General features: G+C 56.6%; 52 protein-coding genes, 2 tRNA genes and 1 pseudogene (2 of these 55 running past the window's edge). 37 read left to right on the forward strand and 18 right to left on the reverse strand.

From position 1 onward, the window contains the following. The 5 genes from ACR0NZ_RS07905 to ACR0NZ_RS07925 form a co-directional block, all read left to right on the forward strand. Positions 1-185, forward strand: the final stretch of a protein-coding gene (locus tag ACR0NZ_RS07905; protein ID WP_480518063.1) for a hypothetical protein. 520 nt of this gene lie to the left of the window's left edge; 185 of the gene's 705 nt are visible here — the last part of the coding sequence; the start codon falls outside the window, past its left edge; the stop codon is at positions 183-185. 57 nt (positions 186-242) lie between these two features. Beyond that, positions 243-416: a helix-turn-helix transcriptional regulator gene (locus ACR0NZ_RS07910; RefSeq protein WP_480518065.1), complete on the forward strand. Its 174-nt coding sequence runs from the start codon at positions 243-245 to the stop codon at positions 414-416. Between the two features lie 104 nt (positions 417-520). Further along, complete coding sequence (locus ACR0NZ_RS07915) at positions 521-892, forward strand: hypothetical protein (RefSeq protein ID WP_480518067.1); 372 nt, start codon at positions 521-523, stop codon at positions 890-892. Between the two features lie 327 nt (positions 893-1,219). After that, positions 1,220-1,747: a GntR family transcriptional regulator gene (locus tag ACR0NZ_RS07920; RefSeq protein WP_480518069.1), complete on the forward strand. Its 528-nt coding sequence runs from the start codon at positions 1,220-1,222 to the stop codon at positions 1,745-1,747. Between the two features lie 145 nt (positions 1,748-1,892). After that, positions 1,893-2,564 carry a hypothetical protein gene (locus tag ACR0NZ_RS07925; RefSeq protein WP_480518071.1) on the forward strand — a complete coding sequence of 224 codons (672 nt, stop codon included), beginning with the start codon at positions 1,893-1,895 and terminating at the stop codon, positions 2,562-2,564. Positions 2,565-3,052: 488 nt separating this feature from the next. Here the strand turns inward: ACR0NZ_RS07925 and ACR0NZ_RS07930 are convergent. From ACR0NZ_RS07930 to ACR0NZ_RS07945, 4 genes and pseudogenes are all read right to left on the reverse strand, one after another. Then, positions 3,053-3,139 (reverse strand): annotated as a pseudogene (locus ACR0NZ_RS07930) (IS5/IS1182 family transposase); the annotation flags it as partial. Between the two features lie 651 nt (positions 3,140-3,790). Continuing rightward, positions 3,791-5,278: an aldehyde dehydrogenase family protein gene (locus ACR0NZ_RS07935; RefSeq protein WP_480508150.1), complete on the reverse strand. Its 1,488-nt coding sequence runs from the start codon at positions 5,276-5,278 to the stop codon at positions 3,791-3,793. After that, positions 5,275-6,447, reverse strand: coding sequence for a mandelate racemase/muconate lactonizing enzyme family protein (locus ACR0NZ_RS07940; RefSeq protein ID WP_480518073.1), 1,173 nt, complete (start codon positions 6,445-6,447; stop codon positions 5,275-5,277). Before ACR0NZ_RS07940 ends, ACR0NZ_RS07935 begins: the two co-directional genes overlap by 4 nt. After that, entirely contained in the window at positions 6,444-8,054 is a 1,611-nt protein-coding gene (locus ACR0NZ_RS07945; RefSeq protein WP_480518075.1) for a GMC family oxidoreductase, read from the reverse strand. Before ACR0NZ_RS07945 ends, ACR0NZ_RS07940 begins: the two co-directional genes overlap by 4 nt. A 108-nt stretch (positions 8,055-8,162) precedes the next feature. Here ACR0NZ_RS07945 and ACR0NZ_RS07950 point away from each other — a divergent pair, with 108 nt between their 5' ends. The 3 genes from ACR0NZ_RS07950 to ACR0NZ_RS07960 all read left to right on the forward strand — a co-directional run bounded on the left by ACR0NZ_RS07950 (position 8,163) and on the right by ACR0NZ_RS07960 (position 11,465). Beyond that, entirely contained in the window at positions 8,163-9,047 is an 885-nt protein-coding gene (locus ACR0NZ_RS07950) for a LysR substrate-binding domain-containing protein (RefSeq protein ID WP_480508144.1), read from the forward strand. A 397-nt stretch (positions 9,048-9,444) separates the two neighbouring features. Then, a protein-coding gene (locus ACR0NZ_RS07955; RefSeq protein WP_480518077.1) for an IS5 family transposase occupies positions 9,445-10,202 on the forward strand; the annotation gives its coding sequence in 2 pieces (ribosomal slippage) (positions 9,445-9,781 and positions 9,781-10,202; 759 coding nt in all). A 588-nt stretch (positions 10,203-10,790) separates the two neighbouring features. After that, positions 10,791-11,465: an SOS response-associated peptidase gene (locus tag ACR0NZ_RS07960; protein WP_480518079.1), complete on the forward strand. Its 675-nt coding sequence runs from the start codon at positions 10,791-10,793 to the stop codon at positions 11,463-11,465. Between the two features lie 118 nt (positions 11,466-11,583). Here the strand turns inward: ACR0NZ_RS07960 and ACR0NZ_RS07965 are convergent, their stop codons facing one another. The 3 genes from ACR0NZ_RS07965 to ACR0NZ_RS07975 all read right to left on the reverse strand — a co-directional run bounded on the left by ACR0NZ_RS07965 (position 11,584) and on the right by ACR0NZ_RS07975 (position 13,239). Continuing rightward, a complete protein-coding gene (locus tag ACR0NZ_RS07965) occupies positions 11,584-12,042 on the reverse strand; it encodes a hypothetical protein (protein WP_480518081.1) in 459 nt (152 codons plus the stop codon). Between the two features lie 20 nt (positions 12,043-12,062). Continuing rightward, positions 12,063-12,614 (reverse strand): hypothetical protein, encoded by a 552-nt coding sequence (locus ACR0NZ_RS07970; RefSeq protein WP_480518083.1) that lies wholly within the window; start codon positions 12,612-12,614, stop codon positions 12,063-12,065. Positions 12,615-12,792: 178 nt separating this feature from the next. Further along, positions 12,793-13,239, reverse strand: coding sequence for a thermonuclease family protein (locus ACR0NZ_RS07975; protein ID WP_480518085.1), 447 nt, complete (start codon positions 13,237-13,239; stop codon positions 12,793-12,795). Positions 13,240-13,409: 170 nt separating this feature from the next. Here ACR0NZ_RS07975 and ACR0NZ_RS07980 point away from each other — a divergent pair, with 170 nt between their 5' ends. The 6 genes from ACR0NZ_RS07980 (at position 13,410) to ACR0NZ_RS08005 (ending at position 21,197) form a co-directional block, all read left to right on the forward strand. Continuing rightward, entirely contained in the window at positions 13,410-13,652 is a 243-nt protein-coding gene (locus tag ACR0NZ_RS07980) for a hypothetical protein (protein WP_480518087.1), read from the forward strand. 96 nt (positions 13,653-13,748) lie between these two features. Continuing rightward, positions 13,749-14,039, forward strand: coding sequence for a hypothetical protein (locus ACR0NZ_RS07985; protein ID WP_480518089.1), 291 nt, complete (start codon positions 13,749-13,751; stop codon positions 14,037-14,039). 763 nt (positions 14,040-14,802) lie between these two features. After that, positions 14,803-15,444 carry a hypothetical protein gene (locus ACR0NZ_RS07990; RefSeq protein WP_480518091.1) on the forward strand — a complete coding sequence of 214 codons (642 nt, stop codon included), beginning with the start codon at positions 14,803-14,805 and terminating at the stop codon, positions 15,442-15,444. A gap of 460 nt (positions 15,445-15,904) precedes the next feature. Further along, positions 15,905-19,297 carry an AAA domain-containing protein gene (locus ACR0NZ_RS07995; protein WP_480518093.1) on the forward strand — a complete coding sequence of 1,131 codons (3,393 nt, stop codon included), beginning with the start codon at positions 15,905-15,907 and terminating at the stop codon, positions 19,295-19,297. A gap of 139 nt (positions 19,298-19,436) precedes the next feature. Next, complete coding sequence (locus ACR0NZ_RS08000) at positions 19,437-20,099, forward strand: HNH endonuclease signature motif containing protein (protein WP_480518095.1); 663 nt, start codon at positions 19,437-19,439, stop codon at positions 20,097-20,099. Between the two features lie 621 nt (positions 20,100-20,720). Further along, positions 20,721-21,197: a helix-turn-helix domain-containing protein gene (locus ACR0NZ_RS08005; protein WP_480518097.1), complete on the forward strand. Its 477-nt coding sequence runs from the start codon at positions 20,721-20,723 to the stop codon at positions 21,195-21,197. A gap of 197 nt (positions 21,198-21,394) precedes the next feature. Here the strand turns inward: ACR0NZ_RS08005 and ACR0NZ_RS08010 are convergent, their stop codons facing one another. After that, a complete protein-coding gene (locus ACR0NZ_RS08010) occupies positions 21,395-22,036 on the reverse strand; it encodes an alpha/beta family hydrolase (protein WP_480518099.1) in 642 nt (213 codons plus the stop codon). A 19-nt stretch (positions 22,037-22,055) separates the two neighbouring features. Beyond that, entirely contained in the window at positions 22,056-23,123 is a 1,068-nt protein-coding gene (locus ACR0NZ_RS08015) for an HNH endonuclease (protein WP_480518101.1), read from the reverse strand. 612 nt (positions 23,124-23,735) lie between these two features. On the opposite strand from ACR0NZ_RS08015, the gene ACR0NZ_RS08020 reads away from it, so the two are divergent. Continuing rightward, complete coding sequence (locus ACR0NZ_RS08020; protein ID WP_480518103.1) at positions 23,736-24,086, forward strand: hypothetical protein; 351 nt, start codon at positions 23,736-23,738, stop codon at positions 24,084-24,086. A 97-nt stretch (positions 24,087-24,183) separates the two neighbouring features. On the opposite strand, the gene ACR0NZ_RS08025 is transcribed toward ACR0NZ_RS08020, so the two are convergent. Further along, positions 24,184-25,098: a DUF5655 domain-containing protein gene (locus ACR0NZ_RS08025; RefSeq protein WP_093032292.1), complete on the reverse strand. Its 915-nt coding sequence runs from the start codon at positions 25,096-25,098 to the stop codon at positions 24,184-24,186. Between the two features lie 392 nt (positions 25,099-25,490). Between ACR0NZ_RS08025 and ACR0NZ_RS08030 the strand changes: the two genes are divergently transcribed. From ACR0NZ_RS08030 to ACR0NZ_RS08045, 4 genes are all read left to right on the forward strand, one after another. Beyond that, positions 25,491-26,681 carry a tyrosine-type recombinase/integrase gene (locus ACR0NZ_RS08030; protein WP_480518106.1) on the forward strand — a complete coding sequence of 397 codons (1,191 nt, stop codon included), beginning with the start codon at positions 25,491-25,493 and terminating at the stop codon, positions 26,679-26,681. 304 nt (positions 26,682-26,985) lie between these two features. Next, a complete protein-coding gene (locus tag ACR0NZ_RS08035) occupies positions 26,986-27,204 on the forward strand; it encodes a helix-turn-helix transcriptional regulator (RefSeq protein ID WP_480518108.1) in 219 nt (72 codons plus the stop codon). Continuing rightward, positions 27,197-27,460 carry a hypothetical protein gene (locus ACR0NZ_RS08040; RefSeq protein ID WP_480518110.1) on the forward strand — a complete coding sequence of 88 codons (264 nt, stop codon included), beginning with the start codon at positions 27,197-27,199 and terminating at the stop codon, positions 27,458-27,460. Before ACR0NZ_RS08035 ends, ACR0NZ_RS08040 begins: the two co-directional genes overlap by 8 nt. Further along, the gene (locus ACR0NZ_RS08045; protein ID WP_480518112.1) at positions 27,453-29,864 is read left to right on the forward strand and encodes a bifunctional DNA primase/polymerase; all 2,412 of its coding nucleotides are present in this window, start codon (positions 27,453-27,455) and stop codon (positions 29,862-29,864) included. Before ACR0NZ_RS08040 ends, ACR0NZ_RS08045 begins: the two co-directional genes overlap by 8 nt. Positions 29,865-30,015: 151 nt before the next feature. On the opposite strand, the gene ACR0NZ_RS08050 is transcribed toward ACR0NZ_RS08045, so the two are convergent. Beyond that, positions 30,016-30,138, reverse strand: coding sequence for a hypothetical protein (locus ACR0NZ_RS08050; RefSeq protein ID WP_480518114.1), 123 nt, complete (start codon positions 30,136-30,138; stop codon positions 30,016-30,018). 439 nt (positions 30,139-30,577) lie between these two features. Between ACR0NZ_RS08050 and ACR0NZ_RS08055 the strand changes: the two genes are divergently transcribed. Genes ACR0NZ_RS08055 through ACR0NZ_RS08080 form a run of 6 tightly spaced genes read left to right on the forward strand, consistent with a single transcriptional unit; the run spans position 30,578 to position 38,929 of the window. Then, positions 30,578-30,781: a type II toxin-antitoxin system prevent-host-death family antitoxin gene (locus tag ACR0NZ_RS08055; protein WP_480518116.1), complete on the forward strand. Its 204-nt coding sequence runs from the start codon at positions 30,578-30,580 to the stop codon at positions 30,779-30,781. 46 nt (positions 30,782-30,827) lie between these two features. Continuing rightward, complete coding sequence (locus ACR0NZ_RS08060) at positions 30,828-32,831, forward strand: type I restriction-modification system subunit M (protein WP_480518118.1); 2,004 nt, start codon at positions 30,828-30,830, stop codon at positions 32,829-32,831. Then, positions 32,828-34,030, forward strand: coding sequence for a restriction endonuclease subunit S (locus tag ACR0NZ_RS08065; RefSeq protein WP_480518120.1), 1,203 nt, complete (start codon positions 32,828-32,830; stop codon positions 34,028-34,030). The genes ACR0NZ_RS08060 and ACR0NZ_RS08065 overlap by 4 nt, the downstream gene beginning before the upstream one ends. Beyond that, the gene (locus ACR0NZ_RS08070; protein ID WP_480518122.1) at positions 34,027-35,277 is read left to right on the forward strand and encodes an AAA family ATPase; all 1,251 of its coding nucleotides are present in this window, start codon (positions 34,027-34,029) and stop codon (positions 35,275-35,277) included. The genes ACR0NZ_RS08065 and ACR0NZ_RS08070 overlap by 4 nt, the downstream gene beginning before the upstream one ends. After that, positions 35,274-35,906, forward strand: coding sequence for a retron system putative HNH endonuclease (locus tag ACR0NZ_RS08075; protein WP_480518124.1), 633 nt, complete (start codon positions 35,274-35,276; stop codon positions 35,904-35,906). Before ACR0NZ_RS08070 ends, ACR0NZ_RS08075 begins: the two co-directional genes overlap by 4 nt. Continuing rightward, positions 35,903-38,929 carry a type I restriction endonuclease subunit R gene (locus ACR0NZ_RS08080; RefSeq protein ID WP_480518126.1) on the forward strand — a complete coding sequence of 1,009 codons (3,027 nt, stop codon included), beginning with the start codon at positions 35,903-35,905 and terminating at the stop codon, positions 38,927-38,929. Before ACR0NZ_RS08075 ends, ACR0NZ_RS08080 begins: the two co-directional genes overlap by 4 nt. A 101-nt stretch (positions 38,930-39,030) precedes the next feature. On the opposite strand, the gene ACR0NZ_RS08085 is transcribed toward ACR0NZ_RS08080, so the two are convergent. Continuing rightward, positions 39,031-39,106, reverse strand: a tRNA-Thr gene (locus ACR0NZ_RS08085). Positions 39,107-39,344: 238 nt separating this feature from the next. Here ACR0NZ_RS08085 and ACR0NZ_RS08090 point away from each other — a divergent pair. The 3 genes from ACR0NZ_RS08090 to arsJ are packed head-to-tail and all read left to right on the forward strand — an operon-like array spanning position 39,345 to position 42,435. Further along, positions 39,345-40,178 (forward strand): arsenate reductase/protein-tyrosine-phosphatase family protein, encoded by an 834-nt coding sequence (locus tag ACR0NZ_RS08090; protein WP_480518128.1) that lies wholly within the window; start codon positions 39,345-39,347, stop codon positions 40,176-40,178. Further along, the gene (locus ACR0NZ_RS08095; RefSeq protein WP_480518130.1) at positions 40,175-41,173 is read left to right on the forward strand and encodes an ArsJ-associated glyceraldehyde-3-phosphate dehydrogenase; all 999 of its coding nucleotides are present in this window, start codon (positions 40,175-40,177) and stop codon (positions 41,171-41,173) included. The genes ACR0NZ_RS08090 and ACR0NZ_RS08095 overlap by 4 nt, the downstream gene beginning before the upstream one ends. Further along, a complete protein-coding gene (arsJ, locus tag ACR0NZ_RS08100; protein ID WP_480518132.1) occupies positions 41,170-42,435 on the forward strand; it encodes an organoarsenical effux MFS transporter ArsJ in 1,266 nt (421 codons plus the stop codon). The genes ACR0NZ_RS08095 and arsJ overlap by 4 nt, the downstream gene beginning before the upstream one ends. Positions 42,436-42,636: 201 nt before the next feature. Here the strand turns inward: arsJ and ACR0NZ_RS08105 are convergent. Next, positions 42,637-42,713: transfer RNA gene (locus ACR0NZ_RS08105), tRNA-Arg, on the reverse strand. A 115-nt stretch (positions 42,714-42,828) separates the two neighbouring features. Here ACR0NZ_RS08105 and ACR0NZ_RS08110 point away from each other — a divergent pair. Both ACR0NZ_RS08110 and ACR0NZ_RS08115 read left to right on the forward strand, forming a co-directional pair. Beyond that, positions 42,829-43,854 (forward strand): LacI family DNA-binding transcriptional regulator, encoded by a 1,026-nt coding sequence (locus tag ACR0NZ_RS08110; RefSeq protein WP_267366879.1) that lies wholly within the window; start codon positions 42,829-42,831, stop codon positions 43,852-43,854. Continuing rightward, positions 43,851-45,062: a winged helix-turn-helix domain-containing protein gene (locus ACR0NZ_RS08115; protein ID WP_480518134.1), complete on the forward strand. Its 1,212-nt coding sequence runs from the start codon at positions 43,851-43,853 to the stop codon at positions 45,060-45,062. The genes ACR0NZ_RS08110 and ACR0NZ_RS08115 overlap by 4 nt, the downstream gene beginning before the upstream one ends. Before the next feature lie 3 nt (positions 45,063-45,065). Here ACR0NZ_RS08115 and ACR0NZ_RS08120 read toward each other — a convergent pair whose 3' ends face one another. After that, positions 45,066-45,764: a fumarylacetoacetate hydrolase family protein gene (locus tag ACR0NZ_RS08120; protein ID WP_480518136.1), complete on the reverse strand. Its 699-nt coding sequence runs from the start codon at positions 45,762-45,764 to the stop codon at positions 45,066-45,068. Positions 45,765-46,366: 602 nt separating this feature from the next. Beyond that, positions 46,367-46,801, reverse strand: coding sequence for a homoprotocatechuate degradation operon regulator HpaR (hpaR, locus tag ACR0NZ_RS08125; protein ID WP_480494048.1), 435 nt, complete (start codon positions 46,799-46,801; stop codon positions 46,367-46,369). Positions 46,802-46,990: 189 nt separating this feature from the next. Here hpaR and ACR0NZ_RS08130 point away from each other — a divergent pair, with 189 nt between their 5' ends. Further along, positions 46,991-47,761 (forward strand): HpcH/HpaI aldolase family protein, encoded by a 771-nt coding sequence (locus ACR0NZ_RS08130; RefSeq protein WP_480518138.1) that lies wholly within the window; start codon positions 46,991-46,993, stop codon positions 47,759-47,761. 4 nt (positions 47,762-47,765) lie between these two features. On the opposite strand, the gene ACR0NZ_RS08135 is transcribed toward ACR0NZ_RS08130, so the two are convergent. Beyond that, positions 47,766-48,908 carry a DUF3095 domain-containing protein gene (locus tag ACR0NZ_RS08135; RefSeq protein WP_480518140.1) on the reverse strand — a complete coding sequence of 381 codons (1,143 nt, stop codon included), beginning with the start codon at positions 48,906-48,908 and terminating at the stop codon, positions 47,766-47,768. Between the two features lie 140 nt (positions 48,909-49,048). On the opposite strand from ACR0NZ_RS08135, the gene ACR0NZ_RS08140 reads away from it, so the two are divergent. The 6 genes from ACR0NZ_RS08140 (at position 49,049) to ACR0NZ_RS08165 (ending at position 55,290) form a co-directional block, all read left to right on the forward strand. Further along, positions 49,049-50,221 carry an MFS transporter gene (locus ACR0NZ_RS08140; protein WP_480474323.1) on the forward strand — a complete coding sequence of 391 codons (1,173 nt, stop codon included), beginning with the start codon at positions 49,049-49,051 and terminating at the stop codon, positions 50,219-50,221. A 21-nt stretch (positions 50,222-50,242) separates the two neighbouring features. After that, positions 50,243-51,274, forward strand: coding sequence for a glycosyltransferase family 4 protein (locus tag ACR0NZ_RS08145; protein ID WP_480518142.1), 1,032 nt, complete (start codon positions 50,243-50,245; stop codon positions 51,272-51,274). 103 nt (positions 51,275-51,377) lie between these two features. Then, complete coding sequence (locus ACR0NZ_RS08150; RefSeq protein WP_480474325.1) at positions 51,378-52,400, forward strand: aspartate-semialdehyde dehydrogenase; 1,023 nt, start codon at positions 51,378-51,380, stop codon at positions 52,398-52,400. A 123-nt stretch (positions 52,401-52,523) separates the two neighbouring features. Next, positions 52,524-53,072, forward strand: a complete 549-nt coding sequence (locus tag ACR0NZ_RS08155) for a DUF4140 domain-containing protein (protein WP_480518144.1) — start codon at positions 52,524-52,526, stop codon at positions 53,070-53,072. Positions 53,073-53,093: 21 nt separating this feature from the next. After that, complete coding sequence (locus ACR0NZ_RS08160) at positions 53,094-54,155, forward strand: DUF4139 domain-containing protein (protein WP_480518146.1); 1,062 nt, start codon at positions 53,094-53,096, stop codon at positions 54,153-54,155. A gap of 217 nt (positions 54,156-54,372) precedes the next feature. Next, complete coding sequence (locus ACR0NZ_RS08165; protein WP_480518148.1) at positions 54,373-55,290, forward strand: endonuclease/exonuclease/phosphatase family protein; 918 nt, start codon at positions 54,373-54,375, stop codon at positions 55,288-55,290. 63 nt (positions 55,291-55,353) lie between these two features. On the opposite strand, the gene ACR0NZ_RS08170 is transcribed toward ACR0NZ_RS08165, so the two are convergent. Both ACR0NZ_RS08170 and ACR0NZ_RS08175 read right to left on the reverse strand, forming a co-directional pair. Continuing rightward, positions 55,354-55,890, reverse strand: coding sequence for an SRPBCC family protein (locus ACR0NZ_RS08170; protein ID WP_480518150.1), 537 nt, complete (start codon positions 55,888-55,890; stop codon positions 55,354-55,356). Positions 55,891-55,987: 97 nt separating this feature from the next. Further along, positions 55,988-56,215 carry the final stretch of a carbonic anhydrase gene (locus ACR0NZ_RS08175; RefSeq protein ID WP_480474329.1) on the reverse strand. 423 nt of this gene lie beyond the right edge of the window, so only the last 228 of its 651 coding nucleotides appear in the window; its start codon lies off the right edge, out of view; the stop codon is at positions 55,988-55,990.

Below are 56,215 nucleotides of genomic sequence, written 5' to 3' on the forward strand. Positions count from 1 at the left end.
ACCGAAGCTATCGTTCAATAAAAGAGCTTTGTGTTGGAACCGGGCAGGAAAACAAAGAGCTACGTCAAGAGTTTATTGCTTGGGCCGAAGCCATGAAAGTTGCTATCGAGCGTGATCCTATCGCTGCAGACCTATTCCCGCGAACATGGCTTGGTGTCGGAGTTAGAAAAATACCTCCGTCATGAAAAGCTTTGTTGGAAAAGGCAGAGTTTGTGCACCATGCAACAACACGGTGCACAATTATGAAACTGCTTTCCTTCCAGGACCTGCAAGCCAAGTTGGGCGGTCGCAGCCGATCCAGCGTTTACAGGGATGTGGAACTGGGTCGCCTACCTGAGCCTATCAAATTCGGCTCTCGCCTCTATTGGAATGAGGCCGATATCGACGCTGCAATCGAGAAACAGGTTGCTGCCTAAAAGAAACCCCCACCCGAGGCACGGGCGGAGGCAAATTCTTTTGGTTAGCAGCACGAGAATAGCCCGAAACCCGATGCCTTTCAACAATAGAAAGGTAATACAGGATGATTTTCGAGCAAACCCGAACAATTGAAAGCGAACTTCCACCACCCAACGCGCTGCGCGTGTATCGCTGGGCAGACCTTCCGAACCTAACGGCTCCGGCACTCTACCGGGTCACAGATCCGGGTCAGGAGCCGCGTGAAATCTATGCCTCCAAGCACAAGCGCCAAGTCCTTGAGGGTCTGATGCGGTCGCCACTCTATGCGGCCAGCTACTGCCGCCTGTCGGACCAGGTACTGCCCCTGCGCCGCGACGACGGCGTGAACATCGAATGCAAGATGTATCGGGGCGATGCCGACACCGGACGCCAGAAGTTCGGTATTTGCTTTCTCGTCAGCAAAGTCACCCGCATTGGCGGTCAAGAGGTGCGCTAATGAAAACGCGCAAGCTCCAAGCCCGCACCCTGCGCCGCAAACACGGCCTTTCCGAAACCGCTGCACGTCTGATTGCCAGCCTTCATTATCGGGAGGCTCGGTCATGATGGTTGTTATTAAATGCAATGAGCGGGAGGAAATCCGCATCTCCCGCGAGCCTGTGGACGCAAAACCCCATCCGGGGTGCGACGTTGTAGAATTCCGCATCTGGTCAAAAACTAAGACTGGGTTACGCCGCACCAATAGAGGCGTTTTGTTTGAAGGGTCCCTACTGCCTGAAGTTTTGAGGGCTCTGTTGAACGTCGCCAACAGGGAACAGGTGGGGTAATGGGGCGCGATAAGAAAAACGAGCAACGCGTCGAGCATTGGACAAAGCTCGTGCGAAACATGATGGAGGAGCCCGCTTGGCGGGCCCTCTCCCCTGTAGCACAGGCGTTGTACCCTTGGCTCAAGCTTGAATGGCGAGGCCCGCAGGCCAACAACAACGGAAAGATCCAATTCAGCGTCAGGCAGGCCGCAGAAGCGCTTGGTGTGGCTCTGAACACTGCTGCTCGTGCATTCCACGACTTGCAGGCCAAAGGCTTTTTGGTTGTCACAAAGCCAGCCCAGCTTGGCCTTGGCGGCGAAGCTCGCTCAGCCCTCTACGAGCTTACAGAAATAGAGATGCCACACAGCAGTCGTAGGGGCGGACGGATGCTGTACCGGCAGTGGGCTCCAGGCATTGAATTTCGCGTCCACAAAGCCGCAGCACATAACCCTTCTGGAAAAAGCTCAAAAATAAAACCCTGTCGCAAATTTGAAGACGTGACCGTCTTAAATTTTGAGACGTGTAAGGAAAGGACGTCGCAAAAATGAAGACGTGCCGTCGCAAAAATGAAGACGTAAACGGCCTTTTTCAGCGCTCTCACGTCGCAATTTTTGAGACATCCTTAATCTACCAGGGGGTCTGGGGGAAACGAACACCTTCTGAACCAACAATCCAACAAGCGAGGCATGAGCAATGACGGATGAAAAAGACAACGTGAAGCAGAGTAACGAAATTGCAAAATCGAACGACGTCGACCAAGCACTAAAGGCGTTTGAGGAGGACATCACCGATGCCGAAAAGGCAGCAATTCAGGAGATGGCAGAAAAAAGCTGCGCTAAGGTCAGACCGCCAAACTTGAAGCTGACATTTGATGAGCGCACCCAACGCTTAATAGTTGGATATAAGGGAAAAGACCCTTTGATGGCTGAGGCCATGACAATGCTCGAACTCGGCACGTCGGATCCAAGGTTCTATCGTGGCATCATTGGGCAGGTAGCGACGCTTGGCGAGCATGATACCCGCATCTCCGAAACTGCCTCCGATTTCATTTTGTCGGTCGTTGGTGGCATTGAGCCGCAAGACCATGTTGAAACGATGCTAGCAGTCCAGATGGGTGCAATCCATCAGGCGACGATGATGCTGGCGCGAAGACTGAATCACGTTCAGACCATCGAGCAGCAGGACGCAGCCGAACGCGCTCTCAACAAACTGGCCCGCACTTTCACAAGCCAGGTCGAGACGCTGAAACGGTATCGCGCGAAGGCAGACCAAACGGTTCGGGTCGAGCGCGTTGAGGTGAAAGACGGCGGTCAGGCCATTGTTGGCGACGTACACCATGGGGGGCGGGTAAATGGAGAAAAGTGACTCCAACCCCATGCAAAGGGCACACACAGCCCCTCGATGCACGGCAACATCAAAGCGCAGCAGTCTTCCCTGTAAAAACCCGGCGGTCAAAGGCTGGACTGTTTGCCGGATGCACGGCGCTAGAGGGGGTCATGGTCCTGGTAAAGCTAATCCAGCATACAAGCATGGTATGCGTAGCCGTGCGGAGCAAGAAATGAGGAAGGCTATCAACGAACACGTACGATTGGCTCGCGAATTGGAGCGGTCGATTGAATGAACCATCGACTTACGGGCTCAGCCGTCAACGAAACGAAAATGCATCGCAGTTCTACACCGCCCTTGGTGACGCTGCTATCCTGTCGAAGGATGACACTAACTTGTCGTTGATAGATGCTTTGCGTTCGCTCCTTCCACCCGATGCACGATCCGTAGTTAGTAGCTCAGCGCCCGCTGAGGATGTCATTGCCATCGCTTCGAAGATTCTAAAGTCAAATTCTTAGGGTCAGGGTTCACAACCAGTATTTGGTGGTTGCTGCGAGGGTGATGACCGAAAGGAATACCTTGGGACAGCGGTCATTACGGGTTGCGACGCGCCGAACTCGTACCCCCTCATTGAAATCGTAAATCCCCATCTAGGCGCGCCGCACCACACTGCTACCTGTGCGACTTGTTCAAATTGCGTCCATGAGATGAAAGGTGCGGTTGCGTTCGAACATTCAAAAAACGCAATCTAAATTCCAACGGATTAATGGTGAACTCGTGGGGCGGCGCGCCGAACTCAACAACCCCCTCAAATCCAGATGGAAAAACTGGAACGCTCTAGGCTCTGGACCTATAAACGGGTAGCAATTTCAACGGCAGCTTCCATCAGCACCGGACGTTCGTCGAAATCGCCGCTATGACCGAGTTGCGGGACAAAGCCGTCGCTCCCATCGCCCAGTACAATGACGGCAGGCAGCCCAAAGCGGTCTTTGGAACCGACTGCAGTTCCAGAGAGGCTGTAGGAGCAAGACTGACTGTTCGCTCCGTCAACAGCGGACTTCCATCTTGGCAATTTTGTAGGCATCAATGCTTCGGGCTGCTTCGAAGACCTCCAGGCACAGAAACAAATCTTTGAAAAGTATGCGCAGTTTCTCGAAAGCACGCACCGGTTCGAGTGGCATCGCCGAACCAAATCCCGAACTCCGTTATTGAGCGGTATGCAGCTCTATGTCCCTCGTCTTTGAGTTCTCGAGTCTTGCAATGCTTCACACTGCAAGCGTGATAGATTTTGAACGGGTATAGGCGTCGAGGCCTTCCAACCCTTTTTCGCGACCGAAACCGGACTTCCGGTTGCCGCCAAAGGGCAGTTCGATTCCGCCGGCCCAATAATCGTTGACGGTGACCTGCCCCGCATCCACCCGCTGCGCCATGCGCAAGGCAATAGACATGTCGCGGGTGTAGATCCCGGCCGCCAGAGCAAAATCGGTACCATTGGCAAGCGCCAGTGCTTCTTCTTCACTTTCGAAGGTTTGTACGGCAAGAACAGGACCAAAGATTTCCTGGGTCACCGCATCGTCGCTAGCGCAAAGATTGTCGAGGATGGTCGGTTCAAAGAACCAGCCCTTGCCGGTTTCCGGATCAGTTGCGATGTTGCCACCGGTGGCGATTTCCACCCCGCGCGCGCGGGCACGCTCCACGTGGCCCGCAATCTGCGCCAAATGCCGTTCTGAGTTCACCGCACCCATATCAGGATTGCGCAGCCCGTGACCGAAGCGCAGGCCTTGTGCTTTTCTGACCAGCCGCTCCAGCACCTCGGCGTGCAGATCGCGATGGATCACGAGTCGGGAACCAGCCGAGCAAATCTGCCCGGAGTTGGAAAAAATGGCCCACAGCGCGCCCTCCGCCACCGCCTCAGCATCAGCGTCGGCAAAGGCGATCAGCGGCGACTTGCCGCCCAGTTCCAGGGTAAGACCGGTCACATTGGGTGCCACATTCTGCATTACCCCGACACCGGTTGCCACCGAGCCGGTGAAGGTCACATGCCGCACACGGGGATCGGTAACCAGCGGTGCGCCGGCCTCGGTGCCGGTGCCGGTGACCACATTGACCGCGCCCGCAGGCACGCCTGCACGCACCAGAAGCTCAGCGATCATCAGCGCGGTAAAGGGCGTGGTCTCCGCCGGTTTCACAACTGCCGAACATCCCGCCGCCAGAGCCGGCGCAATACCGCGCACAAAGGTCGATGTTGGGTAGTTCCATGGCACGATATGGGCGGTCAGGCCCACCGGCTCGCGCAGGGTGAAGGCGGCGTTGCCGTTGCCGAGGTTGACGCTGCGCCCGTCCAGCTTGTCAGCGGCACCTGCGTAGTATTCGAACAGGCGCGCCGAACCCGCGACATCGCCCTTCGCCTCAGCCAGAGTCTTGCCGCTGTCGAGACTTTCGACCACTGCCAGCCTGTCCGCTTCGGCGCGCATCAGACGCGCCGCCTCGTTCAGAATGGCGCAGCGGCGGGCGGGCGGTGTGTTGCGCCAGACCTCGAAACCCTTGGCGGCGCTGGTCACGGCACGGTCCACATCGGCCGCGGTGCCAGCGGCGAAATCGGAAAAGGCCTCGCCGGTGCCGGCATCAAAGCTTTCCATGCGGTTGCCGCTGTCGGCGGCAACGAACGCGCCATCAATGAAGTGATCGCACGGCAGATCCGGCAGCGTGCCGGTTTCGAAATAGGTGGAAATCATCTGGTCGGAGGTCATCATGCATGCTCGCTGCATTTGTAGGTGGATTTGGCCAGCCACTCGGGGTTGATCTCAACGCCCCAGCCCGGGGCATCGGTCACGACCGCCTGGCCGTCCGTGATTGTGAAAGGATCATCCAGGAACAAGTCACGCTGCCACGGATAGTAGTCGTCGCCCTCGATCGAGAATTCCAGGTAGCGGCCCGGATTGGGCACCGCCCGCAACAGATGCATGGCGAACAGCGTCACCAGCGACAGGTTGGCCGCATGCGGGGTGCAGGGCAGCCCGGCGGCATGGCCCATGCGGGCCACCTCCATGCTGCGCACCATGCCGCCCAGATACAGAATATCGGGCTGGATGATATCCACCGCGCGCATCGCGACGATCCGCTTCCACTGTTGCAGATCCCAGTCCTGCTCGCCGCCGGCCACGTCGATGGACAGCTTGCCGGTGACCTCGGCGGTCTGTTCTAGCTCCCAATAGGGACAGGGCTCCTCGAAGTGCTCGTAGCCGTTGGCCTCCAGCATCCGCCCGACCTCGATCGCGCGGGCGGGACCAAAGCCCGAGTTGCCATCCACCAGCAGCGCCGCATCCGGCCCCATGGCTTTGCGGATGGCGGGGATGATTGCCTCGGTGCGGCCGTCCCATTCGTCCTGGTCTTGGCCGCATTCGGCACCGACACGCACCTTGAAGGCGTCAAAGCCGTAGTCATCGCGCAGGCATTGCATGCGCGCCGCCTCGTCCCCGGGCGTGATGTCACGCCGCATGGAGGAGGCATAGGCCCGCAGCGGCCCTGCCGAGCCGCCCAGAAGCTCGGCCACGGGCTTTTTCGCAGCCTTACCGCGCCAGTCCCAGACCGCAGTATCCAGACCTGCCATGGCCCGGCGCAGATAGGTGCCGGGGAACTTGTGCTCGCGCAGTGGGATCTCAGCGATCACATCCTCCAGCGCGCTCATGCCGCGCCCCAGTGCCCAGGGCGCCACCTGGCGGTGCAGGATCTCGCAGGTCAGGTCGCTGCTGTAGGTGGACACCTGCCCCCAGCCCGTGCTGCCGTCCTCTGCGGTGACCCGCACGAAGCCGACCAGCGGCGTGCAGAAGGTCTCGATCCGGCGGATCCGCGGCCCGGTGTCGTCCCTGCCGCGGGCGTTAGCAACCGGCACCGCGCCGGACATGGAATAAGGCGTGCTCATGCGTCCTCCAGAATGAGATCAGCGGCGCGGTGCGCCAGCATCATGGTCGGGGCATTGGTGTTGCCCGAGGTCAGGTTGGGGAAAACCGAGGCATCGACGACGCGCAGCCCTTGCACACCATGCACCTTCAGCCTCGGACTGACCACCGAGTCCTGCGTGCCCCGCCCCATGCGGCAGGTGCCGACCGGGTGAAAGACGGTGCCGCAGCGTTCGCGGAAATCGGCCAGGATCCGGTCGTCGTCCATGCGACGCAGATCCGGATCCATCGCCGAGTCCACAAGCCCGTCCAGTGCCGCAGTATTGATCAGCCGCTGGCACAGGCGGCCGCCCGCCACGACCTGTGCGCGATCCTCTTCGGTAGCCAGCGAATTGGGGCGGATCCGGGGCGGAGCCGCTGGGTCGGCAGCGCTAATGTCGATACGGCCGCAGCTGGTGGGGCGGGCCGGCTGAAAGCCGATGATGAAGCCTGGAAACGGGTCGGGTTGCACCACCGTGCGCGTGCCGTTCGGCGTGGTGGTATATGTGACCGGGTTGAAATACAGCTGCTGGTCAGGGTGGACCTGATCCGGGCCGGAGCGGAAATAGCCGCCGCACTGGTTCACTGACAGGGCCAGCGGCCCGCGCCAGGTCAGCGCATATTGCAGCGCCGCGCGCACTTTCCCGGCAAACGGGCGCAGCACGTTGTTCAGCGTTGGCTCAGTGGCGCGGAAGTAATAGTTGATGCCCAGATGATCCTGCAGGTTGCCGCCCACATGCGCCGCATCCAGCAGCGGCGTGATGCCGTGGGATTTTAACAGCTCCGCCGGACCGATACCCGATAGCTGCAGAAGCCGCGGCGAAGTCACGGCACCGGCCGACAGGATGATTTCGCGGCCGGCTCGCAGGGTTTGCCTCCTGCCCTCACGCACCACCTGCAGGGCAGCGGCCCGCGTGCCCTCAAAGATGATCCGCTCGGCCTGCACCCTGGTCATCAGGGTGACGTTGGCCCGCTTCAGCGCGGGCTTCAAAAACGCCCGCGCTGAATGCATCCGGCGGCCGCCGCTGGTGTTGATCCGGTAGGCCGCCGCGCCCTCGCAGGCGTGGCCGTTGATATCCTCGGTGCGCGGCAGCCCCAGTTCCTCGGCCGCGGCAAAAAAGTGCCGGTTCACCGGGTGGATCTGATCCGAGACATCCTGCACATGCAGCGGCCCGGCACCATCGCACCCGCCATCGGTGCCAATGCGGCTCTCCATTGCCTCATAGGTCTGCCGCACAGTCTCCCAGTTCCATCCGTCCGCTCCGGAGGACGCCCAGTCGTCGAAGTCGCGTGGTAGCCCGCGCGCATAGACCAGAGCGTTTATCGCGGCCGACCCGCCCACCACCTTGCCGCGCGGCCAGTAGCCCGAGCGTCCCGCCAGGGCTTCTTCAGGCTCGGTCTGGTATTTCCAGTTTACCTTCGGGTCGAAGAAGGTCTTGCCGTAGCCAAGCGGCAGCGCAATCCAGGGCGACCAGCCTCGCCCGCCGGCCTCCAGCACCAGCACCTTGTGTCGCCCGGAAGCGCTCAGCCGCTCTGCAAGAACGCAGCCCGCAGAACCCGCCCCCACTATGATGTAGTCGAAGTTTTCCATGCCGCCCTCTGCAGTCTGTCGGAGTGTTTTGGCATGAGGCGCTGGCATTCTATAAACAAATAATTATTTGTTATAGATGTGGAAAAGTTTGCAATGTAGACGCTGCTCATGAACGACATGCCTCCCTTGCCCTGGTTGCGCGCTTTTGAGGCTGCCTCGCGAAACGGTAATTTCTCCAGCGCCGGTGAGGAACTCGGGCTTACGCCGGCTGCTGTCAGCCATCAGGTGCGGTCGCTCGAAGAGCATTTGGGCTATCAGTTGTTTTCCCGCAAAAAACGGCCCATGGAGCTGACCACAATGGGGGAGCTTTATCTGCCCTGGGTCATCAAAGCTTTCGAAACTCTTCGGCTGGGTACGCGGGATGTTTTCGGCACTAGGCACATGCGCCCGTTGAGGATCCGTTGCCTGCCGACCTTCGCGCAGCTCTGGCTTTTAAAGCAGTTGCCTGATTTCCGGGTGCGATATCCGGAGGTCAATATGCAATTGCATATGGGTACTTGGGCTAGCGCGATCCAATCAAGCCAACTTGATATCGAAATTCGATTCGGGAACGGGGATTGGCCAGGGCAGCGCGCAACGCTGCTAGGTCGTCCGCCCGTAGTTCCAGTCTGCCACCCAAGCCTGCAGCCAAGTAGCGAAACGCTTGAGGCGTTGCGAGACTCTCCTTTGATCGAGATCATCGGTGTGGCCGACAATTGGCACCAATTTTTCCGTCAGGAGAACCTAGCGCCCCCCGGACATATCCCGGCGCTCAATGTGGATCAGAGCATTGCAGCCCTGGAACTTGCCGCAAATGGGATGGGACATGCGCTGGTGTCAGAGCTTTTCGCAATTCCCTATCTGCAAGACGGGCGTCTGGTGCGCTCTTTGCCCCTCGAAAAACACACAGACCAGGCGATCTATGTCACCTGCCCGGAGGGTCCCGTCAGCTACGGGTGTCAAATGTTTCTGGATTGGATTGTCGAGCAGTCTTCTCCGATGCGCCAAGTGTGACTAAATTCAAAGTGCTTTGCTGCGCAGGACGCAATCGTTTGCCATTTCACGTCTGATTGCACGCATCCAAAGTGCCGAATTGAAAACGGCGACTGCTCACTACGCCCGGTCCCTGGGCATACGATACAAAGTTCATGCTGCTCCCACTACTAACGGCAGCTGTTCATCGCAGCGGCGCTGCCAAAGTCAAAGCTGGATCTGACGAAGGGGTGGGTTTCAAATGACGCTTTATGCTCTACTCTGCCGCTCGTGCCTGGCGCAACATTCGAAACTTGGGCTCAGTGCCGTCATCCGAGTGTTTTTGTCGGATGACCGCAATGCCGCGCGGAGCCGCCTTTGCGATGGTCGATTCCATTCCCTGAGGCATCGTGATTCAAGGTCGACAGGAGGATTGTCCATGTCGCATCTGTTCTGGCTCGACCAAGAGCGTCTCAACCGCATCAAGCATATGTTCCCAAAGCCACGCGGTGTTGCGCGTGTCGATGATCGCCGCGTTCTCAGCGGCATCATCCATGTCATTCGCAATGGATTGCGCTGGCGAGACGCTCCGTCCGATTATGGGCCACACAAGACACTTTACAACCGATGGGCTCGATGGTCCCACATGGGCGTCTTTGCACGTATCCTGACCGAATTAGCCGCTCAAGGCGATGAAACAGGCACGCTAATGATTGATGCGACGCATCTGAAGACCCATAGAACAGCGTCCAGCATGGGGCTCAAAAAAGGGGGCGCGGCCGCCTGATTGGCCGCACCAAGGGTGGGCTGAACTCAAAACTCCATGCCGTAACCGATGCGGTGGGTCGTCCAATTCGGCTATTCATGACGGCGGGAAACGTCAGCGACTACATCGGAGCACGGGCACTTTTACCCTCACTACCTGCTGCGGAATGGATGTTGGCGGATCGCGGATATGACGCCGACTGGTTCCGCGAAAGCTTGAAAGAAAGAAGCATCAAACCCTGCATACCATCGCGCCGGAACCGCAAGGACATCATCCCACATGACACAAAGATTTATCGAATCCGCCACAAGATTGAGAACATGTTTGGGCGGCTTAAAGACTGGCGTAGGGTCGCGACCCATTATGACAGATGCCCTGTAATCTTCATGTCGGCCATTGCGCTCGCGGCAACCGTATTGTTTTGGTTATGAGTCCAGAGCCTAAAATCAACACGCGCCACCCACCGACAGAGGATCGCATTGTGGCGAAATTGTGTCTACGACTCGTTTTGAAACTCACTGTTCGCCGTTTGGAAACAGACTTTTTCGATGAAGTTTGCAATGTTACGGGAATCCCCCAATTTCGGGCTTTGCTTGAGTTGGGTAGATTGGGGTCAGAATAACCACTTACCCCCTCGTGACGAAGATAGGGGCTGGCCTCGACCCCCTCAGCCAGCCCTTATTCTTGTTCTGGCCACCCCGGCAGATTGTTTGGAACAGGCACGTCATTCCGAACCAGCCAGTCACGTATTGCTGCCCAGTGGTCCTGTGACCCAGCTGTGTACCGCCGTGAATGTAAATCGGCTATCTGTTGTTCAAGGTAAGGCCACCAGTGCAGCTTGATCCTTAGGCCATGGGATTTGGCCCAAGCGCGGATCGCCGCCTGCCAATCATCAACTCGCCGGGATTCAAGTTCTTTGTAAAGGTCAAAGGGGATTCGATAAGGCCAGTCAGACATGCGGAACAGATAGCGAACTTCTGGAGCTTGTCCAAACGGTTTAAGAAGCCTACCGTTGTCTTATGTGCAACCTGTACTCAAACACCATTCCCGCAGAAGCAATGCGCCAGCTGTTTGATTTAGCAGTTGAACAGAACCGTCTCGGGAATGCTGAACCGCTGCCCGCAATTTATCCAAAGCACATGGCCCCGGTGGTCAGGCTGGCCGAGGATGGAAAGCGGGAACTCGTGCAGCTTAGTTGGGGATTTCGAACCACGAAGAAATCGAAGAAGACAGGGGCAATTATCCAACCTGAAGCTTGGAACAACGCGCGAGATGACAAGGTGCGCTCAAGCGGGCTTTGGCGTGGCAGTTTCGAGGAAAGGCGCTGTTTGGTTCCTGCCAGTTCGTTCTGTGAAGCCAAGGGACGCAGCCCTGCAACCTATTACTGGTTTGCCCTCAAGGGTGAGGAAGACCGCCCGCCTTTTGCGTTTGCCGGAATGTGGCAGACGTCGCGCTACCAGGGCAAGGACGGGCCGGAAGAAGCAGCGACTTACACCGTTATCACCACGACAGCGAATGAAATTGTAAAACCAATACACCCGCAAAGAATGCCGGTGATCCTGCAGCCGGACGACTATGAGCAATGGATGTCGGGAAACCCTGAAGAGGCCTTAGACCTACTTCGGCCCTACAATGCAGACGATTTGCAAATCGTTCGCAGCGGCGAGAGTGAGAAGTCAGATCCGTTGACCTGAATGCTCTATCCTTTGAGCTTTTCATTCGTCCGCTTTGAGCCCAAAGTCGTCATTGGTTCGACAATTCAACGCCGCTCCTAGGTGCTCGGTGACCAAATAATCAAGACAAAAAAAATGGCTATTTGATTTCGAAGTTGTCAGTTGAGGAAAAACTGAGTTTTGCCCGCGAATAAGCCGAATTCCAGTCCAGCGAGGTCATGAAACAGGGTGCGCATAGTTTACATCCACCGCCATTACACGCGTCTTTGAAGTAGGACAAATTCCTCATCATAGTCTGTCCGCCCACCTTAATTTCAGCTGTTGAAAGTGAAAGTTTCAGGTCTGACTGAGGTACAAACCCTTTATTCATATACATGCCACAGACTGCCGCTTTGCCCTCAAAGTTCATTGTCGCGTATACGATGATTGTTTCTCCTTGCCGGTTTGCGACCCATTTCACAGTCATCTTTCTGAATTGCTTCTCATTTCCTTCGACAGCGAAACAACCGTCCAGAAACCTACCCTCCGCGCTGGCCATCAACGCTAAACCTATTGATAGAACAAATGCGACCGCAAATTCTAATATAACGTAGCGCATGAAGTGCCCCCTTTCGACCATCATAAGTTGGTCAAAGTGCATTTGATTGCTTGGTCAAACGCCTTTTTCAGATCGTTTCCGCTGTTCGGAAAAGTCACCAGTTTTCGGCCTGCACTATCATGAATGGAAATCGGCTGACTCTGAGCGATAAGTGCTTTCAACTTGCCTATTCCTATCGGCTGCCCGCCGCCCAAGGTATGGCTTGTTGCTGAAATCATTGGGCCGCCATACATTGCTTGACCGATCCTTATCTCCTGTGAGCCTGATTTGAGCGTTAATCCCTTGATGCCGCCACGGTAATTCCAACCCAGCGCGGCAACGTAGACAGACCACGCTTTGTCGTTTTTTGCCTCGAACTCTAACGAAGCATTCTTAGCAAACAGAGCTGCACTGCAAAGATAGTACCTGCCGCGTCGCCCAGTTTCGGCAATAACGTAAGTCGCAGGCTTCTTAACAACTGACCAGCTTCCATAATTTGCGACACGTTCGCTACTTGGTGTAGCTGGATCAGCCATACATGCCGCACCTGATAGACCAAGCAAAATAGTCAGTACAAAGAAATTGCTACGCATTATGAAAAACCCCGTGTTTACAACTCCTTGAAAAGACTTAGAAGCCGGCGTGTGTAAGATTTACTACTTTCAGCTTCTTGGCCCCTTGATCTCGGTCAAACATGAGCGCTAACGGCCGCTTGAATGGCGCGCAGTGCATGACGGCTTTGTCCGCAGAGCAGATATTGCCTCATAGATTTCACCTGCAATAACCCGCCCGTCTAAGCCGTGACTTAGCCGCTGCCGTCTCCAAGTGCCGGTATCGGCCACCTGAGTACCTACGGCAGTCCAACGCGTGCCCAGCGGCGATAACAGCGGCCCCTATGTCCTGGCCGTCGGCATAGCACACCCCAACCCAGCGGTCGTGCGTACGTTCACCGTTCAAATCGCACGAAATGGTCTTGCCGCGCAGATAGTTCACCATCCAGCGCTTTGCGTCCTGACCTGACCTTGTCCCGAGTTCGGGGGCATCGACGCCATTCAGTCGAACCGGCGTTCCATCGACAACAATCGTGTCAGCGTCACGCACATGCAGGCTGGCGGCATTAGCAGATGGCGCAAGAAGGATCAAAAGCAAAAGTAAGCGTTTCATTCCGACGATATAGGCAATCCGCGCAAACTCTTCACCTCTATCCGACGTCTTCATAAGAAGAAACTCGGGCTAACCCCGTAGAGCACAGGTATCGCGGGTCTGTACGTCGGTTTCGCATTTTCCCTCACAGGGGATAATAAAGCCTATTTCTTACACAGACTTATAGACGTTGCTCTAAAAACCGCTGTTGGTAAAGGCTTGTCGCATTAGAGGGGGAAATTGCTATGAAACTGATTATTGCGGCTCTGGCCGTGTGTTTTGCGAATGCGGTCAATGCGCTGACACTTCAATACGACTATGTTGGTGATCCGTGGACCTGTCCGTCCTGTCTAGCGGCGCAGGGATATCAGACGACGCCTTTGGTTGGATCAATAACCATCGATCACAGCCAGGCACCGGACCTACAGGGGCAGACCTTAAGACTTTTTTACGATGAATCCGACCGATACAATGCAACAGAAACCTGAACCGTCGCCGCTGCTTCCAAAACATCTTCAGTTCCCCACAATCCGGTGGTGTCCGGGTTCGGTGGTGTAAGTTTTGCGTGGGTTCCTTGGCTCACATTGGCTGGTGAATTTGACCAGTGGTTTTGGAACAGCATCTATCAATCAGACCTGAATTTTACCTTCGACCAGAACCTGAACATCACCTGCTGGACAGGCTACGCCTACTATGGGGGAAGCGAAGATCCCGGATCGACTTGCGGGTATGACGTGATTAGCAACGTCAAGACTACCGGCGCTGGTACATGGACAGTTTCAGATGTGACGCCTGTGCCGCTGCCCGGAAGTGGTCTATTGCTTCTCGGGGCGTTGTTGGGCCTGACAGGCTATCGGCGCTCTATGGCACTGTGACAGTAGCGGAAGCTGAGGTTGACGGAATCATTGCCAACTCTTTCAGCATCTTCCCCTTGGAGGGGAAGAACAGCTTTTGTGAGCTTTTAGGAGCCAAAAAAGAGGCGCGCCCGATACAAGCGCGCCCAGTCCACAGGGAGAAAATGAAAAAACTCGCGCTCTAAACTCAACATGAGCGCTAACTCGTTAATGTTGTCAGTTTTGGGCATGTAAGGCCAACGACATCAAGAGCAGCTGAAGATTCTGACTTAAAGCTATTGAAGTGCATTTCTCGACCCGCAGTTCGTTAAGGGTGGATTCAGAGGTGGACTGTGATTGTACCACTTACATCAAACCATTGATTTTAGTGTATTTAATTAGAAAAGCTGGTGCCGCTGAAGGGACTCGAACCCCCGACCCCATCATTACGAATTTTGCCGTCCATGAGTTGGACACAACCGGATGAAGTCCTATTAAACCAGTTAACTTATTACGATTGCTTGACTATTTCCGAAACCTATCTTGGCCGGTGTTGGACCGCGCAGTAGAACGTTTGACGTACATTCCCTACTAATCCCCTACTAGTGACATACCGGCGACCGCGCAGACGGGCGTTGCAAAGGCCGACCCAGGCGTCATGTAGGTGCAAGTTGTCAATTGCGCGAAGACCTATCGGCCAAGAACCCGTATCGACGATGCTAGGGTCTGATTTGCATTTGGCGGACCGAAGCGCCGGCGTTACGAAAAAGGGCACCGACAACGGCGGGACGGCAGATTAGCGCATATGCACCGGCTCTTTTCCCTTGAACTGCCCTTCACGCGCTTTCTGCGCAATGTTGCATTAGTGAGTCTAGCGGCTCTGATCCCATTGGTCCTCCTCTACGTCGTGACCCGACCAGGCTTTGGCGCCATGCTACTTGACGGTGGGCCTGCCCTGTCACGTTTTCTTCGTCAGATAATCACCAACGGCCTGCCGGTCGTTTTCATCGTGAATTACATCTCGTTCTTCCTGTTCGCCTGGATGAACACGAAGTCACCTGGAATGCGAGACCCGGCATTAGTTGTACTAGTCGACATCTGTGCCAGGCTTGCTGCGTTCGTAACGCTGCACGCTCTAATATACGTCCTATCTGCGGACTGGTTCGGCTCCTTCGCCGGCAGCCGCATCACGGCATTGAGCGTCGTCGCTCCTACGCTTGCAAGATCGGCGCTCTTTGAGAACATCTCGGGCGCCTATCTTTATGCCACGTTGGTCAGCGCCTTGCCGCTCTACGTCGTTGCGATAACGAGATCTGCCCGGCTTGGCAGTATCGCGCGTCGCTTTCCTGGGAAAGCAGGTCCAGTGATCATCGCCCTGGTCCTGTTCTTGGTCTTCGTTCTGATGTTGTCGGGTATCGCAGCTCTCGTCGTTCAGCTGCAAGCTTAGGTAGGGGCGGCGTCGGCTAACTAGCGCGCCGGTCCCAAACTCATTCGACGGGACACGGCAGGTGCTTCCTGCTAGCCGCCTATAGGTAACAGGTGAGCACAAGGTCCAGTGTGGCAACCTTGGGTTTTTTGCAACGCCGCAGCGCTGCCAAACCCGGCAAACACGGTAAACCCGGCACACCCCACCCCATGCACGGCTCTTGCTGCTAATGACGGGAGGCGGCCACCCAGTTCACGCTCTCTTGCACGCTTCAGGAGATTCAGAAGGTAGTTCGTGGCATTAAGCGAGGCCGGGGCCTATTTGTCCTGGCTACGTCCACCCTCGGTCGCCATAATCTTTGCAAATCAATCAGCTAGAATTTCAAATCAGACAAAATCGTTCGAATCGTTGACCTGGCCTAGTTATCGGTTCGCCTCCCCAAACACCCAACCGCACAAGCCGGCGACGACAATAGCGAATTATGGACAAAGACGTTGAGAAGATCCTCGAGTATTGGCGTGTTTCTCTGGCCGACAGTGCGCTAGGGGACGGTAAGTTCACCCAAAGAGACCGGAAACGTTTCATCGAGGTATCCGGGGAGACTGTCCGCTCAGGGAAACTCCCAGACGCAATGCTCGATAGAGTATTTGGTGGACAGAAGTCAGCGAAGAGCGTTGCCGTACGATTTTGGCCGCTCGTCATGACTCGAAAGTCGTCTCACGGCGCAGCTCGTGTTGATGGCTTACCTGAGATCGTCGCGCCAGTTGTGACAGAAGCAACAATCGATCGCGACGGGCAGATCACACCCGTACGCAATGCTCTGGCGCGAGATGTGCTGTCACCACTTCCGTCCGGCGAGTTTTCAATCGGCAGTGTAGACGATCTCGATGACTTTCTGACCGAGACACCTTTGCCTGACATGATCGTAGAAGGTTCATGGCCAGAATACCTCGGCCATTGTCGCAAGATGGTTGATGCTGTCGCAGAGGGCTGGCCGAATGGCGACGAAGATTACCAGTCAATGGGCTTCGGTTTCCTGGAGCCAGCGGAAGACGCCAGTGCCACAATCCGCAACATCTTGGACCTGTACGATAAGTTGCTTAGTGAAAAACCAGACGCGCCGCTATTGAGACAAGTCGCTGCGCCTCGCAAAACGACATCCCCTCCTGACCCTAAAGTAGAGGATGAATTCAGTCGCCGCCTAGGCCACTCCAACCCACACTTCCCTTTATCGGAGCATCAGCGCCAGGTTTTGGCTTACCTTGATGTTTCGTCTCATGGAGAAGTCATTGCTGTGAACGGCCCGCCGGGTACGGGCAAGACAACAATGCTGCTATCGGCGGTGGCAAGCCTCTGGATCAAAGCGGCACTCAAGGGTGACAATCCGCCGATCATCGTTGCCGCATCCACCAACAACCAGGCAGTCACAAACATCATCGATGCTTTTGGGAAAGACTTCGCCAAGGGAGAAGGACCGTTCGCCGGGCGGTGGCTCCCCGATATCAGTAGTTTCGGAATCTTCCTTCCGTCGCATTCTCGCAAGTTAGAAGCAGCAAAGAAGTACCAAACAGAGGACTTTCAGACAGCATGCGAGAGCATTGAGTACTTCTCACAGGCCAAGGAGGAATACCTACAAGCTGCGCAGGTCGCTTTTCCTGCTCTATCAGAAGCTCGCGTAGAGCTAGTGGTAGATGCCATTCAGAGTGAAATAGCAAAGGAGGAAAAGAAACTCTCTGAACTGGATCAGGCCTCCAAAACCCTCGCAGAGGCTCAAGAGGCGGTAAGGACGGTCCTTGGCGAGAGCCCTGCTGAAGCGGAAAAGGGGTTAACTAAGGCGGCCGCCGAGGCGCAGCAGAACCGGGAACGGATTAAGGCCGCAAAAACCGCCCTGGAAGCACATCTTGCGGCGGAGTCTACATTCTTAGCACTTTTCGGTTTTCTACCAGCCATCAAGAAGAAACGGGTGCTGTCGGCCCAACAAGCAATCCAGGAGTTCATGCCGGACGCCGATGGGTTCATCCGCGTAACAGATGTGGAAGCTCGTGTAACTGAAAGCCTTCGCTCTGCCGAGCTGTCGGCGAAGCAAGCTGAACAGGACCTAGAAAAAGCTGGTCGTCTTCGTTCATCGCTGGCGGACGCTGAGAACCAATGGGATCGAGCGAAATCTGCTGTTGCCGATACCTCAGAAGACCTGGACAGCGCCGCTGATCTCAGCATTCGCTTCAAACTCTTTCTGCTCGCGACCCACTATTGGGAAGGACGTTGGTTGCTTGCTATGGAGGAAGACCTCGCGGGCATCACAGGTTCATCAAACAAGACAGGGAAGGCGACACTCGTTCCGCGCTGGCAAAGACGCATGATGCTAACGCCTTGTGCCGTTGCCACATTCGCCAGCTTGCCAGGAAAACTGACATACAGTCGTAAAACTGGTGGCAAATGGGCGAAAGAGTACCTGTACGACTTCATTGATTTATTGATTGTAGATGAGGCCGGACAAGTCTTGCCGGAAGTTGCCGGAGCCAGTTTTTCTCTAGCGAAACGAGCTCTCGTGATTGGCGACACCCAGCAGATTGAGCCCATCTCATCTGTTCCGAAGCCAGTTGATATCGGGAACCTGCGAGAGGTTGGCCTGCTGCAGAATGATGACGAATGGAACACGTTGTCGGAAAGAGGTTTTTGCACCACAACCGGAAGCGCTATGCGGGTTGCACAAGAGGCTTGCCACGTCTCACCGTATGCTGAACTTGAGAAGGGGCTGTATCTATTCGAACACCGTCGCTGCTTTGACGAGATCATCGGGTACAGCAATGCACTTTGCTACAAGGGGAAACTGCGTCCACTTCGAGGCCCAGTCCCAGCTGACGCAAAGCTACCAGGATTGGGATACTTGCATGTCGATGGGCGGGCAATTCGCCTGGGAAGTAGTCGCGCAAATCTGTTGGAGGCTCGGACGATTGCTGCGTGGCTGGATGCCAATAGATCGGAGTTGGAGAGTCGCTATCGGGCGCGCCTCGAGCAAATCGTTGGCGTTGTGACGCCATTCGGCCGGCAGGTGCGAGAAATCAGGACTGCGTGTGCGAGCAGAGGTATCTCGGTAGACTTGCGCGACGGCATGACCATCGGCACGGTCCATTCACTACAGGGTGCAGAGAGACCGGTGGTTATCTTCTCGCCGGTCTATTCGAAGCACGCGGATGGAAATTTCATCGACGCATCGGCCAGCATGCTCAACGTTACCGTATCCCGCGCCAAAGACAGTTGTCTTGTTTTCGGTGACATGGACGTTCTGACTACCGCCCCTCCGGGATCACCTCGTTCGATGCTTGGTGATTTCCTGTTCAGCTCAACGGAAAACGCCCTTGAGTTCGAAACGGAGCCTAGGAGCGATCTTCAAGATGATAGCCGCGAGCTCCAGATGCTTCGCGATGCTGCTGAGCACGATGCGTTCCTTATCAATGCTCTAGCAGGCAATGGGCGTCGATACTCGATCGTTAGCCCCTGGATCATTGCGCGTACCATGGAGAACGTCGGCTTCCTGACTGCCTTTGAGAAGGCGATCGGTCGGGGTGCGAGCATAGATGTATTCTCAGATCCACTTCTGAACGGCAATGTGGCGAGTGATGGTCAAACCCAAATGTCGTTGGCCAAAGACACGCTCACCAAGATTGGCGTGCGTCTCCACGAAGTGCCTCGGTTGCACAGCAAGATCGTAGCCGTCGACGGCGATCTGTTGGCGATTGGATCGTACAACTGGCTTAGCGCAGATCGACACGGCAAGTACGCGCGCCACGAGACTTCATTTGTATATCGAGGCCAACATTTGGAGTCGGAGATAAACACGATCTTTCAAAGCTTGGGAGGCCGTGAGAAATAGAAGCACGGCCCCATTGGGGCCATTCTGTTAAGTAATGTCACTTTCAGGTGGAGCCGACTCTCGTTAGGATTCCATGGCTCGTTCCTTCGCGCCAAACATGCTCGGCCCACCTATCTCGCTAGATTGCAATAAGACCAATATGAAACTTGGAGAGACAAAGATACTCAACGCAAGGGCCAAAAAGCTTGCAATCTTTTTGGCTCACGGAGAACGTTGTTGGATTTGCGGTGAACCAGTTCTGTACAAAGATGCGGAAGTTGAGCACCTGATCCCAGATTCTTTCCAGAACAAGCCAAACGAACTAAAGCAAGCATTGAAGTATCATGAACTGGATAGTGGTTTCGACCTTCAAGAGTATGAAAATCTGAGAACGGCCCACCCTCGGTGCAATCGGACGAGGGGTGCGAGAAATGTAAATACGTTGGCTGTATCTCAAGAGCTACGAGCGGGAAAAAGAGCCGCAGAAAAGGCCAGAAAATTCGTTGAAGATCGATCGAACAAGAGAGTTGTGGAACTAGCCGAAGGATTGATCGAGCTGGCTGAAGAGCGGGGTTTTTCTCAGGAGGCAATCAATCTTCTACAAGACTTCATCGTGGTTTGTGAAAGTACACTTGGCAAACTGAGAACCCCAGAAAACAAAGTGACTCCAATCAAATGGATATCCGGTCAGTTAGTTAAGGGACCTTACGGCCAGGGTGTTTTCATAGGAAGCGACGATCCCAGATTCAGCCCCTGCCCAGCATGTGGAGTACACATGTGGAACGGCGCTCGGTGTGCTTGGTGCGGTAACATTGATGACTGATCCGAGACCACATGCGTCGCGACTCTAGATCGGCGTTCAGCCCTTTCTGAGCTAAGTCATTGAAAGAATCCAACTTTCCAACCCGCATAAGGCACTGAAAAGAAACATTGAATCCTAAAGGTCAAAGTGCCAAAATGGAAACAGGGCGGCGCACCCCGTCAAGAATGAACCGCCCTGAAGCTTACTTGCTCTTACGAGCTTTCGACTTTTTCACGGTTTCGACGACATGCGTATTAGGCTTGCGTCGAGCCGTGGTGACCGAAGTAAAGCGACCAGTGATCGCGCTACGTCCGATCTTACGTGTGGACTTAGCCATGGGCTTTCACCTCCTTTCCCGGGCCGTTGCCCGCCGCGTTTCAGGCTAGGGCTTGCGGTAAGAAGACGCTTCCACGGCACATATGGTACCAGTGCGGTCTATACTGAGTCGAGTCTGGTTGAGATCCCGCGGCCACTGACGGCAACTTCGGTCTGGAAGATGCAGTTGCTCAAGTTGTTGAGACACAGCCTCAGATTGTAAGTCGTCGATCGCACTATGATGAAGAAAGCACAAAAAACGACATCAGTGTCGGTAAGCCAAGATACAAGCTTTCCTCATGCCAAAATTTCTGCCAAAAACGCAACATGACAAAAGACGACGAAGTTCACTCACCCGATCGGATCAGGAGCATGCCGGTGTATGCCAAGTACGGCGAGGCTAGCCGTGCAGGTTTCCAGGCCGTTCCGGATTTGATCTTTAAGTATCAAAATGAACTGGGTGTCAGTGCAACCGAACTGATTGTTTTGTTGAACATTACGATGCATCGATGGGCAGTGAACGACCGCCCATTTCCATCAGCATCGACAATTGCCAAGCGCATGGGCGTGAACGAAAGGACAGTGCAGCGCAGCTTTCGTAATTTGGAGAAGCTTGGCTTGGTCGAACGCCACAAGGTTCCGGCAACAAGGCATCGGGGCAAACGTACTGAGTTTAACCTCGAGCCACTCGTGCGTCGGTTAAACGATATGGCGCCAAGAGATACCGACTACCTGTACCGTAGTCGGTTGGAGGGGCGGGAAGCCGACCGGGGTCCACACCCGGCCGGTAATTCAGCATTGTAGCCTGATCGGCCTTCACGGTTTCCATATCCGTGAAGTAACTTCAAAGCTGTTTCCCGCCCTTCGCCTATCACACAGCGGCGCAACGCGCTATCCAATTCATCTCGTCCCGCGTGCCTAACGGTCATATAGCTGCCCCATTTCCAATGCTGGCCGCGCGCTGCAGGTAGCCCAACCAAACCCGGCGCGCCGAGTGCTCTCTAGCCAACGAGACCTCCGACCCAAGCTGAAACCGCCGCGCCCATAGACGTGATGTGATCCGCATGCGTATGGCCAGAGACGCGCTTGCGCGGCTTTAGATCGTGATCGCCGTCTTCAAACCAACGCAACTGGATCGCCGATGACAGCTCGTACTCGCTGACTTCATCCTTCGAGCCAAACTGGTCGCGTGTTCCCTGACAAATCAGTATTGGGGTCCGTAGGTGTTGCAGGTGTTCAGTGCGAAGCTTGTCGGGTTTTCCAATCGGGTGAAACGGGTAGCCCACGCAGAGCAACCCGGCGATACGGTCCGCTTCAAACAGTGCATCAGCAATCATGCTGGCGACACGCCCGCCCATGGATTTTCCGCCTATGATCAGCGGGCAATCGACATGGAGCGCGTCGATTGCGGCTAGGTACTCTGAGTTCAGTTTCTCGGCGCGTGGTGGGGGCTTCCTGGTGCCCTCAGTTCTCCGGTTTGCCATGTAGGAGAATTCAAACCGAACAACTCTTAGACTCTGTTCGGCAAGAGCTTCCGCGATGGCGGTCATTGCAGTTGAATCCATCGGCGCACCGGCGCCGTGCGCAAACAAGATGGTTGCGCTTGCTGATTTTGGTCCAAGCTCCAGGAATTCGATCGGCATGGGGTTTCCTATCAACGGCTCAATGGGGCCAAACGGCCGGTCCGGAGTGCTCGCGACGATGGCAGTTTGGGCAAAGCGCAACGGCGTTCTCAACCGTGTCAGCGCCGTCCTTTGCAAGTGGTATCTTGTGGTGGACTTCGAGATAAGGCGTCCTATCGGACAGGCGGTTGAAGGGGGCTGGTTCATGACATGCTTCGCAGATGCCATTGGCGCGGAATAGCACCTCCGCGATAACGTCTGGGTTTCGCTTGAATATCGTTGTTGTCGCCTTCTGCTTCTCTGGCTGCCGTGGAGCTTCAGCAAGGCGCTTCCGTCGCACCTCTGGATCAAGCTTCATAGACTGTTGAACTTGTTCATCCAGGGATGACTGCGCCGCGGTTGCGGCCGGAAGGTCGCCCAAACCGTTTGACCAATCGACCAGCTCAAACCATTTCGAGCCGTCGGTTTCCGTGTGAATTGCAAACAGAAAGAAGCGACCCCAGTAGGTAAATTTTTCCTTATCTGTACCGCGCACAAAGACGAGAACTGGATTCTGGGGGTTATTGATGATCGCAGCGTTGTCTTGATAAGTCTCTTTAAAGGTCCCGCTAATCGCTTTCATGAAGTATTTAAGCTTTCGGCCTCGCTCGATCCATTCATTAGGATAGGTGCCGCCGCTTAGAGTGGCTTTTATTGCAACGAACTCTGCCTCTCCAACATTATCGAATACGGGCAGAATTCCACCACTTCTGAGGTCATAGCTGCCACATATGGCGTGTATCATATGCGTTGGGTACGTCTCTCCAACCTGCAAGCCGTCTGCATCAAGGCGGTCAGCTAGTTCGTTCGTGAATCTCATCTCGAATTCAGAGATCAGTTCAGTAATTGTCTTCAGTCCAAGGCGCGATTGGTTGGAAAACACTACCGTGTCGGAGGCACCTTCGAGGAATTTGAGAAAGTCATACAAATTCCCGGTGTGTGTGAATGCACGAGCCCAGGCTCGGTAATTTCTAGCAATGTTCCGTACTTTTTCGTCGCAATCGGGGTGCTCGATCGTTGGATCGAAGAAGACGTCGCAGACAAATTCGATGGCTTCAGAGACAGACATGAATGACCTTTTCAAGACCCCAGGACGCTTTGAGTTCTGACCATGCCCGCCGGCCAGGATCGGGTAAAGTCTCGAATAAGGTCGCCGTTAAGCGCCGCGCGGTACGTACCGAAGAATGGTGGCCCTTTTGAACAACTATTGAGCCAGTGGCACTGGCAGCGTCAAACCCTGCAAACACGGCAAACCGAGGCCACCCCACCCCATGCACGGCTTCCCCCGTTGCCAGGTGCGCTTGCGCGCTCTCGGTCCGCCCTCTCTCGCTGTTTTCCGCGAGCCAACAAGAAGAAGGCACGACGAACCGTTCTAGCCCGCTGAAGCGTGCTGTGAGCTCTTCTCCAATCCGCGAATCGCCCCGCTGAATGAGTGACTAAAGCGGCCTATTCGAAGGATCTTGGAGCGGCACACTTCTGTAGTGTTCCCAGACAGAGCCGGCTGAAGCCAGACCATGTCGGACGAGAAATTATGTTTTTGATCAGGAACTTGACCAGAGGTCCGGTCCGATGTCCGTTTATAAAAGCCAAGGTTAAGTGGGTGCTCGTTGCGCGGCAACCATCCCGCGTGCGGCCGTTCACTTCCTGGGTAACGCAGACCTGAAACAGGAAAGGGAAACCAATGTTTCATCTCAATCCAAACGGCCTGGCCATAACTCGACTGGACTCTTCGGCACTTGACGCGGTTGAAGCCCTGCAATCGGTCGATGGCCTTTACGTAGAGTCGGGCGCCGTCCAGGTGATGATCTTCCACGAGCGCATTGGACAGCTCGGTGGCCTCAGCACTGATCGGTGCGGACAGTACCTCCTCGCGTCCGCAGTTTCTGGGCGGATCACCGTCGAGCGCCTTCAAGAGTTGGGTTTTCGCTACGCGACCCGCAATGACGGCTCTCACTACTGGTATCGTCCTGGTCACGTGGACTTCCACGGCCTGTTCAAGGCCCTGGGAGAAATCACAAGAGTCGTCATCTGACACGCGGCTCACCCGCAGGACAGAAGATCGCAAAAGATTACGGGCCGGCATCGACCGGCCCGTTTTCTATTTTCCGGTCAGAAGTTCTGGCAGGGCCTCATGAGGCCTCGTAGCTGGCGTCGAACAACGGTTTAGCGCGCTCGAAATCGGCTTCACTTGAAATCGTCACTTCAAGGTCGCCGGTGCCGAAGTGACCGATCTTTCGAACATCGCGTGTGAACCCGTCCTGCAGGTCGACGGTGTCCGGATTAACCTTCAAGTAGACCAGCACCTTGCCGGTCTGAGGCCGAACCTCGACGCAGGCGAAGTTCTTGATCCGCCGAAACGCAAAATAGAACTTAAGGGTTTTCTCCTGAACGTCGTCCCCTAGTGCCAGAAGATAGGCCCTTACCGCTTCAAAACGGTCCTTCAGCCCCTGGTCGCTCTGCGCCAGATATTCGCTTGCAGTCTTGTACACCGTGTTGCCGGGCTTCGGCTTGCCGTTGTCGGGTAAGGTGGTTTTCGTCGGCTCGGCCGATGCTGCAGTCAGCTGCTCCAGAAGCAAAAGATCGTCGCCAAAGCGCAGGTATCGGATCAGCTCGATGTTGCGGTTCATCTGATTGACGGCATGTGTGTCGTACTTGGTGAAGTCCCCGGCGATGCAAATCAAACGCGGCGCTGACCACTCGATCTGATCGGAGACCTCCTTGCCCAGAGTGTCCATCACCAGGATCCGAAAATCGGCCTGATGGTCCATCAACCAGTCGAGGTAGAACAAACCTTGGTTGATGACGTTTTCGTTTGTGCTGCGCTTGTACTCGATGATGACGGGACAGTTGTTTTCGTCGATGCCAAGCGTGTCCATGCGGCCGCGATTGGACGTTCGGTATTCGGACGCCAGAAAGCGGACCCCCAACAGCGGCTCCAAATTTCGCTCAAAGATATCCTGCAGTGACTTTTCGAGCGCCACTGCCCGGCCGTCGAGTTCGTCGACCGAATTCGCCCCGAGCTTGAAAAGCTTAATGTCTGCCATCGCCTCAACACGTCCTCAAGAATCTCGTTTCCCGCTTATTGCTTTTGCGGTTCTCACGAACACCTTAGCCGGGCTTTTCGTTTGAAAAAAGGCGGTTAGGCGGTGACCCCACCCCATGCACGGCGATAGACGTGTGGGCGCCTCAGGCTTCCCTCGGTCCACCGTCTCTACCGACCTACTTGGAACCATCTGCACGGGTCTGGAACATCACCAGCTAGTGTCGGCTCCGAAGACACGTTCGAGGCAACTAACTCTTTAGCCGGTGATCCTGCAGATCCCGGCTCATGCGCGCGCACGCAGGACAGCACCGGACAAAGCACGATAAGTATCTGATAATGATTGTTTTTTCGAGATTTCATGCTTAAGTTGAGTTGAGGCCACAGGAGGTCTCAATGCCATCACTTCGTTTCACCAAACGCGCCGTTGAGGCGCTTCCTCATCCCCAAAAGGGCCAAGTCCTTTACCGTGACGAGCTACTCCGCGGGTTCGGAGTCCGTGTCGGAGCTCAGTCAAAGGTCTTCTATGTTGAAGGTCAGGTAGCAGGTCGTACACGCCGCGTAACCATCGGGCGTGCTGACGCCGTACCGGTGGATGAAGCGCGCAAGCGGGCACTAGGCATACTCAGCGAGATGGCCGCCGGTGTCGACCCCAACGCCGAAAAGCGCCGGGTGGCGCAGGAAAGCCTGACGCTCGGCCAAGCCTTTGATCGATTCTTTGAAACCCGCAGCAGTCTCGCGGACAGCACCCGCGAAAGCTACCAGCGTACTGCAGACCTTTACCTGAAGGACTGGAAGCGGTCCTCAATCACCAGCATTACACGTCAGATGGTGCTCAAACGCCATCAGCGTATCGCCAAGGAACACGGCGAAGTCACTGCGAACAATGTCATGCGGCATCTACGGTCCGTATATAATGTGACCGCTGCGGCGCATGACGAATTCCCGCCGAACCCGGTCAATATCCTGACCCAGGCACGCGCCTGGTACCCGGAGCGGCGCCGGCGCGGTGCAGTCTCTGCAAATGATCTGCCGGCTTGGTGGGCGGCCGTGATGGAAGAGCCTGACTACGCACGCGACTTCCTGCTGATCGCGCTGTTTACCGGCATGCGGCGGAATGAGATCGCCGCCTTACGCTGGGAGCAAGTGAACCTGGAAGAGCGCGCGTTGCATATCCCCAGGACCAAGAACGGTGATCCTCTCGACCTGCCGTTGGCCGACTATCTGGTAACCCTTTTGCGCAACCGGAAAAAGCAGGCTGGTCGATCGGCCTGGGTCTTCCCGAGTACGGGCAAGAAAGGCCACATCGTCGAGACCAAGAAATTCACCGCGCGCGTTACGGAACGGAGTGGTGTCAACTTCACCCTGCATGACCTGCGCAGGACATTTATCACTATCGCGGAAAGCCTGGATATTCCGCACTACGCCTTGAAGCGGCTCCTGAACCACCGGCTGTCGGGCGACGTTACCGCTGGTTACATTGTAAGCGACCTGGAGCGGCTGCGCGGACCGGTTTCTTTGGTGGCGGCCAAAATCCTGCAAGGTGTGGGAACTGAAACTGCACAGCCCAAGCGCAAGGCCGGTTAGTTATTCTGAGTTGGCTTTTGGCGCATTTTGCAATCTAAAACAGTGGCTTATTGACAGTTTTCAGCCAGCAGTATAGCAAGGACCCAACCTAGGAGAAAATGCCCTAAAGGCGACGTGACACTCGCTAAGGCCGGTGAGCTTAGGCCGGATCTAGGTCGGTGGGATCGCAAGCGTGGTGCTCCCTTAAACGAACGTCAAGTGCCCGCACAGCGGGCCAACCCAAGGCCGTAGTCATTTCCTGAAATCTCGCCTGATCGGCTCATGGACTCTGTCCTGCCGCAGGCCATGAAAATGGAGATGGCCCATGGCTGTACTCAACCACACCTCTGCTCGCGCAGAAGACCCCTCTAACGGCTGGATGACAACGGCGGACGCCGCCGAGTACCTGGACGTCAAAGTAGGTACGCTGGAAAAGTGGCGGTATCTCAAGAAGGGGCCGCGCTACTACAAGATTGGCGGCAAGCGGGTTCGCTACCGCAAATCTGACCTGGACGCCTTCATAGCAGGAGGCATCCATGACTGACGAAATCCCTCGCATCACAATGACGTTCTTTACGGTGATGGTCATTGCGCATGACGTCCGTGAGAAAGCGATCATCAACGAGGGCGCTCTCTCGAAGTTGACGGTCACCAGCAAAGAGTACTGGGAAGAGCTGCGCGTGACTGGACGTGGCCCCAAGTACTGCGAGGACCTTGGGCATGTTTGGTACCGGCTCGCCGACGTTCAAGACTGGCTAGAAGAAAACATCTTCAAAGATCGGGAGGTGCGCCATGACTGAGCATCCTGTGCGCCTCTCCGACTCCATGTCCTCACCTGCTGGTGCGGCGATGGAATATGTGAAACTGGGTTGGGAGCCGCTTCGGCTCCCCCCTCTTAAGAAGTCGCCTGCCGGGAAATGGAAAGAACCCCGGGAATGGACTGAGGCCAAAATTCAGGCTGCCTTTTCTGATGACAGCAACGTAGGAATCGCGCTTGGCGAGCGTTCCAGTGGCTTGGTCGATATCGACTTTGACTGCCGCGAAGCCGCTGAACTCGCCAAGATTCTGCTCTTTGAACTCCCGAGCTTTGGCCGGCCTGGGTCACCCCATAGTCACCGCATCATAAAGGCTGAACTCAAGAAAGGGCGCTATACCTTCGAGCTTCCGAAAGAAGCTGCGACCAAGCTGGGCGCAGACCGTGCCATGCTTCTCGAGGTACGTGGCGACGGGCATCAGACCATGTTCCCGCCGTCGACCCATCCGAGCGGTGAGAAAGTTCAATGGCACATTGGCGCGATCTCGGTACCGCTGGTCGAACCTGAAGAGCTTCTGAAGCATTGTGGGGTAATCGCTACGCTATCTGTGGTTTCGATGGCCTATCCGATTATTTCGGGGGAGCGGGACGAAATCGCTATGATGCTGGCCGGTGTTCTGGTGCGCGCGGACTTCGAAGACGAACTGATCGACGACTTGATCGAGTGCGTTGCAACTCTTGGAGGAGATGAGGAAGCCAACAAGCGCCGCGGCAAATCATCCGCGACCCGCGCCCGAATTGACGCGGGCAAGGGAACGTGGGGATTGCCTGAACTTTGTTCCCGCCTGGGGATCGAAGAGGCAGAGCCGGCGATGCGCAAGTGGCTCGGCGTCGACGGCGTCGCAAAACGTGGCGTGCGCTCGGACCGGCCGGTTATCTTCATCCGCGGGGGCAACCTGCCTGCGGAGGTGGATGAAGCAGAGGCGGCCCTCCTCGCCGCCGGTCTTGGCGTTTATCAGCGGGGTGAAAGCCTCGTGCGCGTCGTGCGCCTGCCGCACAGCGAGGGTGATGACGGCGTCAAACGCCCTAGCGGCGCGCTGCTTATCCATCCTGTTAGTGTGGCCTGGCTGCGGGAGAAATTCGCGATCTCGGCAGTCTGGATGAAACACGGCAAGGAGGAGCCTTACCCCATCAATCCGCCCACTGAACACGCGCGAGCCCTGCTGGCGCGCGTTGGCGAATGGCGCGCACCGGTACTGCGGGGCGTCGTGTCCTGTCCCACGATGCGGGTCGACGGTACGATCCTCCAGGAACCCGGATATGATGTTGCGTCTGGCCTGCTCTACGATCCCGGGGGCGTGGTGTTTCCCCAGGTCCCCGAAACGCCGACCCTTGCGGATGCGCAAGAGGCGATGCGGACTCTGAAGAAGCCGTTTCGCGAGTATCAGCTGCCGACCCCGGCCGACTGGTCGGTGCTGTTGGCTGCGGTGGTGACTTCGGTGATTCGCCGTGTTTTACCGTCCTCTCCGCTGTTCGCGATCGACGCACCGACGGCAGGTTCGGGCAAAACGCTGATGTGCGAGGCTGTCGGTGTGATCGCCTCCGGCTACAAGCCGACCATCATCTCGCAGGGGAAAACGCCGGAGGAAGACGAAAAGCGCCTGGCGAGCATCCTGATGGCCGGGGACGCCGTGTTGGTAATCGACAACTGCGAGCGCCCGCTCGGCGGCGATACGCTGTGTTCGATGTTGACGTCCGAGGTGATCGCCTCGCGGATTCTCGGCAAGTCCGAGATGAAACAGGTTCTTACCAACGTTCTGGTCATGGCGACAGGCAACAACCTCGAAGTCGTCGGGGACCTGGGGCGCCGCACCTTGGTTTGTCGCATCGACACCGGCGTTGAGCGGCCGGACCAAATCGACCATTCGTTCGAGCTGATCGATGAGGTTCTGGTAGACCGCCCGCGCCTCGTCACGGCGGCACTGACGGTGCTGCGCGCCTATGTCGTGGCCGGCAAGCCTAATCGCATGATCCCCATGGGGTCCTTCGAAGGCTGGAACTTGGTCCGCGAAGCCTTGGTCTGGCTCGGTGAAGAAGACCCCGCCGTTACGCGCGAAAGTGTCATCGCGGATTACCCGCGGAAAAACGAGCTCGCCGAGCTTTTTGAACTGTGGGCTGAAGCGCTTGGTGGACGCTCGGTCATCTTGGCGGAGTTGGCGGACGAGGCAGCCAAGTCTCCTCGTTCGAAAGCAGCAGCGCTGCATCAGGCTCTGGCGGAGCGGACCTATAAGCAGGTCTTCAATACGCGCAGCGTCGGACGCTACCTGTCAAAGCACAAAGACCGCCTTGTCGGCGGGCGTGTCCTGCGCTGCGAAGATGACCCTTCGGGTGTGAAACGCTATCGGCTGGAAACCCCAGGGGCACCGCCGGCCATCGATGCACCGTTCTAAAAGGTCAGTCATGACACACCGGTGGGGTCGGCATTGCCGGCCCCACTGGTTTAACGGGTATGCCGGGTTTGTTTTGCCTGCCATCGCACGCGGGCGGCGCTAACCCGGCTAACCGGTCAAACCCTGTCACAACCGCGCCGGCCACTTTCGGCTACCCCGCGCCGATGTTCTCCATCCAGCGTCGGATTGCTTGCATTGCAGATACGTTGGTTTCGTCGGCGTCGATGCCGTCCAGATCGGTGCGCGCATCTCCGATTGTGCGTCCGGCCTCCACGCCTTCGCGCCCGTGCAACCGATTGTGCAGCTAGGTCTCAAGGCCCTGACGAAGCTCGGGTCGTAGTTACTCTGGGTGTTCGAGAAACACGATGCGCCGCCCGAGTTCGCGCAGGCGGTCGTCTTCGAGTGTTTCGACCAGTTCCGCGCGCTCACGCCAAGACGCGACCTGGAAGGCCTGCATGCGCCCCTTGTCGGCCCGGCTGGGGAACCCTTTTACATCCGCGCTTCGACCACGTCAGCGGCCGGCCAGGGCGGGTAGCGCTGGGCTAGGCTGTGGCCCACCCGCAGGGCAAAGGGGCCATCCTGGACGATCTGAGAGGCTCTGCGGGCGATCTCACCTGCGGGCAACCAAAAACAGGTCCTGGCTCCGCCAGGCATCTGGCACCTCGCAGAAAAATATGTCTAAAATAGCTCCAATAGAGGGGAGAGGTTGATCTATGCAGAGGATGTCGGCGCGAGATGCGAAGAACGCATTTGGGCGGCTTATCGATACTGCAAGGGCAGAACCGGTCGCAATTGAGAAATACGGCAGGTCGGTCGTCGTTGTGATGGCAATCGAAGAGTTTGAGCGGTTGACGGCGATGGCCAAGGAACACGCTGCGAGCGCGGTTCACACTGGCCGTGCAAGTCAGCAAGACTGACTAATCAGAACAACAGACCGGACAAACCGGCAGGAGACTAGACGACATGGCAAGCCACTCGGACCTGGCGAACTTGATCTGGCAGATCGCGGACCTCCTGCGCGGGCCCTATCGCCCGCCCCAGTATGAGCGCGTGATGTTGCCGCTTGTCGTTTTGCGTCGCTTTGATTGCGTACTGGCTGACACCAAGGACCAAGTTCTGGCGGAGTATGCCCGACGCAGTGGTGGCAAGCTGGAGGACGACGCCCTTGACCGCCTTCTCAATCGGGCCGCCGGTCACCGGTTCCATAACCGTTCGCCGCTGGATTTCCAGAAGCTGAAAGGTGATCCTGACAACATCCACAGTCACCTGACGAGCTATATCAACGGGTTTTCGGCCAACGTTCGCCGTATCTTCGAATACTTCGAGTTCGGCGTCGAAATCGAAAGGATGCATGACGCGAACATCCTTTACTTGGTTGTGAAGGAATTCTGCGATGTCGACCTGCACCCTGACAGGGTGCCGAACGACCAGATGGGCCTCGTATTCGAAAACCTCATTCGACGCTTCAACGAACTGGCCAACGAGACCGCGGGCGATCACTTCACGCCGCGCGAGGTGATCCACCTAATGGTCGACCTTCTTTTAATGGATGCCGACGACGTGCTCAGCAAACCTGGCACGGTCATGCGCATGCTCGACCCGGCATGCGGCACTGGGGGCATGCTGGCCGAGGCGCAGCGCTACATGCGCGATCACCACAAGGAAGCGAAGCTTTACGTCTACGGCCAGGACTACAACAAGCGGGCCTTCGCGACGGCCGCATCCGACATGCTCATGAAGCAGGTCGACCACAACGGCGGCGGTGAGAACGTCCAGTACGGCGACAGCTTCACCGACGACAAGTTCGAGGGGCAGACCTTCGACTACTTCATCGCTAACCCGCCCTTCGGCGTGGACTGGAAGAAACAGCAGAAGGAAATCGTCCGGCGGCACGAGAAAGCCCCGCAGGACAGCCCGTGGAGCGCTGGCCTGCCTCGCGTGAACGACGGCTCCCTGTTGTTCCTGCAGCACATGATCTCGAAGTTCGAGGACTTGGAACCCAAGGCGCAGAAGTATGGCTCGCGGGCGGCCATCGTGTTCTCGGGCTCACCCCTATTCACCGGGGGCGCAGGCGGAGGCGAAAGCAACATCCGCAAATGGATCATCGAACGCGACATGCTCGAGGCCATCGTCGCCCTGCCGGAACAGATGTTCTACAACACCGGGATCGGCACCTACATCTGGATCGTTACCAACAACAAGCCCGGTCATCGCAAAGGCACCATCCAGCTGGTCGACGCCCGCGAAATCTGGATGCCCATGGGCCGCAGCCAGGGCGACAAGCGCCGCAAGATCGGCGCAGGCAAGGCGCCCGAAGGGGATGATCGCCCGGACGAACCAGATCAGATCGCCGAGATTGTGTGCCTTTACGGCGGCTACGCGCAGAACGCCAAGTCCAAGATCTTCGACAATGCCGATTTCGGCTATACCCGCGTCACCGTCGAGCGTCCGCTGCGGCTGCGCTACCGGATGACTGTCGAGGACAAGGCCCGCTTCCTAGACGCGGCACCGCATCTTCTCGACGACATCCAAGCGATCGACCAGGCGCTGGGGCGCGAGCCGGAACTGGACTGGAACAAGGTCTGGGGGAGCATTGAGAAGCTGTTGAAGAAGCGCGAGTCCCGCTGGCGCGCGCCTGAGGTCAAGCTGTTCCGCAACGTGTTTACCGAGAAGGATCCGGACGCCGAGCGGGTAAAAGCAGGCAAGGGATTCGAGGCCGACCCCGACCTGCGCGACTTCGAGAACGTGACCCTGAAAGAGGATATCGACGCCTATTTTGCGCGTGAGGTTCTGCCGCATGTGCCAGATGCCTGGATGGACCGGAGCAAGGACAAGGTCGGCTACGAGATCAACTTCAACCGCCACTTCTATCAGTTCATGCCACCCCGCAGGCTGGTCGACATCGACGCGGACCTGAAGAAGGCGGAGGACGAAATATTGCGCCTTCTGCGGGAGGTGACGGAATGAACGTTGTTTCCGCCACAGCCGTTCTGCCCGATCAGTGGATCCTCAAGAAGCTGAAGTATGTCGCTCGGATGGCCGCTGGTGATGCGATAACGTCCGCCGAAATTCGCGAAGAAGGTGAATATCCCGTCTTCGGCGGAAACGGCCTCCGCGGCTACACTGACCGCTTCAACCGCGACGGTGATTTCGTTCTCATTGGTCGACAGGGAGCACTTTGCGGGAACATAAACTACGCCTCTGGCCAATTCTGGGCTTCCGAGCATGCGATTGTTGCGGATGTTCAAGGCAACGCAGAAGTTCACTGGCTGGGTGAGCTCCTCACGTTTATGAACTTGAACCAGTATTCGCAATCCGCAGCGCAACCCGGTATTGCCGTTGATGTGATTGCCAACCTTCCAATCCCGGTTCCGCCAAGATCCACCCAAAAGGCAATTTCGCGGTTCCTTGCTGCCGAAACCTCTGACATCGACGGCATCATTGCTGCCAAACAGAAGCTCCTCGACCTGATGGCCGAGAAACGGCGCGCTATCGTTGCCGAGGCCGTCATGCGCGGCCTCGACCCTGACGCGCCCCTGCGCCCATCAGGTATCGACTGGCTTGGCGATATCCCCGCGCATTGGGACTTCCGCCGGGTTGCGACCCTGTTCTCCCAACGTGACGAGCGCAACGAACCTGAACTGCCCTTGCTGGAGGTCTCCATCAATGCGGGCGTCGCCGTCCGTGAATTTTCGAGCGACAGGATCGAAGGTACGGCTGCAGACTTCAACACCTACAAGGTCGCTCGCGAAGGCGACATTGCCTTCAACAAGATGCGCATGTGGCAGGGCGCTGTCGGCGTTGCACCTGTCGATGGCCTCGTGAGCCCTGACTACACTGTCGCTCGTGCCAAGGCAGAGGTTCTTCAAGACTATGCCGGTCAGCTCTTTCGGACAGCGTCGTTCAGCGCCGAGTGCGGGCGCAACTCTCAAGGGATCACTTGGGATCGGCTGCGCCTCTACTGGGATGGTTTCCGAGACATCTTCATGCCCCTGCCGCCACTGGATGAACAGCATCAAATCGTCGAGCACATCAACACCGAGACCGCCAAGATCGACCGCCTCCGCACCGCGACCGAGAACTCCATCGCCCTGCTAAAAGAGCGCCGCGCAGCCCTGATCGCAGCCGCCGTGACCGGCCAGATCGAAATCCCGGAGGCGGCATGAAGATCAGACAGCTCAGTCTTGCTAATGTCCGCGCCTTTGATCAGGTCAGTTTCGGATTCGATCCTGCTTTCACGCTACTTGTCGGCATCAATGGGGTAGGAAAGACAACAGCGCTTGAAACGCTTCGCATCTGTCTATCGCGTCTTGTGCCGCAATTCACCGCCAGCCGGGCAAGACCGGATGCACTTGACCTCGATGACATCCAGATAGGCGCTGATTTTCTGCAGATCGATCTCGATCTAGAAATCTCGGGTGAGGAGTATCGCTATCTGCTCCTCAAGCAGAGAGAAGAGCACAAACCTGACAAGCCGGGATCAGTCCGGCAAGACACGTTCGAAACTCCGGACAGGGAAGAGCTTTCACCGGAACTAAACGTAGAGGCCAGGGCGCTCAAGACCGCGAAATCGCAACCAGTCGCTGTTTATTTTTCGACCCGCCGCTCGCTTGTATCCGATGAACAACCGCGCTCCGGCCGCGCAAGTGGCGGTCAAGCTGCGGCTTATGCTGATGCTTTGTCCGAGCGACCGCTGCGCCTTGCTGAATTTGCTTCCTGGATGCGTGCGCAGGAGGAGCTTTCCAGCGAGCTGCCACGCGCCAGGCTTCATCTCGATGCACTTCAAAGGGCTGCAAGCCGGTTTCTTCCGGATTGCAGTGGCCTTCGTGCCGAAGTCGATGATCGACCAAGACTCTTGATCGACAAGCAGGGCACTACGCTGGATGTGCGTCAGCTCTCGGACGGCGAACGGAGCATGCTTGCGCTTGTTCTCGACCTTGCAAGACGTTTGTCACAGGCCAACCCCGAACTCGAAGACCCAATCCGTGATGGAAAGGGCGTCGTCTTGATCGACGAACTTGATTTGCATCTGCACCCGACTTGGCAGCGCAAGGTGGTTGGGCAGCTTACGGAGACGTTCCCGGCGTGCCAGTTTATCGCTACTACGCATTCGCCACAGATAATCGGGGAAGTTCCCCACGAGAAAATCCGCATCATCCGGGAAGGAAAGATCTTCACGCCCGAATACTCCTTCGGAATCGACTCGAGTCGCGTGCTCGAAGAATTGATGGAAACGGCTCCCAGGAACACGAATGTGGAGGAGCAAATCGGGATCATTGCCCGTTTGATAGCGGACGGGAAGCGGGAGCAGGCAATCGCTGCGATAGACGCGCTGTCGTCAGAGATCGGCGAGGATGATCCCGAGGTTACGAGAGCGCGTACGCTGCTCGACTTCATGGAGGATGAGGTTTGAGAGCAATCGCGAAAGGCGCAGAGCCGAACAGCCTTCTCCAGCATCGTTTGCAGCAGCATAGCAACTACGACAACTACGCCCAGAAGGACGACCTTCGCACTGCTTTGGTCGCTGAGCAGCGAGGTCTTTGCTGTTATTGCACGGGGCGTATTCGGGCCGATGGAGCATCAATGCGGATCGAGCATTGGCGATGCCAGGCCATGTTTCCGGATGAACAACTCGCCTATGCCAATCTCTTGGGTGCATGCCGCGGCGGAGATGGCGAGTCCGCAGTTGGTCACCATTGTGATGTACGAAAGGCGGATCAGGAACTGCAATGGAACCCTGCGAATCCTGAGCATGCAATTGAAGCGCGCATCCGGTATTTGTCGGACGGCAGGATTGAAAGCGCAGACGATGTTTTCAACGGCCAGCTGAATGAAGTCCTGAACCTCAACTTGGCGCGTCTTAGGAGCAACAGGAAAGTGGTATTGGACGAAATACTGAATTGGTGGCGCTCAACACCGCCGGCGCGCCGGAACATACAGGCGCAGATTGTTCGACGCACAGATGGGGCAGAAAACCTTGCTTCCTTCAGCCCCGTCGCTGTCTGGTTTCTGCGGAAGAAAGCCGGAGGGGTAGCTGCATGAACCACGCCCGACATTCGGAAGGGGCTTTCGAGACCGTCATCGAAGCAACGATGCTCGCAAATGGGGCGGTGCTGGAACCTGCGTCAGGGTTCGACCGTGATCGTGCCATCTTCCCTGAGGCCGTCCTCGACTTCATCCGAGAAACGCAGCCGAAGGAATGGAAGGCTCTGGAGGCACTTCATGGGGAGTTGACCGGCGCCCAAGTTCTTGCCGATCTGACCAAGTGGATGGACCGGGAGGGGTCTCTGGCCACCTTACGTCACGGCTTCAAGTGCTATGGCAAGACTCTGCGGGTGGCCTTCTTCAAGGCGGCGCATGGGCTGAACCCTGAGTTGGAAGCTCGTTATGCCGCCAACCGGGTCGGGCTTACACGGCAATTGCACTTCTCGAGGACCTCAGAAAAGTCCCTGGACGTCGCACTGAGTGTGAACGGCATTCCAGTAGTGTCGGTCGAACTCAAGAACCCGATGACCGGACAGACGGTCGAGAACGCTTTGCACCAGTACCGGCATGATCGCGACCCCCGCGAGCCGATCTTCGAGTTCAAGCGGCGCATGCTGGTCCACTTTGCGGCCGACACGGACACGGTGTTCATGACGACGCGGCTTGCCGGTGCGGCCACCCACTTCCTGCCTTTCAACAAAGGCGACAACGGTGGCGCCGGTAATGCGCCCGACCCCAAGGGGCGAAGCTACCGGACGGCGTATCTGTGGGAAGAGGTGCTGCAGCGAGACAGCCTTCTCGACCTCCTCGCACGCTTTATCCATCTCCAGGTCGAGGAGAAGCGCGACGACCAAGGGCGAAGGGTCAAGAAGGAAACTATGATCTTTCCGCGCTACCACCAGCTTGAAGCGGTCAGGTCGTTGGTCGACCAAGCGCTAAAAGAAGGGGTAGGGAACAACTATCTGATCGAGCACTCGGCCGGCAGCGGAAAGAGCAACACCATCGGCTGGCTTACGCACAGGCTTGCATCGCTGCATGATCATACGAACTCGCGCGTTTTCGACAGCGTGATCGTTATCACCGACCGCATTGTCCTGGACAAGCAACTTCAGGACACGATCTACCAGTTCGAACACAAGCATGGCGTTGTTCAGAAGATCGACGAGAACTCGCGCCAGCTGGCGGAGGCACTCGAAAGTGCCGTACCGATAATCATCACTACTCTTCAGAAATTCCCTTTCGTCTCTCGTCAGTTGGCCAAACTGGCTGAAGAGCGCGGCGATGCCGACGGCGGGGTCCTGAAGATGCGGCGCTGTGCGGTGATCATCGATGAGGCGCATAGCTCGCAGGGTGGCGAGACGGCGACCGACCTTAAGGAAGTTCTCGGCGGGCAAGGCCTTCGCGAAGAGGCTGCGCGAGCCATGGCCGCGAATGAAGAGGACAACATGGACGAGCTTTATCGGTCCATGGCGAAACGCGGGAGGCAAGCAAACCTCAGTTTCTACGCGTTCACTGCTACGCCGAAACACAAGACGCTCAAGGTATTTGGGCGCGACGGAAAACCCGCCCATCGCTACACTATGCGCCAAGCGATAGAAGAAGGCTTCATCCTCGACGTACTGAAGCACTACACGAGCTACGCTACCTATTTCCGGCTTCTCAAGTCGAGCGAGGACGATCCGAACGTCGAGCGGAAGAAGGCTGCACGTGCGCTGGCACGGTTCCTTAAGCTGCATCCACACAATATCGCCCAGAAGACCGAAGTGATGATCGAGCATTTTCACGCCGCGACCCAGCACAAAATCGGTGGCCGGGCGAAGGCCATGGTTGTCACGGGGTCGCGCCTGGAAGCAGTTCGCTACAAACAGAGTTTCGACCGCTACGTGAAGGAGAAGGGCTATGCGATCAAATCGCTAGTGGCCTTCTCCGGTATCGTCACAGACGACAAGTTGAAAGACGTTTCTTACACCGAGGAGGGTATGAATCTCGGCGTACGTGAGAAGGAACTGCCAGACGTCTTTGCCACTCAGGAGTATCAAGTGCTGCTTGTCGCCGAGAAGTACCAGACGGGCTTCGACCAGCCATTGTTACACACGATGTACGTCGATCGAAGGCTAGCCGGCATCCAGGCGGTGCAGACGCTTTCCCGGTTGAACCGTATCCATCCGCTAAAGGAGGACACCTTCGTCCTCGATTTCGTCAATGAACGCGATGAAATCCGCGAGGCGTTCAAGACCTACTATGAAGGCGCGGAGGTCGGCGAGGACGTCGACCCTGCCCGAATGTATGAGATCAAAGGCGAACTGGACGCCGAGGGTGTCTACGTCAGTGCGGACGTTACAAGCTTCTGTGGTGTCTATTTCAAGCCCCGCCAGCGCCAGAGCCCGAACGATCATCAGTTGATGAACGCCGCACTTGATCCGTGTGTGGCCCGTTTCAAAGAACTTCAGAAGGACAGGCCCGACGAGGCCGAGCTTTGGCGAGGTAAGCTGATGGCCTTCTGTAGCCTTTACGGGTTCCTCAGCCAGATCATTCCCTATCAAGACACGGACCTGGAACGCCTGTATGTCTTTCTGCGGCATCTTGTGACCAAGCTACCAAAGCGCGGCACCGGCCCGTCCTATCAGTTCGATGACGAGCTACGGCTCGAATATTACCGGCTGCAAAAAATTAGCGAAGGATCGATCAGCCTGAGCGACGGTCAGGCCACAAGGCTTGATGGGCCCTCCGAGGTCGGAACCGGCGTGTTGCACGACGAAGCAGTTCCGCTATCGCGGCTCATCGATGTCGTCAACGACCGGTTCGGCACTGACTTCAATCAGGCAGACCAACTGTTCTTTGACCAAATCGTAGAAGCGGCGATCTCCGATGCTGAATTGAAACAGGCTGCGGCCGTCAATCCTGGCGACAAGTTTGAGCTCGTCTTCAAGAATTTGCTGGAAGCGCTTTTTGTAGAGCGAATGGACCAGAACGAAGAGATCTTCGCGCGTTTTATGAACGACAAATCATTTCAGAAGGTCGTGACGGGTTGGCTGTCGTCAGAAGCTTATCGGAAGCTCAACAGCTCTGCGGGCAGTTGAATCTCAGTGGCAAGTCATGTGGATCAGGAAATTTCGGCTCTATTCAGACTCTCAGCCGCTTCTTCGGCTTTGTGTTTGCTTTCCCAAGTTTTTGAGAAGGATGGTGCCGGTGAAGGGACTCGAACCCCCGACCCCATCATTACGAATGACGTGCTCTACCAGCTGAGCTACACCGGCGCCTTGAGTCATCCGGAACTGGCCTCTACCGGATGAGATGGCCCATTTAAACTGTCAGCCTAAAGCCTGCAAGACCAGTTATGTCCGTTCGGGCCTTTCCCCCCTTTTCACCAGAGGTTGTCGTCGACGTATTGGGCCAATGATCAATCCAATGGGGCGAGCTTCCAGTTTGTGAAATTTTTGTAACGACGCATGAGTAGTTTTGACTCTAAACTTATTATTCTATATTTCATGAAATATGATAGAAGAGATAACCGACCAGCTGGCCATCCTTGGCCACCCACAACGTATCACCGTATTTCGCATGTTGATGCGACGGTATCCTGACACTGTTCCAGCGGGGGAACTGGCGTCGGAACTGGGGATCAAGTCCAGCACCTTGTCGAACTATCTCAACGCGTTGCAGCGATCCGGGCTGGTCAAGCAGGAACGATCCGGGACGTCACTGCTCTATTCGATTGAGATGAAGAACGTGCAGCACATGTTCGATTTCCTGCTCGTGGATTGCTGCCGTGGCCGACCCGATCTTTGCATGCCCTTGGCCAAAGGGCGCGAAACCATGGCTGACCGAAAGTTCAATGTGTTGTTCATTTGCGTGGGTAATTCTGCCCGGTCGATCTTTGCCGAATCCCTTTTGCGGGATATCGGCGGGGATCGGTTCAATGTGTATTCGGCCGGCATACGACCGTTTTCCGAACTCAACCCGTTTGCAATTCGGGTTCTGCAAGACAAGGGGCATGATACATCGGCGCTCCGCTCCAAGAATGTATCCGAGTTCTCGCGACCGGGCGCACCTGAAATGGATTTCGTCTTTACGGTCTGCAATCAGGCTGCGAACGAAGAATGCCCCGCGTGGGAAGGCCAGCCGATCAGCGGTCACTGGGGCATGGCGGATCCGGTCAAGGCAGAAGGCACCGATGCCGAGAAAAGCCTGGCCTTTCAAAACGCGTACGGCGCGCTGAAGCGTCGGGTTCAAGCCTTTACATCGCTGCCGGTTGAAAGCCTGGACCGGATCGCACTGCAATCCGCCGTTGATGAAATCGCGCGGTCGCCACTTGAGGATGCGCCATGACGACTTACGCTGTGAACGGCCTTGGCCGAATGGGGAAACTGGCCCTGAAGCCCTTGTTGGAACGGGGCGCAAAGATTGCCTGGATCAACGATGCCTTCGGCGACCCCCAGATGCACGCGCATCTGTTGGAGTTCGACACGGTACACGGGCGTTGGGATGCAGAATTCAGCTTTGATGCCGACAGCATCACTGTGAATGGAACCCGCCTGCCGTTCATCGGCACGAAAGACCTGAACACCCTGCCGCTGGATGGCGTTGATGTCGTGATCGACTGTACGGGCGTGTTCAAGACCGAGGCCAAGCTGGCCCCATATTTTGATGCCGGGGTAAAGAAAGTCGTCGTCTCTACCCCGGTCAAAGACGGCCCGACGGCAAATATCGTTGTTGGAGTGAATGAAAGCACATATGACCCCGCGACCCATAAAATTGTGACAGCGGCCTCTTGCACAACGAATTGCCTGGCGCCGGTGGTCAAGGTGATCCACGAGAATCTGGGTATCCGCCACGGGTCGATGACTACGATCCATGACGTGACCAACACGCAAACAATCGTTGATCGGCCCGCAAAGGACTTGCGGCGCGCACGGTCGGCCCTCAACTCACTGATCCCGACGACCACCGGTTCGGCCACCGCCATCACACTGATCTATCCGGAACTCAAAGGGCGTCTGAACGGTCACGCCGTCAGGGTGCCGCTTTTGAACGCCTCGCTGACCGATTGCGTATTCGAAGTTGAGCGGGCCACCACGGTTGACGAGGTCAACGCCCTCTTAAAAGCGGCGGCTGAGGGTGACCTGAAGGATATTCTGGGTTATGAAACCCGCCCTCTGGTATCTACCGATTACACCAATGACAAACGCTCCTCGATTGTCGATGCGCCCTCGACCATGGTGACAAACGGGACACAGGTGAAAATCTATGCGTGGTACGACAATGAGATGGGCTATGCGCACCGCTTGGTGGATGTGGCGCTGATGGTCGGGTCCTCGCTGTGACCCAGCGGCCCGAAGGACTGTCGGCTTATGTCGCGGTCACGGCGGCTTATTGGGCCTTCATGCTGACTGACGGGGCGCTCAGGATGTTGGTGCTGCTGCACTTTCACACCATGGGATTCTCACCGGTTCAGCTGGCCTATCTGTTTGTGCTTTATGAGATTGCTGGGATCGTCACCAACCTGGCCGCAGGCTGGATTGCCGCCCGGTTCGGGTTGACGTCCACCCTTTATGCAGGATTGGGGCTGCAGGTGGTGGCGTTGCTTGCCATGACACAGCTTGATCCGCACTGGACCGTTACCGCCTCGGTCAGCTTTGTGATGATGGTACAGGGGGCAAACGGAGTGGCCAAGGATCTGGCCAAGATGTCGTCGAAATCATCAGTCAAATTACTGGCCCCGGCCGAGGGCGGCGGGTTGTTTCGGTGGGTCGCTGCGCTGACCGGATCAAAAAATGCCGTCAAAGGGCTGGGTTTCCTGTTGGGCGCGGCCATGCTGGCCACGTTGGGATTCATGGCGGCAATCCTGGTCATGGCGGCGGTTCTGGCACTGATCCTGTTCGCAGTTATCCTGTTCATGCCAGCGGGCCTGCCGAAGGGGCGAAAAGGGGCGAAATTCTCGGAAGTATTGTCAAAATCCGCCAATGTGAACTGGCTGTCCGCGGCGCGGGTCTTTCTGTTCGGTGCGCGCGATGTCTGGTTCGTGGTCGGCATCCCGATCTATTTCTACGCCGTCCTGTCGGATGGCACCGAGGACGGCAACCGTTCCGCGTTCTTCATGATCGGAACATTCATGGCGGTGTGGGTCATCCTCTATGGCGCAGTGCAGGCCTACGCGCCAAAGATCCTTCGTGCGGCGGATCGAACCGAAGGCGATTTGATCCGCGCGGCGCGCAGTTGGGCGAGTGCCCTTTTCTGCGTTCCTGCGACTCTAACATTGGCCGTTTCGCTGTCACATGGGCCTGAAACCTGGCTAACCACAACGCTTGTGGCTGGGCTGCTGATCTTCGGAGCAATCTTTGCGGTGAATTCATCGCTGCATTCCTATCTGATCCTGGCTTTCACCCGGTCCGAACGTGTGACAATGGATGTCGGATTTTATTACATGGCAAATGCAACAGGACGGCTGATCGGCACGGTTCTATCCGGCCTGACCTACCAGATCGGAGGATTGCCACTGGTCCTCGGGACCGCGACCGTGATGGTGGCCCTTGCTGCGCTGACTTCAGGCAAACTGACGGATCAAACCTCCGAAGCACTGACGTGACCATTTCGAATGATATCTCACGGACTGGATCGCTCTTGCCATGATCGGTGGCGTTCTGATCAGAGGGGCTGCGCAAGGTTATTGAAGAACGATTGGCGAGAATTTTATATGTTTCGGCATATGCCCTCGCAAAGTTCTGTAAACCATGACGGCGCCGCTGGCTGCGGAAACCCGGTATTCTGTTAAACAATACGGTATTTTTGGTGACCCCGACAGGATTCGAACCTGTAACCTGCCCCTTAGGAGGGGGCTGCTCTATCCAGTTGAGCCACGGGGCCTTGTCAGGCTCTCTGTAACCGGGATTTTCCGGGTTGTCATCGCCTTTGCACAATTGTTGTACACGCCGACCTGTTCACGCTACCATCGGACAAAACAACAACGCAGGTGCCTCCCGTGAACAGTGAAACCAAACGCCCGCTTACCCTTCGTGATGTGTCCGAGGCTTCCGGAGTATCCGAGATGACGGTAAGCCGGGTTCTGCGTAACCGGGGGGATGTGTCTGACGCCACCCGCACCCGCGTTCTGGCCGCCGCCAAGGAGCTTGGCTATGTCCCCAACAAGATCGCGGGCGCATTGGCGTCCAGCCGGGTTAATCTGATCGCGGTGATCATCCCTTCGCTTTCGAATATGGTCTTCCCCGAGGTGATGACAGGCATCAATCAGGTGTTGGAAGACACCGAATTGCAACCGGTGGTCGGGGTAACCGATTATCTGCCCGAAAAAGAGGAGAAAGTGCTGTACGAGATGCTCTCGTGGCGGCCCTCCGGTGTGATCATTGCGGGGCTTGAACATACCGAGGCCGCGCGCGCCATGCTGGATTCGGCAGGTATTCCGGTGGTCGAGATCATGGACACGGATGGCAAGCCGGTGGATGCGATGGTGGGGATCTCACACCGCCGCGCGGGGCGCGAAATGGCACAGGCAATCCTGAAGGCCGGGTATCAGCATATCGGTTTCATGGGCACCAAGATGCCGCTGGATCACCGCGCACGGAAGCGGTTCGAGGGCTTTACCGAAGTTCTTGGCAAGCACGGGATCGAGATCGAGGATCGCGAGTTCTATTCCGGTGGATCGGCCCTGGCCAAAGGGCGCGAGATGACCCAGGCCATGCTGGAACGCTCACCCGAGCTGGATTTCCTGTATTACTCGAACGATATGATCGGGGCCGGTGGCCTGCTGTACCTGCTGGAACAGGGTATCGATATTCCGGGACAGATCGGCCTGGCCGGGTTCAACAATGTCGAGCTTTTGCAGGGCTTGCCCCGAAAACTCGCGACGATGGACGCCTGTCGTCTGGAAATCGGCCGTCAAGCCGCCCAGATCATCGCCGAACGTCTGGAAAATCCTGATACCGAGATCGAGACACGCGTTACTCTGACCCCCACGATCAGTTATGGTGACACGCTGAAACGGCGATGAACACATCCCTGAAAAGGCTCGACAACCGGACGGCCCGGGCGATCTTCATGGACCGGCACGTATTGGGTGAACAACCCTCAGGCTCGGCCAAAGGTTCCGCGCTTCTGGATCTGATCCACCGGCTTGGATTTGTTCAGCTTGATAGCATCAACACCGTTGCCCGTGCCCATGACATGATCCTGTTCTCGCGCAGGCCCGCCTATCGCAGCGCCGACCTAAAAAGGCTCTATGAAAGGGATAATGCGCTTTTCGAACATTGGACGCACGATGCGGCAGTGATTCCGATGAAGTTCTATCAGCATTGGCATCTGCGCTTTCAGCGGGATGCTGATATGTTGAAGGCGCGGTGGAAGAACTGGCGGCGGGATGGGTTCGAACAGCAGTTTGACACAGTCCTGCAACACATCCGCGACCATGGTGCGGTGTCGTCCTCGGATGTTGGCAAGGATGAAAAGAAGGGCTCGGGCGGATGGTGGGACTGGCACCCATCGAAAACCGCGCTGGAGTATCTGTGGCGCTCGGGTGCTCTGACCGTCGTCGGTCGGGATGGGTTCCAGAAACGCTATGATCTGACAGAGCGCGTGATTGAAACACATCTCTGTCCCGGCAGCACGCCCTGTGATGCCGAAGCGACCGTGGATTGGCTGTGCAACGCCGCATTGGACCGGCTTGGATTTGCAACATCCGGAGAGTTGGCGGCTTTCTGGGACACCGTCAGCGCGGCTGAGGCAAAAGACTGGTGCGCGGCGTCGCTGGAAAGTGGCGATATTGAAGAAATCGAGGTCACCTGTGCCGATGGGTGCCTGCGCAAGACATACGCCCGCCCAAACCTGACGACCGAAGTACCGCAACCACCAGGCCGCATTCGCGTGCTCAGCCCGTTTGACCCCATGCTGCGCGACCGCCGCCGGGCCGAGCGGCTGTTCGGCTTTCACTACCGCATCGAGGTTTTCGTCCCCGAGGCCAAACGAACCTATGGATACTACGTTTTTCCTTTGCTCGAGGGCGACCGTATGATTGGCCGTATCGATATGAAGGCCCACCGCGATCGTGACCTGCTGCATGTCAAAGCGCTCTGGCCCGAGCGCGGTGTGCGCTGGTCAGATGCCCGTACCCGACGCCTGAACGCCGAGCTGGACCGGGTGCGGCGACTGGCCGGTGTGGAACATGTGACTTTCGCCAAGGACTGGCTGAAAGACCCTAAATAGGGTCTATTCTGCGTCGGACAGGGACAATTTGATCGGTTCCAGCCCATCAATCTCACCTGTCAGAACATCCCCTGCAACGACTGGACCAACGCCAGCCGGCGTACCGGTCAGGATCAGGTCACCGGGGCGCAGGTGGTAAAAGCCGGACAGGTGCATGACAATCTCGTCGATCTTCCAGATCAGCTCCTCCAGGGTCGCGTTCTGGCGCAACTCTCCGTTTACGCTTAGCCGAATGCGCTTGTCATCCTCCGGGGTCCAGTCGGCAGCTGGTGTCAACGGCGCAAAGACCGCTCCGTTTTCGACGTCCTTTCCCAGATCCCAGGGCCGCTGCTTGTTGCGCTCGCGGATTTGCAGATCACGGCGCGTCATATCCAGGGCGCAGCCATAGGCAAAAATGGCATCCCACGCCTGCGCACTGGTGGCGCGAAACACGGGTTTTCCAATGGCCAATGCCAATTCCATCTCATGGTGGTAAATTTCGGTCCCGGCAGGATAAGGAACCGTCGCACCTGAGAGTACAGCGTTCGGGGCGGATTTAGTGAAATAGAAAGGTGCCTCGCGATCCACCTCATTCCCCATTTCTGCGGCATGGGCAGCATAATTTCGACCGACACAGAAGATCCGTCCAATGGGATATCCGGCCGCCGCGCCGACAACGGGGATGGTGATCGGGTCCGGAAGCGAAAACAGGCTGTTTGGCATGATAATCCCTGAAGGTTGCGTAACTTCCATATTACGTCTGCCAAACCCGCCAGCAAGCCCGGAAAACACGCTGTATTTCGCCAATCTCGAGGAGGTGTTTCAGCGTGAAACGGCTCAATTCTGACCTGAATGACTGACGCCGTGTCAAAAATTGGTTTCATCAGTTTTTATGGTCTCACCAGTACACATACAGATCGAAACAACTCTTGGCTCAGTCAAAAGCCGGGCTAAATCCTCAGGTAGTCAGGCCCGTGCCGATTTCGGTGCGGCGTCAAAATTCAGAACAGCAGCTTTGGTAAAGCATTCCACCAAAGTGACGTCGACAAACCATACGCTGACCCATTTACCGATCGGCAACTGCCTAAACCAGTTTCGGAGAGTATAGGTGCTAGGCCCCTCCCCCATGGGCCAAAAAGACCCTGTTCAGAGCCACATTTCAGGCTTTTCGTATACTCCGAAGCACAGGCCGGACCGTCAGGTTTGACGTAACCGGTCTTGGGCCAGGCACCAACGACCAGTCCGGGTCTGGCCGCCCCGTCGGAGACTCCCCCTACAGTTTCCGGCGGGGTCACTGCCAACGACATCGGATACAGTGCCAATAATCAGGAGTCGAGGTCCTTCAACTCGTTCAGCAGATCCAGCAGTAACTCATGCTTGTCCGGTCCAAGCTGAGATCGAATACGTTCCGCCTGGGCCGTGCTTGCAGCCAGATTGGCACGAATGATCTGAACCCCTTTTGTATTGATCTCAACAACCTGACGCCGTCGGTCAGCCGGATGGCTGCGCCGCGTGATCAGTCCACGGTTCTCCAACTTCTGAAGAATGCGCGTCAGGCTTGGCAGCAACAGGCAGGCGCGATCGGCGATGTGGGTCGGCTCTTGTGGGCCTTCTTCGTTCAACACCCGCAACACCCGCCACTGCTGTTCCGTGACGCCAGCGTCAGCCAGCATTGCTCGAATGGGTCCCATAACCTTTTCCCGCGCCCGCAAAAGCGCAATGGGCAAAGATCGCGACGTCAGAGGGAGATCGTCGGTCATAAAAAAATTATCACCGAAATCCGGGATATAAGCAAGCAACCCGACACGCAGCAGCAGCGCCCGCACCCGAATTTGCACCGTCATGCGGGCCGATTTCGGGCTGGACAATTCAAAACGACCGTTGAAGATGCCATCGACATCCGCTTCTTGTCCTTCTCACCCCCTGCGGTCGAAATATGAGGTTTCAGCATGGCAGCCCCACAAAACGCATTCAAACAGGCTCTAATACAGGGCAAACTGCAGGTTGGCTGCTGGATGAGCTTTGCTGAATCCGTCACCGCCGAGATCATGGGAACCGCGGGTTTCGATTGGCTGGTGATCGATGGTGAACACGCACCAAATGATATCCGCTCGATCCGGGATCAGCTGACAGCTTTGGCAAGCAGCGCATCTCATCCCGTTGTGCGGGTTCCTGTCGGAGAGACCTGGCTGATCAAGATGGTTCTGGATGCTGGCGCCCAAACAGTACTGGTTCCGATTGTCGAAAGCGCCGCTCAGGCGCAGGACTTGGTCCGTGCCTGCCGTTATCCGCCGGACGGGGTGCGGGGTGTTGGTGCAGCGGCATCGCGCGCCACGATGTATGGGTCGACAAGCGACTATATCCAGACCGCAGATCAGGAAATCTGCCTGTTGTTGCAGGTGGAAACCCGCGCCGGATTGGCCGCGTTGGATGACATTCTTCAAGTCGAAGGTGTGGATGGCGTTTTCATCGGTCCCGCTGATCTGTCAACCGACATGGGGTACAAGGGCAACAGCGCCGCACCCGAGGTGCGCGAGGTTATCGCGGACGCCCTGGCCAGGATCAAGGCCGCAGGCAGAGCGCCGGGCATCCTTGCCACCAATGACGAAGCACGTCAGACCTATCTGGACATGGGCGCACAATTTCTGGCGGTCGGCATAGATGTGATGCTGCTGGCGCAAGCGGCTCGTGCGCTGGCCGCGCAATGGAAACCATCCTAAACAGTCAACCGCGCATGGCCGCAGCGGCCTGCGCATAGCCGCCCGAGGCTCCATCAACAAAATGCACATGGTCATCCCGCATGGCCGAGGGGACGATACATGTCATCATCGCCTCCTCCTGTGCGTGCAAACCGTATCTGATCTTCCCCCGGCGACGCGCCTCTTCAAGCAGGTGTTCGATTTGGCGCAACGTGTCCGGATCGCAGTCGAGCGTCATTTTCAGCCCGTCATCAAACTTTCGGTAATCGGCATTACTGCTGACCATATGTCTGTAATGGTCCGGCTCAAAGCGTCCCATCCGCAGGCCAGTTTTGAACAATACTGCGATCAACAGGTTCTGAACCAGCAGGACGAGTTTGTGCAAAATCACATGACGCCCGTTGCGCGACACATGAGCGTCGATGTCAAGGCCGGGTGGAGGCCACGCTATGGGCGGACCCTTTTCCGACACCGGATGGCCTGCGCGATCCAGTGTTTCAGACGCGGACAGGACGGATTGCGCAAGATCGGCAAAGTCCCGTTCGGTTGCTGACGGTGTGGGCTGTACGACCAGCGAAACGATCTGACCGTGACGGGCCGGGCTGTTGGACCACCTGCAAGACAGGCCTGTCAGATCCGGCTGCGCACCTGGCCCGGCGGGTGTGACCATATTTTTCCCGGCTTTCATCCCGGCCTCGGCCCAGGCCAGACCACCGCCGGAAAACATGGCGTAATCCACTCCGGTAGAGGGTGCATAGCGCGCAACGCGCAGATCCTTACCCGCTTTGCGAATATCAGCCACCGACACCAGCGCTGCCCGCAAAGGCATGGAGAATTCTTCATCTGCCCAGCGCCGCAAATCCGCCAGCGTAGTCCGGGCGGTTTCAGCTTTTCCGGGCGGGACAGCAAACCCCGCCCCATCGCCGCCAAAGACATATGGAAACAACGCGCCGTCCATTGCGTTGATCATGGCCGAAATTACCGCAGCGCCCACAGTATTGACAGTCTTGTACCGGCCCCGCGCGATTTCGCCCGTTGAATCGACAATATCAGCAACACCCAGAACCCAATCATCGGGCAGTTTTGAAAACTGCGCGGGGTCTGCCAGACGGGTAAAATCGCGCTGCAAGGGAAGGTTTTCGTAAAATGCGGACTGGAGGTCTTTCATGCTCCCCCTCGGAATCAGTGTTTTGACAAAGATAGCCGTAAGGCGAGCCATGTCCTAACTTTGAAACAATATACACAGGCTTGTGCGTTGCATCACGGCGTGCCAAGCATTTCCCTCGGACGAGCAGGAAAGGGCTGAATATGCAGGCAGGTTTGGTGGTTTTATGCCTGGGCTATGTGCTCAGCCAGTTTTTCCGTGCTTTCCTTGCGGTTCTCAGCCTGGATCTGGAGCGTGACATTAGTGCCGCGCCCGAAGATCTGGCCTTTGCTTCCGGTCTTTGGTTTATCGTGTTCGCCGTCATGCAGATCCCGGTCGGATGGGCGCTGGACAGGATTGGGCCCCGCCTCACGTCCGCCGCGCTGCTTCTGGTGGGCGGGGCAGGTGGGGCGGCGGTTTTCGCAGCCGCAACAACGCCCCTGCACATCAGCATAGCCATGGGCCTGATCGGTGTCGGGTGCTCTCCGGTCCTTATGGCCTCCTACTATATCTTTGCACGCGAATACCCTCCGGCGCGGTTTGCTACATTAGCGGCCGTGATGCTGGGCGCAGGGTCCGTTGGAAATCTGGTGGCTTCTTATCCAACCGCGCTTGCCGTGGAATGGATGGGGTGGCGCGGTACGATGGTCGGGCTTGCCGCGGTGTCCGCCGCAATCGCATTGGGCCTTTGGCTGACTGTTCACGACCCTGCGAAGGTCGAAACAGAACACAAGGGATCGCTGCTGGATCTGCTGAAGGAGCCTGCCTTGTGGCTGATCCTGCCCCTGATGCTGGTTGCTTACGCCCCCGCTGCAGCGCTGCGCGGGCTGTGGGCCGGGCCGTACCTGAATGACGTTTTCGACCTCAGTTCCACTCAGATCGGCACCGCAACGCTGATCATGGGCTCGGCCATGATTGCGGGCACTTTTGTCTACGGACCACTGGACCGTATTTTTGGCACCCGGAAATGGGTGGTTTTCGCTGGCAACGCTTTGGGTTCAGTTGCGCTGGGCCTGCTCTGCCTGTGGATTGATAATGCAATATGGCTGTCCGTCCTGCTGATGGCCGTGATCGGCTTTACCGGTGCCAGCTTTCCGGTCATCATGGCTCATGGCCGGGCCTTCGTGCCTGCGCATCTGGTGGGGCGTGGTGTGACATTGCTGAATCTTTTCGGCATCGGCGGCGTTGGCATTGCTCAATTCGTCACCGGGCGTATTCACGCAGCCACCGTGCAAGACGGATCAACCGTGCCGTACACAGCAATATTCGGGTTTTTTGCGGTTACCCTTGCCATTGGTTGCGTGATCTATCTATTCAGCCGGGATAGTGTGGATTGACGCAGCCATCAGGAGAGTCCGTTGAACGACCCCGTTGTCATAGCCCCAAATCTGAAACGCAGACTTTCGGGCGTAACGGCGACCATAGCAAGGCTGGTTCCGCTGCAAGCGCAATGGATCGATATCGCCGCCACTGGTCCGGGTCTGCCCGCCGACACTCCGCACATCCCGCTGGGTCGACTGCCTTTCCTGTCGCGTCGTAAAAGGCGGGTCTGGCACGCACGCCGCAACACCGAGATGTTGCTGGGGCTCATCCTGCGCAATGTGTTCCGGTTGAAACTCAAAATGCTGTTCACAAGCGCGTCCCAAAGGCCGCACACAGGCTATACCAAATGGCTGATCGGCAAGATGGATGCTGTCGTTGCAACCTCGCGCAAAACCGCAGGGTATCTTGAACGAGACTCGCAGGTGGTAATGCATGGCATTAACCTCCAGGACTTTGTTCCACCTTCAGACAAGGCCACTGTCCGTGCCCGACTGGGGCTGCCGGATGGGGTACTGTTGGGGTGTTATGGCCGTATCCGACACCAAAAAGGCACGGATGCCTTTGTCGACGCCATGATTGACGTGTGCGGGCGGTTCGACACGGTGTCAGGCATCGTCATGGGCCGGGCAACCGAGAAACACACCGCTTTTCTGGCCGAACTGAAGACTAAAGTCGCCAAAGCTGGCTTGTCGGATCGCATCCTTTTCAAGCCCGAGGTGACCGTAGATCAGATTGCTGAATGGTATCAGGTTCTGGACCTGTTTGTTGCGCCACAAAGGTGGGAGGGATTTGGTTTGACCCCACTCGAAGCAATGGCCTGCGGTGTTCCGGTTGTAGCCACAGATGTCGGTGCGTTCTCCGAGATCATTACTGATCCATCCTTTGGCAAGGTGGTGGCCCCCGATGATGTTCCCGCCTTGGTCGAGGCGATTGCCCAGATGCTGAAATACAATGATTCCCTGTCACAAGCGGGTCAGGCATCCCGCGCCCATGTCGAGCAGAATTTTGACATTCAGGGCGAAGCAAAGACGCTGGTTGCGCTTTATGAACGACTTTTGAACGATTGAACCGCTTGAATTCGGCATCAGTCGTTGAAAACCCCGCTGATAGCCCTTTTTTCTTCGCCGCAACGCGGCTATGAACGCGCGTCCTTAACTTTGGAGACATGAAATGGGCTATCGCGTCGTAGTCGTCGGCGCCACGGGTAATGTGGGCCGCGAAATGCTGAACATTCTGGCTGAACGCCAGTTCCCGGTTGATGAACTTGCCGCACTGGCAAGCCGTCGCTCGCTGGGTACCGAAGTAAGCTTTGGCGACAAGACCCTTACGACCAAAGATCTGGACACGTTCGATTTCACCGGCTGGGACATGGCGCTGTTTGCCGTGGGTTCCGAGGCGACCAAAGTCTACGCTCCAAAAGCGGCGGCAGCGGGTTGTGTGGTGATCGATAACTCGTCGCTTTATCGCTATGACCCGGAGATTCCGCTGATCGTGCCGGAATGTAACCCGCAGGCGATCCACGACTACAAGAACAAGAACATCATCGCCAACCCCAACTGCTCGACCGCGCAGATGGTTGTCGCACTGAAGCCGCTGCATGACCGCGCCAAGATCAAGCGCGTTGTTGTGTCGACCTATCAGTCGGTTTCGGGTGCCGGCAAGGAAGGCATGGATGAGCTTTGGGATCAGACCAAGGCCGTCTACAACCCTACCACCGAAGTCGCACCGAAGAAGTTCCAGAAACAGATCGCCTTCAACGTCATTCCGCAGATCGACGTCTTCATGGAAGACGGCTCGACCAAGGAAGAGTGGAAGATGGTTGTCGAGACCAAGAAGATCGTCGATCCGTCGATCAAGGTCACCGCAACCTGCGTCCGCGTTCCGGTCTTCGTCGGCCATTCCGAGGCCGTGAATATCGAGTTCGAGGAATTTCTGGACGAAGACGAAGCCCGCGATATCCTGCGCGAAGCGCCGGGCATCATGGTGATCGACAAGCGCGAAGCCGGTGGCTACGTCTCGCCCATCGAGTGCGCAGGCGACTTTGCCACATTCATCAGCCGCATCCGCCAAGATTCGACCATCGAAAACGGTCTGAACCTGTGGTGCGTCAGCGACAACCTGCGCAAGGGTGCCGCCCTGAACGCGGTTCAGATCGCCGAACTGCTGGGCCGGGAAGTCCTGAAAAAGGGCTGAGGGCTCGCGAAGCTGAAAACCCCCAAGGGTCGCCCTTTGCAGGCGGCCCTTTTTTGTGCTTGCAGTCGTCCATCCGGGCTGCAACCTTTGCGGGAATATAACACCTGATTTCCGCGAGTGATTATGAGACCCCTGATTTACCTTCTGGCCCTTGCGCCCACCGTCCTGCATGCTGAAACATTTTTGATCGACACCAAAGTCAGTGAGGTCACGGTTTACCCCAGAGGAGCCGACATAATCCGCACAGGGGTCTACGAAATTCCTGCTGGCAACCATCGTCTGATCTTGCAGGGCATTCCCGCACGTGACGAAAATCAGTTGTTTTCAATTCAGGTTCTGACCGAAGGCCTGACACGAACCGCGTTGCTCCGGCGCTTTGAAAACCTTCCGGTACAGGACCGCAAAAGCGAAGCTGTAATGCAGGCCGAGGACCGGATCGAAGCCATCGAAGATCAGATCACTGCTGTCACTGACAAGGCAAAAGCCACCCGTCTACGCGCCGAGGCTGCACGCCAATCCTTATTGTTTCTTGGTCAATTGGGACAGAATGAAGGCCTGCCTGCCGACCCAAACACGCTGCGTGAGATCACCCGCATGATCGCCGAGGAATCTCTGCGCGCCGAGCAAGAAGCCCAATCGGCGGAAATCGAAGCCCGAGGTGTCGAACGGTAACTGGAACAGCTGGAAGAAGATTTGTTGATTGCTCAAGCTGATCTGGCAGCACTGATCCCCGAAGCTGATGACCATGTATTCGTTGCCATCGACGTGACCGCCGAAACAGCAACAAAAGGTGCTTTGACCGTGTCGTACATCGACTCCTATGCCGCAGAATGGTCGCCGGGATACGAGTTTCATTTGGCAACCGGCGACGCGCCCACAGTTCGGATCGACCGCAACCTCCTGATCGCGCAGGACACCGGTGAAAACTGGCGCGATGTTACGATGCATGTGTCGACCATTGCCCCAACTGGACAGAACGCTGCATCGTGGCTGCCTTCATTTCGACATTGGATACGCGAAACACCGCCACCGCAACCAGAACAGGGAAATTTCGGGAAATTGGCAGAAGCGGTTGTCGAGGCACCTGTTGTGGTGGAAGAGACATCCATTGGCACGATATTGACCTCGTCAGTAGAAGGCACCGGCATCACTTACACTTTGCCAAATCTCATCTCGGTTTCCACAGGTTATGAGATTACCGAGGTCGCATTGGACGCAATCACCCAATCTGCCGAGGTTTTTGCGCTTGGCGTGCCCTGGCGCGATGACACGGCGTATCGGACCGCTCGGTTCACCAACCCAATGGATCAGAGGCTTCTGGAGTCTGCTGCCGCACGGTGGTTTGTAGATGATGTTCTGGTTGCTGCCGGAGACTCGCAGGAAATTGGCCCTCGGGAAGAAATCGAGATGGGGTTTGGCCCAATCCATGGTCTGACACTTTCCCGACAGATCCTGAAACGCAGCAGCGGTGACACCGGGATTATTTCGCGGGCCAATCAACGGATCGAACAGGCTGAAATCAGCATTGAAAACCTGACGGACCAAACCTGGCCAACGCGCCTCTTGGACCGGGTTCCATATTCCGAGCAGGACGATCTGGAAATCACGTGGAACGCCAATCCACGCCCGAATGAAGAGAATGTGGACAACCAACGCGGAATTCTGGCTTGGGAGATGGATATTGCCCCCGATCAAAAGGCAAACATCACCTTGAACCTTGAATTGAATTGGCCTGAGGGGATGGACCTGAGGTAGTTTCCAAAGACGCTCGGCTTTTGCCGTCTATTTCATCAGCCGCACCCATCAAGGCACCGACCGGACCCCAAGCTTCGGCAGAGCGCTGACGGCAATCCAAATTGCCGACCTGTTGACAAATTCAGGCTTGCTTGCCAGCTAAACACGGACCTGAACGCGACGGATGGGCCAGAACAGACAACAGGTGGTGCCCTGCACAGGGCATCAGAGGCAGAGCATGGGAAAATCGACCAAACGCAGAATTGGAAGATACCTGATCATAGGATGTACAGGCATTCTGGTTGGGCTTATCCTCATCGGCTTTTCTGGGCAATTCCTGGAGGTGGGAGATTCCTTTGCGCTTTTCCGCCCGCAAGCCGGCGTTTTGCTTTTGCCGTGTGCGGCGATCCTGCTGTATATGCGCGCCAGATACCTTGCATTGGTGACCCTGGCCTTTGCCGCTGTTGCTGTCGGATCAATCGCAACCAGTTTCGCTGCCCCGCCCAAGGCCTGCGACGGCCCGTGTCTGACGCTATATCAAAAGAACCTCATGAGCCGGGCATGGCCGCGGTATTCGCTGGCCGACGACATCATTGCATCCGATGCTCAGATCGTGACGTTGCAGGAAGTCTCAAGTCACAACCGCGAATACATGAGCAACCTGTTCGAGCATTACCCCGAAAAGGTGATCTGTGAGTTTCGTCCCGAACAAAACGTTGCCATCCTGACAACTTTGCCGATTGTCGAAGGTTCCGGGTTCTGCCTGAAAGGCCATGGTCTTGTCGGATTACAAGTCGAAGCCCCGGATGGGTCTTTGGTCTGGATCGTATCGATCCACCTGAACTGGCCTTTTCCTTACGACCAATCGACCCAAAGCCGGATTATTGCAGAACGCATCGCAAAATTGGATGGCCCGGTTCTGATTGCCGGAGATTTCAACATGGTTCCCTGGGGTGCAAGCGTCCGGCGGATCGCAGCGGCAGCCGAAAACCAGAGTTTTGGAGCCGTCCTGAATACGCATAGTCTTGGCAGCTGGCACCTACCCTTGCCGATCGACAACCTTTTGTTCCCAAAGGGAACCACCGGAACGGTCGAACTGCGCCCGTTCATGGGGTCCGACCATTTCGGCAAATTCGCGCGGTTCCGATTGGATTGATCCGCGAGGTCCCCGCCGCTTTAGTGGGCGTACCAGAACGCATGTTGCGATCCCAAGAAGGGTCTAGGTGTTGTTTTCGATCAGAACTTTCAGATTATTCAACCCGCGCTCGTAATCGCCGCCAACCCATTTATCCATCATCAACCCCATCCAGCGGGACATGGGATTGAGCCCCAGATCGGATTCGAACCCCCAAGTCACGTTGGTTGCGTCACCATCGGGTTTCAGTGTGAACGAAGCCGAGGCCGTGCCCATCTGCCCAAAGTCCAGATCTGTTTTGACCAGTTGATTTTCCACGCTTTCGACGATTTCCTGCGTACCGCTGCCAACCTGTGCGTGATCAGAGCTCCAGTTCAACTTGTTGCCGACACCTTCATCGGGGCCACTGTAGCTTAGTTTCGTCTCCGGATCGCGTGACAGCCAGGGGGACCATTTCTCAGTCGCTTGCATGGAATTCACAAACGGAAAGATTACTGCGGCCGGGGCGTCGATGGTGATGCTGCGGGACACTTCCGCCTTGCCGGGCAACACGTAAGAGACTGCGATGAACAGTAAAACAAGGAGGCACAACCCTGCGAGAAATTGCTTAAGCATCTTCATAGCAAGCTCCAAATTCAAACGTCATGAATGGAGTATACGAAATAACGGCTCTGAATCAGAGCCGTATTCCTCATCATTTATTCACTATGAACTGTCGTCAGACCGGAACGAATTTCTTCTGTATGGGATCGTAACTCTCTAACCCGCCAGCGCCGATATCGGTCCACAACCCGTGCAGGCTCAGAGTGCCCTGTTCGACCGCTGACGAGATAAACGGGAACGTCATCAGGTTTTCAAGCGACGCGACAACCGATTGGCGTTCCAGCTGTCGGGCTTGTTCGAGGCTGTCTTCGATATCAGCGACAAGTTCGAATTTTGGTTTCAG

The sequence above is a fragment of the Ruegeria sp. AE3 genome (assembly GCF_056542225.1).

Excerpts from the sequence above, each read along its gene's own strand:
- ACR0NZ_RS07910 (WP_480518065.1), top strand. The coding sequence starts at position 243 with ATGAAACTGCTTTCCTTCCAGGACCTGCAAGCCAAGTTGGGCGGTCGC.
- ACR0NZ_RS07915 (WP_480518067.1), top strand. The coding sequence starts at position 521 with ATGATTTTCGAGCAAACCCGAACAATTGAAAGCGAACTTCCACCACCC.
- ACR0NZ_RS07920 (WP_480518069.1), top strand. The coding sequence starts at position 1,220 with ATGGGGCGCGATAAGAAAAACGAGCAACGCGTCGAGCATTGGACAAAG.
- ACR0NZ_RS07925 (WP_480518071.1), top strand. The coding sequence starts at position 1,893 with ATGACGGATGAAAAAGACAACGTGAAGCAGAGTAACGAAATTGCAAAA.
- ACR0NZ_RS07935 (WP_480508150.1), bottom strand. The coding sequence starts at position 5,278 with ATGATGACCTCCGACCAGATGATTTCCACCTATTTCGAAACCGGCACG.
- ACR0NZ_RS07940 (WP_480518073.1), bottom strand. The coding sequence starts at position 6,447 with ATGAGCACGCCTTATTCCATGTCCGGCGCGGTGCCGGTTGCTAACGCC.
- ACR0NZ_RS07945 (WP_480518075.1), bottom strand. The coding sequence starts at position 8,054 with ATGGAAAACTTCGACTACATCATAGTGGGGGCGGGTTCTGCGGGCTGC.
- ACR0NZ_RS07950 (WP_480508144.1), top strand. The coding sequence starts at position 8,163 with ATGAACGACATGCCTCCCTTGCCCTGGTTGCGCGCTTTTGAGGCTGCC.
- ACR0NZ_RS07960 (WP_480518079.1), top strand. The coding sequence starts at position 10,791 with ATGTGCAACCTGTACTCAAACACCATTCCCGCAGAAGCAATGCGCCAG.
- ACR0NZ_RS07965 (WP_480518081.1), bottom strand. The coding sequence starts at position 12,042 with ATGCGCTACGTTATATTAGAATTTGCGGTCGCATTTGTTCTATCAATA.
- ACR0NZ_RS07970 (WP_480518083.1), bottom strand. The coding sequence starts at position 12,614 with ATGCGTAGCAATTTCTTTGTACTGACTATTTTGCTTGGTCTATCAGGT.
- ACR0NZ_RS07975 (WP_480518085.1), bottom strand. The coding sequence starts at position 13,239 with ATGAAGACGTCGGATAGAGGTGAAGAGTTTGCGCGGATTGCCTATATC.
- ACR0NZ_RS07980 (WP_480518087.1), top strand. The coding sequence starts at position 13,410 with ATGAAACTGATTATTGCGGCTCTGGCCGTGTGTTTTGCGAATGCGGTC.
- ACR0NZ_RS07990 (WP_480518091.1), top strand. The coding sequence starts at position 14,803 with ATGCACCGGCTCTTTTCCCTTGAACTGCCCTTCACGCGCTTTCTGCGC.
- ACR0NZ_RS07995 (WP_480518093.1), top strand. The coding sequence starts at position 15,905 with ATGGACAAAGACGTTGAGAAGATCCTCGAGTATTGGCGTGTTTCTCTG.
- ACR0NZ_RS08000 (WP_480518095.1), top strand. The coding sequence starts at position 19,437 with ATGAAACTTGGAGAGACAAAGATACTCAACGCAAGGGCCAAAAAGCTT.
- ACR0NZ_RS08005 (WP_480518097.1), top strand. The coding sequence starts at position 20,721 with ATGACAAAAGACGACGAAGTTCACTCACCCGATCGGATCAGGAGCATG.
- ACR0NZ_RS08010 (WP_480518099.1), bottom strand. The coding sequence starts at position 22,036 with ATGCCGATCGAATTCCTGGAGCTTGGACCAAAATCAGCAAGCGCAACC.
- ACR0NZ_RS08015 (WP_480518101.1), bottom strand. The coding sequence starts at position 23,123 with ATGTCTGTCTCTGAAGCCATCGAATTTGTCTGCGACGTCTTCTTCGAT.
- ACR0NZ_RS08020 (WP_480518103.1), top strand. The coding sequence starts at position 23,736 with ATGTTTCATCTCAATCCAAACGGCCTGGCCATAACTCGACTGGACTCT.
- ACR0NZ_RS08025 (WP_093032292.1), bottom strand. The coding sequence starts at position 25,098 with ATGGCAGACATTAAGCTTTTCAAGCTCGGGGCGAATTCGGTCGACGAA.
- ACR0NZ_RS08030 (WP_480518106.1), top strand. The coding sequence starts at position 25,491 with ATGCCATCACTTCGTTTCACCAAACGCGCCGTTGAGGCGCTTCCTCAT.
- ACR0NZ_RS08035 (WP_480518108.1), top strand. The coding sequence starts at position 26,986 with ATGGCTGTACTCAACCACACCTCTGCTCGCGCAGAAGACCCCTCTAAC.
- ACR0NZ_RS08040 (WP_480518110.1), top strand. The coding sequence starts at position 27,197 with ATGACTGACGAAATCCCTCGCATCACAATGACGTTCTTTACGGTGATG.
- ACR0NZ_RS08045 (WP_480518112.1), top strand. The coding sequence starts at position 27,453 with ATGACTGAGCATCCTGTGCGCCTCTCCGACTCCATGTCCTCACCTGCT.
- ACR0NZ_RS08055 (WP_480518116.1), top strand. The coding sequence starts at position 30,578 with ATGCAGAGGATGTCGGCGCGAGATGCGAAGAACGCATTTGGGCGGCTT.
- ACR0NZ_RS08060 (WP_480518118.1), top strand. The coding sequence starts at position 30,828 with ATGGCAAGCCACTCGGACCTGGCGAACTTGATCTGGCAGATCGCGGAC.
- ACR0NZ_RS08065 (WP_480518120.1), top strand. The coding sequence starts at position 32,828 with ATGAACGTTGTTTCCGCCACAGCCGTTCTGCCCGATCAGTGGATCCTC.
- ACR0NZ_RS08070 (WP_480518122.1), top strand. The coding sequence starts at position 34,027 with ATGAAGATCAGACAGCTCAGTCTTGCTAATGTCCGCGCCTTTGATCAG.
- ACR0NZ_RS08080 (WP_480518126.1), top strand. The coding sequence starts at position 35,903 with ATGAACCACGCCCGACATTCGGAAGGGGCTTTCGAGACCGTCATCGAA.
- ACR0NZ_RS08090 (WP_480518128.1), top strand. The coding sequence starts at position 39,345 with ATGATAGAAGAGATAACCGACCAGCTGGCCATCCTTGGCCACCCACAA.
- ACR0NZ_RS08095 (WP_480518130.1), top strand. The coding sequence starts at position 40,175 with ATGACGACTTACGCTGTGAACGGCCTTGGCCGAATGGGGAAACTGGCC.
- ACR0NZ_RS08115 (WP_480518134.1), top strand. The coding sequence starts at position 43,851 with ATGAACACATCCCTGAAAAGGCTCGACAACCGGACGGCCCGGGCGATC.
- ACR0NZ_RS08120 (WP_480518136.1), bottom strand. The coding sequence starts at position 45,764 with ATGCCAAACAGCCTGTTTTCGCTTCCGGACCCGATCACCATCCCCGTT.
- hpaR (WP_480494048.1), bottom strand. The coding sequence starts at position 46,801 with ATGACCGACGATCTCCCTCTGACGTCGCGATCTTTGCCCATTGCGCTT.
- ACR0NZ_RS08130 (WP_480518138.1), top strand. The coding sequence starts at position 46,991 with ATGGCAGCCCCACAAAACGCATTCAAACAGGCTCTAATACAGGGCAAA.
- ACR0NZ_RS08135 (WP_480518140.1), bottom strand. The coding sequence starts at position 48,908 with ATGAAAGACCTCCAGTCCGCATTTTACGAAAACCTTCCCTTGCAGCGC.
- ACR0NZ_RS08140 (WP_480474323.1), top strand. The coding sequence starts at position 49,049 with ATGCAGGCAGGTTTGGTGGTTTTATGCCTGGGCTATGTGCTCAGCCAG.
- ACR0NZ_RS08150 (WP_480474325.1), top strand. The coding sequence starts at position 51,378 with ATGGGCTATCGCGTCGTAGTCGTCGGCGCCACGGGTAATGTGGGCCGC.
- ACR0NZ_RS08155 (WP_480518144.1), top strand. The coding sequence starts at position 52,524 with ATGAGACCCCTGATTTACCTTCTGGCCCTTGCGCCCACCGTCCTGCAT.
- ACR0NZ_RS08165 (WP_480518148.1), top strand. The coding sequence starts at position 54,373 with ATGGGAAAATCGACCAAACGCAGAATTGGAAGATACCTGATCATAGGA.
- ACR0NZ_RS08170 (WP_480518150.1), bottom strand. The coding sequence starts at position 55,890 with ATGAAGATGCTTAAGCAATTTCTCGCAGGGTTGTGCCTCCTTGTTTTA.